General features: G+C 64.6%; 53 protein-coding genes and 6 pseudogenes (1 of these 59 running past the window's edge). 32 read left to right on the top strand and 27 right to left on the bottom strand.

Annotated features, from left to right (window positions below; all coding sequences use genetic code 11):
- From W823_RS53555 to W823_RS57545, 3 genes and pseudogenes are all read left to right on the top strand, one after another.
- Positions 1–229: the final stretch of a CdaR family transcriptional regulator gene (locus tag W823_RS53555; RefSeq protein WP_235189675.1), read on the top strand. It extends 1232 nt beyond the left edge of the window; only the last 229 of its 1461 coding nucleotides appear in the window; its start codon lies off the left edge, out of view; the stop codon is at positions 227–229.
- Positions 230–302: 73 nt separating this feature from the next.
- On the top strand, positions 303–998 hold the full coding sequence (locus W823_RS53550; RefSeq protein WP_023962561.1) for a FadR/GntR family transcriptional regulator: 696 nt from the start codon (positions 303–305) through the stop codon (positions 996–998).
- Positions 995–2223, top strand: a pseudogene (locus W823_RS57545) (CynX/NimT family MFS transporter). Before W823_RS53550 ends, W823_RS57545 begins: the two are co-directional and overlap by 4 nt.
- Positions 2224–2233: 10 nt before the next feature.
- Here W823_RS57545 and W823_RS53545 read toward each other — a convergent pair.
- From W823_RS53545 to W823_RS0130845, 3 genes are all read right to left on the bottom strand, one after another.
- The gene (locus tag W823_RS53545) at positions 2234–3133 is read right to left on the bottom strand and encodes an oxygenase MpaB family protein (protein WP_031333442.1); all 900 of its coding nucleotides are present in this window, start codon (positions 3131–3133) and stop codon (positions 2234–2236) included.
- A gap of 79 nt (positions 3134–3212) precedes the next feature.
- Positions 3213–3722, bottom strand: coding sequence for an O-acetyl-ADP-ribose deacetylase (locus W823_RS0130850; protein WP_031333439.1), 510 nt, complete (start codon positions 3720–3722; stop codon positions 3213–3215).
- A complete protein-coding gene (locus W823_RS0130845) occupies positions 3719–4687 on the bottom strand; it encodes an ADP-ribosylglycohydrolase family protein (protein WP_081729934.1) in 969 nt (322 codons plus the stop codon). The genes W823_RS0130850 and W823_RS0130845 overlap by 4 nt, the downstream gene beginning before the upstream one ends.
- Positions 4688–4749: 62 nt before the next feature.
- Between W823_RS0130845 and W823_RS53540 the strand changes: the two genes are divergently transcribed.
- Positions 4750–5382, top strand: coding sequence for an NUDIX domain-containing protein (locus W823_RS53540; protein WP_038254555.1), 633 nt, complete (start codon positions 4750–4752; stop codon positions 5380–5382).
- A gap of 94 nt (positions 5383–5476) precedes the next feature.
- Here the strand turns inward: W823_RS53540 and W823_RS53535 are convergent, their stop codons facing one another.
- Positions 5477–6589, bottom strand: coding sequence for a zinc-binding dehydrogenase (locus tag W823_RS53535; RefSeq protein WP_023962555.1), 1113 nt, complete (start codon positions 6587–6589; stop codon positions 5477–5479).
- Between the two features lie 140 nt (positions 6590–6729).
- On the opposite strand from W823_RS53535, the gene W823_RS53530 reads away from it, so the two are divergent.
- Both W823_RS53530 and W823_RS53525 read left to right on the top strand, forming a co-directional pair.
- A complete protein-coding gene (locus W823_RS53530; protein ID WP_023962554.1) occupies positions 6730–7188 on the top strand; it encodes a thioesterase family protein in 459 nt (152 codons plus the stop codon).
- A gap of 6 nt (positions 7189–7194) precedes the next feature.
- On the top strand, positions 7195–8415 hold the full coding sequence (locus tag W823_RS53525; RefSeq protein WP_023962552.1) for a cation:proton antiporter: 1221 nt from the start codon (positions 7195–7197) through the stop codon (positions 8413–8415).
- 6 nt (positions 8416–8421) lie between these two features.
- On the opposite strand, the gene W823_RS53520 is transcribed toward W823_RS53525, so the two are convergent.
- Complete coding sequence (locus tag W823_RS53520; protein ID WP_023962549.1) at positions 8422–9663, bottom strand: glycosyltransferase; 1242 nt, start codon at positions 9661–9663, stop codon at positions 8422–8424.
- 83 nt (positions 9664–9746) lie between these two features.
- On the opposite strand from W823_RS53520, the gene W823_RS56940 reads away from it, so the two are divergent.
- On the top strand, positions 9747–10361 hold the full coding sequence (locus W823_RS56940) for a TetR/AcrR family transcriptional regulator (protein WP_152538187.1): 615 nt from the start codon (positions 9747–9749) through the stop codon (positions 10359–10361).
- Between the two features lie 37 nt (positions 10362–10398).
- On the opposite strand, the gene W823_RS53510 is transcribed toward W823_RS56940, so the two are convergent.
- Positions 10399–11274, bottom strand: a complete 876-nt coding sequence (locus W823_RS53510; RefSeq protein ID WP_235189674.1) for an alpha/beta fold hydrolase — start codon at positions 11272–11274, stop codon at positions 10399–10401.
- On the opposite strand from W823_RS53510, the gene W823_RS53505 reads away from it, so the two are divergent.
- The gene (locus W823_RS53505) at positions 11246–12301 is read left to right on the top strand and encodes a hypothetical protein (RefSeq protein ID WP_152538186.1); all 1056 of its coding nucleotides are present in this window, start codon (positions 11246–11248) and stop codon (positions 12299–12301) included. The two genes, W823_RS53510 and W823_RS53505, sit on opposite strands and share 29 nt — an antisense overlap.
- A 12-nt stretch (positions 12302–12313) precedes the next feature.
- Here W823_RS53505 and W823_RS53500 read toward each other — a convergent pair whose 3' ends face one another.
- Entirely contained in the window at positions 12314–12733 is a 420-nt protein-coding gene (locus tag W823_RS53500; protein WP_023962541.1) for a CoA-binding protein, read from the bottom strand.
- 172 nt (positions 12734–12905) lie between these two features.
- Here W823_RS53500 and W823_RS53495 point away from each other — a divergent pair, with 172 nt between their 5' ends.
- The gene (locus W823_RS53495; RefSeq protein WP_023962539.1) at positions 12906–13112 is read left to right on the top strand and encodes a DUF2510 domain-containing protein; all 207 of its coding nucleotides are present in this window, start codon (positions 12906–12908) and stop codon (positions 13110–13112) included.
- 7 nt (positions 13113–13119) lie between these two features.
- Here W823_RS53495 and W823_RS53490 read toward each other — a convergent pair whose 3' ends face one another.
- Positions 13120–13812, bottom strand: coding sequence for a GntR family transcriptional regulator (locus W823_RS53490; protein WP_023962537.1), 693 nt, complete (start codon positions 13810–13812; stop codon positions 13120–13122).
- A gap of 149 nt (positions 13813–13961) precedes the next feature.
- On the opposite strand from W823_RS53490, the gene W823_RS53485 reads away from it, so the two are divergent.
- From W823_RS53485 to W823_RS53465, 5 genes and pseudogenes are all read left to right on the top strand, one after another.
- Positions 13962–15167, top strand: coding sequence for an NRAMP family divalent metal transporter (locus W823_RS53485; RefSeq protein ID WP_023962535.1), 1206 nt, complete (start codon positions 13962–13964; stop codon positions 15165–15167).
- The gene (locus W823_RS53480; protein WP_023962534.1) at positions 15164–15922 is read left to right on the top strand and encodes a LamB/YcsF family protein; all 759 of its coding nucleotides are present in this window, start codon (positions 15164–15166) and stop codon (positions 15920–15922) included. The genes W823_RS53485 and W823_RS53480 overlap by 4 nt, the downstream gene beginning before the upstream one ends.
- On the top strand, positions 15919–16533 hold the full coding sequence (locus W823_RS53475; protein WP_023962533.1) for an allophanate hydrolase subunit 1: 615 nt from the start codon (positions 15919–15921) through the stop codon (positions 16531–16533). Before W823_RS53480 ends, W823_RS53475 begins: the two co-directional genes overlap by 4 nt.
- Positions 16530–17404 (top strand): annotated as a pseudogene (locus tag W823_RS53470) (biotin-dependent carboxyltransferase family protein). Before W823_RS53475 ends, W823_RS53470 begins: the two are co-directional and overlap by 4 nt.
- Before the next feature lie 28 nt (positions 17405–17432).
- Positions 17433–18221: a putative hydro-lyase gene (locus W823_RS53465; RefSeq protein ID WP_023962532.1), complete on the top strand. Its 789-nt coding sequence runs from the start codon at positions 17433–17435 to the stop codon at positions 18219–18221.
- Here the strand turns inward: W823_RS53465 and W823_RS56935 are convergent.
- The gene (locus W823_RS56935) at positions 18218–19486 is read right to left on the bottom strand and encodes an HNH endonuclease signature motif containing protein (RefSeq protein ID WP_051406694.1); all 1269 of its coding nucleotides are present in this window, start codon (positions 19484–19486) and stop codon (positions 18218–18220) included. The two genes, W823_RS53465 and W823_RS56935, sit on opposite strands and share 4 nt — an antisense overlap.
- A 255-nt stretch (positions 19487–19741) precedes the next feature.
- On the opposite strand from W823_RS56935, the gene W823_RS53460 reads away from it, so the two are divergent.
- The gene (locus W823_RS53460; protein ID WP_023962530.1) at positions 19742–20320 is read left to right on the top strand and encodes a TerD family protein; all 579 of its coding nucleotides are present in this window, start codon (positions 19742–19744) and stop codon (positions 20318–20320) included.
- Between the two features lie 31 nt (positions 20321–20351).
- Positions 20352–21269, top strand: a complete 918-nt coding sequence (sigJ, locus tag W823_RS53455; protein ID WP_023962529.1) for an RNA polymerase sigma factor SigJ — start codon at positions 20352–20354, stop codon at positions 21267–21269.
- Positions 21270–21277: 8 nt separating this feature from the next.
- On the opposite strand, the gene W823_RS53450 is transcribed toward sigJ, so the two are convergent.
- The 9 genes and pseudogenes from W823_RS53450 to W823_RS53420 all read right to left on the bottom strand — a co-directional run bounded on the left by W823_RS53450 (position 21278) and on the right by W823_RS53420 (position 30165).
- Positions 21278–22783 carry an NAD(P)/FAD-dependent oxidoreductase gene (locus tag W823_RS53450; RefSeq protein WP_038254554.1) on the bottom strand — a complete coding sequence of 502 codons (1506 nt, stop codon included), beginning with the start codon at positions 22781–22783 and terminating at the stop codon, positions 21278–21280.
- Complete coding sequence (locus W823_RS59160; RefSeq protein WP_235189673.1) at positions 22780–22950, bottom strand: hypothetical protein; 171 nt, start codon at positions 22948–22950, stop codon at positions 22780–22782. The genes W823_RS53450 and W823_RS59160 overlap by 4 nt, the downstream gene beginning before the upstream one ends.
- A complete protein-coding gene (locus tag W823_RS53445) occupies positions 22950–23903 on the bottom strand; it encodes an FO synthase (protein WP_235189672.1) in 954 nt (317 codons plus the stop codon). The genes W823_RS59160 and W823_RS53445 overlap by 1 nt, the downstream gene beginning before the upstream one ends.
- Positions 23900–25467: pseudogene (locus tag W823_RS53440) on the bottom strand (MFS transporter). The gene W823_RS53445 and the pseudogene W823_RS53440 overlap by 4 nt, the downstream one beginning before the upstream one ends.
- A gap of 40 nt (positions 25468–25507) precedes the next feature.
- Positions 25508–25609: pseudogene (locus tag W823_RS59780) on the bottom strand (hypothetical protein); the annotation flags it as partial.
- Entirely contained in the window at positions 25606–26442 is an 837-nt protein-coding gene (locus W823_RS53435) for an NmrA family NAD(P)-binding protein (RefSeq protein WP_031333431.1), read from the bottom strand. The pseudogene W823_RS59780 and the gene W823_RS53435, both read right to left, overlap by 4 nt.
- A gap of 103 nt (positions 26443–26545) precedes the next feature.
- The gene (locus W823_RS53430) at positions 26546–27286 is read right to left on the bottom strand and encodes an alpha/beta fold hydrolase (protein WP_023962526.1); all 741 of its coding nucleotides are present in this window, start codon (positions 27284–27286) and stop codon (positions 26546–26548) included.
- 50 nt (positions 27287–27336) lie between these two features.
- On the bottom strand, positions 27337–28158 hold the full coding sequence (locus W823_RS53425) for an alpha/beta fold hydrolase (protein ID WP_023962525.1): 822 nt from the start codon (positions 28156–28158) through the stop codon (positions 27337–27339).
- 147 nt (positions 28159–28305) lie between these two features.
- Positions 28306–30165, bottom strand: coding sequence for a GAF domain-containing protein (locus tag W823_RS53420; RefSeq protein ID WP_023962524.1), 1860 nt, complete (start codon positions 30163–30165; stop codon positions 28306–28308).
- Positions 30166–30335: 170 nt separating this feature from the next.
- Between W823_RS53420 and W823_RS53415 the strand changes: the two genes are divergently transcribed.
- Complete coding sequence (locus tag W823_RS53415) at positions 30336–30704, top strand: response regulator (protein WP_023962523.1); 369 nt, start codon at positions 30336–30338, stop codon at positions 30702–30704.
- A gap of 35 nt (positions 30705–30739) precedes the next feature.
- On the opposite strand, the gene W823_RS53410 is transcribed toward W823_RS53415, so the two are convergent.
- The 3 genes from W823_RS53410 to W823_RS0130815 all read right to left on the bottom strand — a co-directional run bounded on the left by W823_RS53410 (position 30740) and on the right by W823_RS0130815 (position 32422).
- A complete protein-coding gene (locus W823_RS53410) occupies positions 30740–31399 on the bottom strand; it encodes a response regulator transcription factor (protein ID WP_031333427.1) in 660 nt (219 codons plus the stop codon).
- Between the two features lie 69 nt (positions 31400–31468).
- Entirely contained in the window at positions 31469–32056 is a 588-nt protein-coding gene (locus W823_RS53405) for a carboxymuconolactone decarboxylase family protein (protein ID WP_023962521.1), read from the bottom strand.
- An 84-nt stretch (positions 32057–32140) separates the two neighbouring features.
- Complete coding sequence (locus tag W823_RS0130815) at positions 32141–32422, bottom strand: DUF3253 domain-containing protein (RefSeq protein ID WP_023962520.1); 282 nt, start codon at positions 32420–32422, stop codon at positions 32141–32143.
- Positions 32423–32580: 158 nt separating this feature from the next.
- On the opposite strand from W823_RS0130815, the gene W823_RS53400 reads away from it, so the two are divergent.
- The 10 genes and pseudogenes from W823_RS53400 to W823_RS53360 all read left to right on the top strand — a co-directional run bounded on the left by W823_RS53400 (position 32581) and on the right by W823_RS53360 (position 43652).
- Positions 32581–33318 carry an SDR family NAD(P)-dependent oxidoreductase gene (locus tag W823_RS53400; RefSeq protein WP_031333423.1) on the top strand — a complete coding sequence of 246 codons (738 nt, stop codon included), beginning with the start codon at positions 32581–32583 and terminating at the stop codon, positions 33316–33318.
- A gap of 116 nt (positions 33319–33434) precedes the next feature.
- On the top strand, positions 33435–34049 hold the full coding sequence (locus W823_RS0130810; protein ID WP_051406693.1) for a DUF998 domain-containing protein: 615 nt from the start codon (positions 33435–33437) through the stop codon (positions 34047–34049).
- Positions 34050–34219: 170 nt separating this feature from the next.
- Complete coding sequence (locus W823_RS53395; protein WP_031333420.1) at positions 34220–34960, top strand: GntR family transcriptional regulator; 741 nt, start codon at positions 34220–34222, stop codon at positions 34958–34960.
- A 5-nt stretch (positions 34961–34965) separates the two neighbouring features.
- Positions 34966–35193, top strand: a complete 228-nt coding sequence (locus W823_RS53390; protein ID WP_023962513.1) for a ferredoxin family protein — start codon at positions 34966–34968, stop codon at positions 35191–35193.
- Between the two features lie 46 nt (positions 35194–35239).
- The gene (locus W823_RS53385) at positions 35240–36679 is read left to right on the top strand and encodes an ABC transporter substrate-binding protein (RefSeq protein WP_051406692.1); all 1440 of its coding nucleotides are present in this window, start codon (positions 35240–35242) and stop codon (positions 36677–36679) included.
- Positions 36679–37536, top strand: coding sequence for an ABC transporter permease (locus W823_RS53380; protein WP_023962508.1), 858 nt, complete (start codon positions 36679–36681; stop codon positions 37534–37536). The genes W823_RS53385 and W823_RS53380 overlap by 1 nt, the downstream gene beginning before the upstream one ends.
- A pseudogene (locus W823_RS53375) lies at positions 37533–38311 on the top strand (ABC transporter ATP-binding protein). The gene W823_RS53380 and the pseudogene W823_RS53375 overlap by 4 nt, the downstream one beginning before the upstream one ends.
- Positions 38312–38319: 8 nt before the next feature.
- Positions 38320–41031: a fumarate reductase/succinate dehydrogenase flavoprotein subunit gene (locus W823_RS53370; RefSeq protein ID WP_023962502.1), complete on the top strand. Its 2712-nt coding sequence runs from the start codon at positions 38320–38322 to the stop codon at positions 41029–41031.
- Positions 41032–41130: 99 nt separating this feature from the next.
- Positions 41131–42072, top strand: coding sequence for a diiron oxygenase (locus W823_RS53365; protein WP_023962501.1), 942 nt, complete (start codon positions 41131–41133; stop codon positions 42070–42072).
- Entirely contained in the window at positions 42072–43652 is a 1581-nt protein-coding gene (locus W823_RS53360; protein WP_023962499.1) for an FAD-dependent oxidoreductase, read from the top strand. The genes W823_RS53365 and W823_RS53360 overlap by 1 nt, the downstream gene beginning before the upstream one ends.
- Positions 43653–43682: 30 nt before the next feature.
- On the opposite strand, the gene W823_RS53355 is transcribed toward W823_RS53360, so the two are convergent.
- Both W823_RS53355 and W823_RS0130805 read right to left on the bottom strand, forming a co-directional pair.
- Positions 43683–44249 (bottom strand): TetR/AcrR family transcriptional regulator, encoded by a 567-nt coding sequence (locus W823_RS53355; protein ID WP_023962497.1) that lies wholly within the window; start codon positions 44247–44249, stop codon positions 43683–43685.
- 82 nt (positions 44250–44331) lie between these two features.
- The gene (locus tag W823_RS0130805) at positions 44332–44823 is read right to left on the bottom strand and encodes a PaaI family thioesterase (protein ID WP_081729945.1); all 492 of its coding nucleotides are present in this window, start codon (positions 44821–44823) and stop codon (positions 44332–44334) included.
- A gap of 152 nt (positions 44824–44975) precedes the next feature.
- On the opposite strand from W823_RS0130805, the pseudogene W823_RS53350 reads away from it, so the two are divergent.
- Positions 44976–48021: pseudogene (locus W823_RS53350) on the top strand (RND family transporter).
- Positions 48022–48065: 44 nt separating this feature from the next.
- Here W823_RS53350 and W823_RS53345 read toward each other — a convergent pair.
- The 3 genes from W823_RS53345 to W823_RS53335 all read right to left on the bottom strand — a co-directional run bounded on the left by W823_RS53345 (position 48066) and on the right by W823_RS53335 (position 50980).
- Entirely contained in the window at positions 48066–49784 is a 1719-nt protein-coding gene (locus W823_RS53345; RefSeq protein ID WP_023962493.1) for an alpha/beta hydrolase, read from the bottom strand.
- Positions 49785–49798: 14 nt separating this feature from the next.
- Positions 49799–50119 (bottom strand): hypothetical protein, encoded by a 321-nt coding sequence (locus tag W823_RS57925; RefSeq protein ID WP_152538185.1) that lies wholly within the window; start codon positions 50117–50119, stop codon positions 49799–49801.
- A gap of 147 nt (positions 50120–50266) precedes the next feature.
- Positions 50267–50980: a hypothetical protein gene (locus W823_RS53335; protein ID WP_023962488.1), complete on the bottom strand. Its 714-nt coding sequence runs from the start codon at positions 50978–50980 to the stop codon at positions 50267–50269.
- Between the two features lie 84 nt (positions 50981–51064).
- Here W823_RS53335 and W823_RS53330 point away from each other — a divergent pair, with 84 nt between their 5' ends.
- The 4 genes from W823_RS53330 (at position 51065) to W823_RS57920 (ending at position 56109) form a co-directional block, all read left to right on the top strand.
- A complete protein-coding gene (locus W823_RS53330; RefSeq protein ID WP_023962486.1) occupies positions 51065–52594 on the top strand; it encodes a glycosyltransferase family 39 protein in 1530 nt (509 codons plus the stop codon).
- Between the two features lie 114 nt (positions 52595–52708).
- Positions 52709–53035, top strand: a complete 327-nt coding sequence (locus W823_RS53325) for a hypothetical protein (protein WP_031333412.1) — start codon at positions 52709–52711, stop codon at positions 53033–53035.
- A 316-nt stretch (positions 53036–53351) separates the two neighbouring features.
- Positions 53352–55328 carry a hypothetical protein gene (locus W823_RS53320; protein ID WP_023962480.1) on the top strand — a complete coding sequence of 659 codons (1977 nt, stop codon included), beginning with the start codon at positions 53352–53354 and terminating at the stop codon, positions 55326–55328.
- On the top strand, positions 55318–56109 hold the full coding sequence (locus W823_RS57920) for a hypothetical protein (protein ID WP_152538184.1): 792 nt from the start codon (positions 55318–55320) through the stop codon (positions 56107–56109). The genes W823_RS53320 and W823_RS57920 overlap by 11 nt, the downstream gene beginning before the upstream one ends.
- A gap of 10 nt (positions 56110–56119) precedes the next feature.
- Here W823_RS57920 and W823_RS53315 read toward each other — a convergent pair whose 3' ends face one another.
- Complete coding sequence (locus W823_RS53315; protein ID WP_031333411.1) at positions 56120–57415, bottom strand: uracil-xanthine permease family protein; 1296 nt, start codon at positions 57413–57415, stop codon at positions 56120–56122.
- Positions 57416–57671: the final 256 nt, after the last annotated feature.

The raw sequence follows: 57671 nt of genomic DNA, 5'->3' as shown, positions 1-57671 counted from the left end.
GACACCGGACGGTCTCGATCAACGGCGAATCCTGCGGGTGCTGCGGTCCACCGACTGCAACATCACCGAATCCGCACGGGAGCTGTACATCCACCCCAACACGCTCCGAAGCCGGATTGCCCGGATGGAGCAGATCACCGGCCCTTTCATGAATGAACCGGAGCGGCGGCTGACGATTTTCACGGCGCTGTCGATGTTCTCGCTGGACAACAACGTCGAAGGCGAATAGCCCGCCCTTTCCGACCATGGGCCGCTCGGCGCTATTAAACATGGGATGTTAGGTTCTTTTTATGCGAACGGAGATGGCTCAGGTATCCGCCGAGGCGGCGTCCATCACTCGGCCGAGACGTACAAGCGAACTCGTCGTGGAGCGCATACAGGAGTTGATCCGGTCGGGTGAGTGGGCTGTCGGCGCGAGGATCCCGGCCGAGCCAGACTTGGTGGCCCAGCTCGGCGTCGGGCGCAACACGGTACGGGAAGCCGTTCGCGCCTTGGAACATTCAGGCTTCCTGGAGCCCCGGCGCGGCGATGGTACATACGTGCGCAGCCGCAATCTCATGGCCGCTGCCATCGGCCGGTGCGTGGAGAACTCCGAGATCCTCGAGCTGCTCCAGGTGCGACGCGCCCTCGAGCGCGAAGCCGCCCGCTCGGCAGCGTCCACCAGGAACGACAATGACGTACGGGAACTCGAACGACTCCTGACCGAGATGCGCGAGGCATTCGACGCCGAAGACCTCGATCGATACATCAACGCGGACATCGCTTTTCACACCGCCATCATCACGGTCTCGGGCAACGGGCTCCTCGGTGAGCTCTATGCCGGAGTCGCAGAGGTGATGGCACGCACCCATGCGACCGTCATCGCGGCCGACGCCCAATCACACCCACATCCGACCGGACATGCCGAAGTGGTCGCAGCCATCCGGGATCGCGACCCGGCGGCGGCAGAGGCGGCTGTCGCCTGCTACCTCGACCGCTCGATCGAGGTCCTCTCATGACTGGTCCTCTCACGAATACGGGCAGTACCGCTGTCGCGGTGGGTCCGCCGTCGACGTCCCCGCGACGGCCCGGCCGCACCGCGGCGATCTTCGCCGGCCTCGCGATCATGGTGGTGGCAGCGAACTTACGCCCTGCCGTGGTGGCCGTCGCTCCCCTGGTCGACGACATCAAGGCCTCTGAGGGCTTCAGCAGTGCCACGGCCGGGCTGCTGACCACCCTTCCGGTGTTGTTTTTCGGACTGGTGTCGCCGATCGCGCCGCGGCTCGTCCGCCGGTTCGGTATCGAACGCACGGTGTTCGGCGCAATGCTCCTGTTGCTCAGTGCAATACTGCTCCGTCTCGTTCCCTCGGTCCCGGCGCTCTTTGCCGGATCGGCGTTGGCCGGCGTGGCGATCGGCATCTGCAACGTGGTGCTACCGGCATTGATCAAACGGGACTTCGCGCACCGATCGGGTTTGATGACCGGTCTCTACTCGATGACACTGTCCGGCGGCGCGGCCCTGGCAGCGGGCCTGACGGTTCCCATCTACACGGCGGTCGATGACCAGTGGCGCATCGCCTTGGCGTCGTGGTCGCTGCTGACCGTCGTCGGGCTCGTCCTGTGGATTCCGCAACTCTCTCGCAAGCACCGGATGGGCGCCCGACCCGCACTTCCTTCGTTGTGGCGCAACAAGATCGCCTGGGCCATCACCATCTACATGGGTGCACAATCGCTGATCTTCTACACGTTCACCGCGTGGCTTCCCGAGTACCTGATCGATGGGGGCATGGCCAAGTCCGCAGCCGGCGGTTTGTTGGCGCTGGCTCAGACCGTCGCGCTGCTCATGTCGCTGCTGGTTCCCATCATCGCCGGGCATTTCCGCGGTCAGCGGGTGATCACCCTGATGGCGTGCGTGGTGAGTGCAGTCGGATTCGCCGGACTCATCGGTACCGACCACTGGACCGCGTTCTGGGTGATCTGTGTGGCCGCCGGGCCGGGGGCGTCGATCAGTTTGGCGCTGTTGTTCATGGTGTTGCGCAGCTCGAGTCCCGCCCAGACCGGGCAGATATCGGGGATGGCACAGGCCGTGGGCTACTGCCTCGCCGCAGCCGGCCCGTTGGCCATCGGCGCCTTGCATGACGTCAGCGGTTCGTGGCCGCTGGCCATGGGCGTGCTGAGTCTTGCCTGGTGCCTCAGGCGCTGTCAGCTCTCCTCGCCGCAAAAGACGTCAAGATGCCAGCCTGAGGGAACGGGGTCAATTGGCCACGGGCTCGGCGCCCACCCGGTCATGCGCCACAGGGCATCCACGGGGGAATGTGCCGAGCGCGGTGACGTCGTAGCCATCAGGGTAGGTTCGGATGTTCGGGAGGTCGCGGGCATGTAGCGGCGCCTTGCGTATCGGGAACCACCGGATGATCCGGCCCCGTGCCCGAAGCGCCGCACGCGACACCGCACGGACAACCCGCGGCGGATGCCGGTAACCGAATGCATCGAGTAGGGCGTCGTCCATCAACGAGCGCGCGAAGATGTTGATCAGCCAGGCCGGGGCCTTGTCGTTCGGCGGGAACGTGGTCATCAAGGCCAGCGTCGAATCGGCGACCTTGCGCGCACCATCGTTGTAGGCGAACTTCTTCTGCTCGTAGTCGTCGAGGAAGTGCGCGAACTCGGTGTAGGTGGCCGGGATCTGCTTGATCCCCATCAGGTTTCCGAGACGGCGATAGTAGTTCGTGGCTGCCACCACCTCGTTGTGATTGAGCTGTCGCCATCCGTAGTCCTCGATCCAGCGCACCGGGGTCACCACAAATGTCGCCAACACATAGAGCATGTCGTCGTTTGAGATGTCGTAGGCGCCGTGCATCTGATTGATGCGGCGGATGCTCGTCCGCCCGGTCTCGCTGTCGAGTCCGTGTTCGAGCACGCCGTCGAGGAGCAGGGTGGTGTCGTCGTAGCGTTTCTGGACTTTGTCGGTGAACTCGCCGGTGTCGAACAACAGCTGCCCCACCGACGGGACGGCATACGTCCGGAACAGCGCAAAACTCAACGCCTGATTGATGTCCCAAGGAAACTCGATGGTCGCCAGCAGGCGGTTGATCTCCTCGAAGTCTTTCTCGGGGTCGAGCTGGCTGGTCTTGGTGCGCACTGCGTACCGGTTCATGAGGCCTCCTGTGGTGCCGGTCACTATGACCTAGTCTGACAGCTTAACCTCGCTACCGAGTGTTCATTCGCCTAGCCGGTCAACCCACATATCGCCTGGTCAGATTGCCGACTTCACGCGAGAAGGCCACCAGCGTCACCAAGTCCACGTTCACTTCGGCCGTGGTGATGGCCTGCACCTGACGAGACACCGCGTCGGCAACGGGCCATCCGTATGCGCCCGCGGAGATCAGGGGGAAGGCGATGGACGTCGCCCCGAGCGAACGGGCCAGCAGGAGACTGCGTTGGTAACAAGCACGTAGGTCACCCGACCGATTGTGGTGTGCCGAGTAGCGCGGCCCCACCGTGTGGATCACCCACTTCGCCGGGAGCCTGCCTGCCGTGGTCGTCACCACCGCTCCCACAGCGAGGCCGTCCGGGAGTGTTGTTGCCCGGAGGAGTCGGCACTCGTCGATGATGTCCGATCCGCCCGCACGGTGGATGGCGCCATCGACACCACCCCCGCCGAGCAGCGAGGAATTCGCCGCGTTGACGATCACGTCGGCTCGTGTGGTGGTGATGTCGCCGTTGACGACGTCGATGATGGTCATTGTTCGCCCCCTCGTGTCGCCGCACCCCTGTCGTTGATGGGGGCAGCAGAAGTGGTTGTCGCGCCGACGATCCGGCGGGCGGTCGCGACGAGGCCGTCGGCGGTGTGGCCCGGATATCCGCGCAGGAGAGGCCTCCACTCCGATGGGATCGCCGAGGCTCCTCGGCAGGCTCCCACCAGTCCGCCGGCGATGGCCGCGGTGGTGTCGGTGTCGTTGCCCGCACGCACGCAGTACTCCAACGTCGTGGGCAGGTCGCGGGCAGACTTCGTCAGCGCCCACCACGCCGTCTGCAGAGCGTGCACCACCCACCCGTTGTTCGGAAAGTCTGCGGGAGAACCAGTTTCGGCGATGTTGAGCAACGGCTCCCAATAGGCACGGGCTGACGACGGCGCGCCCTCCAGGAAGATCCGTACCCCATCGGGCGAGCCGGTCAGCACCGCGTGCCGGATTCCGCAACTCCACATCTGGCACGCCTCTCGTGCACGTTCGTCGTAGTGCGTGAGATCGCTGATGGCACCGGCGAAGTTCACACAGCCGTCGGGGTCGTCGAGAAACGCCAGGGCCACTGGCGCCGTGCGCATCAGGGAACCGTTGCCACCGGTGCGGCCGGTCAGGCGTGCAGCCCTGTCCGTCATCGCGGCCGCAGACCGGTCCCGGCCAGTGAGTACTGCCCGGGTTTGCGTCCCGATATCAGGTGGGCCGGAGTCGTACCAGCGCACAAACGATGTGGCGATCGCATCGAGATCGGCGTGACCGTTCGACAGTCCGTCGGTCACGCAGATCGCCATCGAGGTGTCGTCGGTCCACTCACCCGGGGCCCAGTCGAACGGACCGCCGCCCTTCATCCGAATCTCGGTATGCGCTGCGGGTTGGGTGAACTCGTACCCCGCACCGAGTGCGTCTCCCGCCGCGGTGCCCAGCAGCACTCCCAGTGCTCGGTCGAGCTGTTGGTTGTCGAGAATCATCGCGTACTCCTTAGATCAAAGTTGAGCTAAAGGTTAGCTCACTACTGCGCTAACATCAAGGCATGGTGTGGCGAGATGACGCGGGCAAAGCCTTGAGCGACTACGAGCGGCCCTCGGTTGCAGTCGATGTCGCCGTGCTGACCGTGATCGACGACGAACTCGCCGTGCTGGCCGTCGAATCCGGGCGCGGCGCGGCACTGCCCGGTACGTTTCTGCATCCCGGCGAGACCCTCGCCGACGCGGCGAGCCGCGCGTTGCGGACCAAGGCAGGCATCAGCGGTCTGGGTTTCCATCAACTCGGCATGTACGACGATCCGTCACGAGACGATCGCGGGTGGGTGCTGTCCATGGCGCACGGCGCGGCAGTGGCACGCCGGCGTCTGCCCGACGATGCGCTGCTTGTGAGGATCACCGGTCAGACGCCGAAGGTCGACCTCGCCTTCGACCACAACACCATGGTTTCGCAAGCGGTGCAGGATATTCGGGCTCGCTACTCGGACCATCCCGACCCTGACCGGCTACTCGGCGACCAGTTCACCCTCTTGGAGCTGCGACGCCTGCACGAGGCGATCTCCGGCACCACTTTGGTCAAAGACACTTTTCGCCGTCGTTTCATCGGAGCTCTGGAAGGCACTGGCGAGCGCGCCGCATCCGACACCGGGCGACCGGCCGAACTCTTCCGCGTCCGGCGATGACGGGTCTCGGCGCCCACACCCTCCGACTCCAGTCACATCCTCCGACTGCAACCGGAGGATGTCGCTGCAATCGGAGGAAACGCGGCGGGTCGGGTCAGTCGAACATGATGACCTGACGGATGGCCTTGCCGTCGGCGAGTTGGTCCATCGCGTCGTTGATCTCGTCGAGCCGGATGCGCGAAGAGATGAGCTGTTCGACGGGCAGGCGCCCCTCGCGCCACATCTGTGCGTACCGGGGGATGTCGCGGCTCGGCACGGCCGACCCCAGATAGCTGCCGATGATGGTTCGCGCCTCGGCGGTGATCGTCAACGGCGAGATGCTCGATCTGGCAGCCGGGGCGGGGAGGCCCACCGTCACCGTGGTGCCGCCCGCCGAGGTGGCCGCGAACGCGGTCTCGAAAGCCCTGGCGTTACCGGCACATTCGATGACGTACGTCGCCTTCACACCCTGGTCCACCACGTCTTGCGGCGTATAGGTTTCATGCGCGCCGAGTTCACGCGCGAACTCGAGCTTGTCGTTCAACGTGTCCACCGCGACGATCCTCGAGACCCCCTGCGCCACAGCAGTTATCAACGCTGCCATGCCGACACCGCCGAGGCCGACGATCATGATCGAATCCTGCGGTGAGGGCTTGGCGGCGTTGAGCACTGCTCCCCCACCCGTGAGAACCGCGCAACCCAGGACGGCGGCAACGTCCGCGGGCACGTCGTTGCCCACGGCAACGGCTGACGCAGCATCAACCACCGCGTGAGTGGCAAACCCCGAGACACCCAGGTGGTGGTGAATCGGCCCGCCGCCACCGGGTGACGAGAGTCGGCGGCCGCCGTGGAGCATCTCGCCGGCGTTGTTCGCGACCGACCCCGGTACGCATGGGAGCCGCCCGCCCGCCGCGCAACCCTCACAGTGCTCGCACCGCGGCAGAAACGACATCACCACGCGATCGCCGACCTCGATGTCGGCAACCTCGGAGCCCCGTTCGCGCACGATGCCGGCTGCCTCGTGACCCAGCAGCATCGGGACCGGTCGTACCCGGTTGCCGTCCACCACACTCAGGTCGGAATGGCAGACGCCTGCTGCCTCGATCTGGACGAGTAGCTCGGTGGGGCCGGGTGACTGCAGCTCCAACTCGCGCACCGCAATAGGTGTGGACTGCGCGTAGGGCCGCGCCCGCCCGATCTCCTCGAGAACCGCTCCAGTGATCAACATGTGCGCGCCTTTCCACCTCGGCAACAGCCCAGATCCACCAGGCACCTCGTAGTCTCTATCCGGGACGACCAGCCAACCGGGCGTCCCATGACAACGTCGACCACGATAGGGCAAGCCCCGAGAACGGAGATTCGAGGCCGGTGACCAGAGGTCCACATCCATCGCACCACGACTATCCCGTGTTGTGGCCGGTCCCGACCCGCTGGCACGACAACGACCACTACGGTCACGTCAACAACGTAACGTACTACTCGTACTTCGACACCGCGGTGAACGCCTGGCTGATGTCGGCCACGGGCACCGACATCCGTGACCTGCCGGCCATCGGGATCGTCGCCGAGACATCATGCAACTATCTGCGCGAGTTGAGTTTCCCCGACCAACTGCTGGTCGGTATCTCGGTGGAACGCCTCGGCACCCGCAGCGTGGTCTACGCGTTGGCGATCTTCCGTAGCGGCCCGAACGGCGACCACGCCATCGCCGCGACCGGACGATTTGTACATGTGTACGTTGACCGCTCATCGCGCAAGCCAGTCGACATCCCACTTTCCATCCGTTCGGTGATCGCCGATCTCGCCGGTTCGCCCGCAGAGAGCTGACACGACATGGGAACCGTGGTCACCTCGTTTTTCTGGATCGTGGGGTGCGCGGTGCTCGCACCACTCGTCGCCGGGTTGATCCCGGGCAAGCGGATACCCGAGGTTGTGCTCCTTCTCGTCGGCGGGATCCTGATCGGGCCTCATGCCCTCGATTGGGCCGTCGAGGGCAACGAGATCGAGATGCTCCGCGAACTCGGTCTCGGAATGCTGTTCCTGCTCGCGGGATACGAGGTCAAGACATCAGAACTTGTTGGCCGAGAGGGTCGTCGAGCCTTCTATACCTGGATGTGCTGCCTGGCGATTGCCTTCGGCGCCACGTTCGCCTTGGGTGCCGCAGGCCTGTTGACCGCCGAGAGCGCCGTGGCCATCGCTTTGTGCTCCACCGCGCTCGGCACGCTTCTTCCCATCCTCCGCGACAACGGACTACTCGACACCCGACTCGGACAGACGGTCCTCAACCACGGGGCGTTCGGTGAAGTGGGTCCGGTCATCGCGATGGCGGTACTGCTCGGCACGCGCGGGTCGCTCCAATCCACGGTTGTCCTCATCCTGTTCACCATCGCCGCGGTTGCCGTCGGACTGGTGTCGGACCGCGTTCTGCGGCAACAGACCTGGCTGAGGAAGTTGGTGTCTGCGGGCGGGGAGACCACCGCGCAGACGACCGTCCGGGTGACGATGTTCTTGCTCGTGGGACTGATGGTGCTGGCCTACGAGTTCGAGCTGGACACGGTATTGGGGGCATTCGCAGCGGGATTCATCCTGCGGCGGCTGCTGCCCGAGGGACACGAGTCACTGGAAACCAAGCTGGACGGAATAGCTTTCGGTTTCCTGATCCCCATCTTCTTCATCACCTCCGGCATGGGTATCGACATCGCGGCGGTGTTCTCGAAACCCGGTCTCCTGGTGGTGCTGGTACTCCTGATCATCGCAGTGCGCGGCGTTCCTGTCTTCATCGCCACCCGATGGGATCGTGGGCAATCAGGCACCGAACCGCCCTTTTCCATCGCCGAGCGCGCGCAACTGGGCCTGTACTCGGCGACCGGTTTGCCTCTGATCGTGGCGGTGACAGGCGTTGCCGTGGCGGCCGGTGAGATGACCGAAGCGAACGCCTCGGTGCTGGTGACCGCAGGTGCGGTCACCGTGTTGGCGCTGCCGTTCACGGCGTCGATGATCGGCGCCCGGCGCACGAGACTCCGCACGCCAAGCGCCGCTCCGGACAACACCTGACGCGTTTCAGCGAGCTGTGTCCGGTGATGACACAAGCACACCCACGGCGTCGGCACATGCACGGGCCGGATCGGTCTGCTCCAGATCGCGAGCCACGGCCTGCGCCCGTGGCCGCATCGCCACAGCGCCGTGCACTGCCTCGCGTAGCTTGGCCGCAGTCAGCTTTTTCGCCGGTATCGACACCCCAACTCCGGCTTCGGTGATGCGACGCGCGATCTCCGGCTGGTCCCGACCGAACGGCACCGCGACGATCGGAACCCCGGCACGGGTGGCCTTCCCGACGATGCCCATGCCTGCGTGGGTGACAACAGCGGCGAGCTTGTCCATGATCGGGCCGTGTGGCACAAACTTCACCTTGGTGATGTTCGGGGCGTCTGGGAGGTCAGCCTTCTCGTAGGCGTCGGCGAGCGTCAGCAGAACTCGAAACGGCTGATCCCGCAATGCTTCGACGGCCGTCCGGGCCAGCGATTCATCCCCCTGGTATTCGGTGGAACAGGTGACGAGAATCCACGGTTCTCCCGGTTCATCGATGAAGTCCGGCGCCGCAGCCGGAGGGTCCCACGGCTGGAACCCGACCATCTGTACCGAGGCCGGCAGCTGCGAGCGGTGGTACTCCAAGGGGACGCCGGTCATACAGATGACCGCATCGGGCTGGTCGTACAGATCCAGCGGGGACGCGAGCACGGGCAGCCCGGCCGCCCTTCGCAGCTCGTTGATCCCAGGCAGCATGGCCTTACCGAACATCTTCACAACGACGGGCCAGATCAGTGCGTCACGCACCGCGCCGGTGACACCGGTTCGAGGAGCCAACCCGAGTCCATACGGCGGAATACCTCTCTCGCGCAGAGGAAGCAGACTCGGCAGCGTCATCGCCCAGGGTAAGCCGCTGACTTGAGCTCGGACCTGTGCGCCATAAGCCATGCAGTCGACCAGAAGTACATCGGGCCGGAATCGCTCGATGGCCCGATCGAAGTCGGGGCCGTCGAAACGTCCGCGCTCGACAAGGTCGCGTTGGCCCGACCTGAGTCGTTCAGCGTCGTTGGCGGCCCGGAAGTCGGCGACCTCGACCTCGAGGATCCGCTCATCGACGGCGTCGGCACTCAGGCCGGCCGCACGGAGGTGAGCAACCGCGTCCGGCGCTGTGCGGACGTGGATGTCGTGGCCGCGACGCTGCAGTTCTTGCAGCCCGGGGACCAGTGGGAACACGTGACCCAGAGCGGGTGGCGTGTAGGCGAGTATGCGAGCCATGGGGTCTCCCTGGTGAGGTAATCGAATATTCGCTAGTATGAGTTCATATTCGTTTTTGTCAAGACCAAACCAAAGTGGGTGACGTGACCGCATCAAAGAGGGCCTATCGAATGGGAGCCCGGGCACGAGCGGCCCAACAGACTCGCGAGCACATTCTCGACGCCGCAACCGAGCTGTTCAGCAACCGCGACTACAGCGAGGTCACCATCGCCGACATCGCGGGTGCGGCCGGGGTCTCGGGTCAGACGATCACCAACCATTTCGGGTCGAAGGACAACTTGTATCTCACCGGGGTCAGCGAGCGATTCGTCCCGCGTGTCAACGAGATTCGGGCCGGCGTCACCGTCGGCGACATTGCCTCCATTGTCGACGCAGTCCTGGCCGGTTACGAGGAGTCCGGCGAGTCGACGGTCAGGATGCTGGCCCAGGCCGCATCGGTCGAGGCCCTGGCCGATGTGGCCAGTGATGGACGAAAAGCACACCACCGGTGGATCTCCGAGGTTTTCCAGCCTCAGCTCGATCAGCTCGGATCGGCGGAATCCGCACGCCTGCAACGGATGCTGTGTGTGCTTCTCGACGTGTACACGTGGCACCAGTTACGGAACCAGGATGGCCTGTCGGCAGAGCGGGTCAACGCCGAGATCTTTCGAGGGATCGGCACGTTGATGACCGGGTCGGGGGTACGTACGTTTGACTGACGTTTCGGGGGACGACGTCCGGCAACCGGCGCGCCGGTCAACTCTCGAGGAAGTCCAGAACCCGGCGGTTGTATTCCGACGGGCGGTCGCGGTGCACGCTGTGGCCGGCCTCGATTGCGGTGAAGTGGCCGTCGGGCAAGGCCTCGCACACACTGCGTAGGTGCCTGGGCGGCAAGAAGCTTTGTTCACCACCCGAGATGACCAGTACGGGCGAGGTGATCACGTTCAGCGAATCCCACCAGCCGGTGTCGATCACCTGGAATTGGGTCGCGACGAGTTGGGGCATCCGATGGTCGAACCGGATCACCGGGCTCGGGTAGCGGGCGAACGACCAGGCTCCTCGGAGCCGTTCAGGCCACCCTCCCGCCGACGGGGCGATGTTCTCGTCCAGGTCGGCCTGTCCACGGGGCATGGGCGGGATTTCTTCGAGCACCAGCCGCCTGATCCGATCGGGCGCAGCCATCGCCATCCTCGCCACGGTGTGGGCGCCCAGCGAATGCCCGACCACATCGACCTCACCCACCCCCAGGTCGTCGAGAACAAAGGTCAGGTCATCACGAAAGTCGTCGAGCAGGTAGTCGCCCGATCGCGAACTCCTGCCGTGACCGCGCTGGTCGTACGTGATCACAGTTCGGCCAAGGGCTCGCAATTGCCTGGCCAGCGGACGCCATGTCTGATGATCACCGCCCATTCCGTGCACCAGCACCACCGGCCGATCTGTCACCGGACCCGACGTTCGCACCGCGAGGGTGATCGATTCGGCACCGGATGGCCGGGTCAGCGTGTCCACCGACGCCACGGTAGTCAAACGCTCACCAGCGCGCCTGCCACGCCCACCCGCATCACCGGTTCCGTGCGCCACGTCTCGCCGGTGGGGATAATGGGTGAGCATGGTGTACATCTCGGCAATCATCGGCTTCGTGCTGGTCTTTGCCACGAGTGCACTGGTGCTGGTGGGGACCGAATGGATCAAGTCGATCGACTGGGCGGCCCGGTTCCGCGCGGCGTCTGAGCGCGGCGTGCCACCCCCGGTCGAAGCGACCGACGAATCCGGGTCGACGTCACCGGCAGTCACCGACTTCGCCCCGCCTGCACCGCTTCGTCGGCGGCCCGAGGGCGGTGACGGACTGGCCGATCTGGCCAAGACCACGGCCACGCCGTACTGGATCGACCACCAAGGAGGGACGCGACCCGGCGAGTCGATTGCCATCCGGTTCGCCTTCATCGCCGCCGACACGTGGCGCGGCGACCAGCCCCGCATCGACATCGATCGTCTCCTCGACCGCGACTCCGGACAGATCGACGATTGGGCCGTCCACACCGACGAGAACAACTACCCGCGACCACTACGACGACAACTGCGGCAATCCACGTTGTCGGCGCACGACCAGGCAACGATCGACGAGATGCGGGCGCATCCCATCGGCAAGCTCGCCTACCTGGCGTGTTCGACGGCGACGGCGATCGAGCAGAGCCGCTCCTGGAAGCACGACATCCTCGACAACAAGATGATCAGGGTCGACCTCGATGCCGAGGTGGCGGAGATCAGTCGCAGTTGCGCGCGGTTGCGTGCCTCCGTCGACAAACTGGGGGCCGGTCCGCCCGACGACCTCGGCGACGACCCCGAGCTCACCGCCATCCACGCTGCGCGGTCGCAGGTGCACGACGAACGGCTCGGGGTGCTCGTCCAGCGACTGGAGGCGTTCACCCGCTACCGAGCAGGTGTGGAGCAGGTAGACCGTCAGCTGGCAAAGCTCGAATGGGTGATCAGCGTTGTGGTCGACGACGATTCGGACGAGTATGTCGCCGCGGCCGAGGACGAGCTGGGGTCCGAGCGATTGAACCGCGCAGCAGAGGAGTTCGACACCGTGGCAGGCGCGATCATCGAGACCATGCTCACCGACGCCAAGCGCCTTTCGCGGATCGTGCGCTACTCGTAGGCGCCCTACGGGTCAGCGTGGCGCCGACACGCCCAGTCGCCGCTGTTCGATGATGAGGCAGCGGTCTTCCACGTACAGCAGGCCCGCATTCTCTGCGATCTCGCGAGCCTCGGCCGAGGCGATGCCCAGCTGAAGCCACAGTGCTGTGGCCCCGGCGGCCACCGCCTGCCGGGCGATCTCCGCCGTCTGGTCTGAGGGACGGAACACGTCGACGAGCCCGATTTGTTCGGGGATGTCGGCCAGTGTTCGGTAGACGGGTTCCCCGAAAAGTTCGTCGGCTTTGGGGTTCACCGGGATGATCCGCCAGCCGTGGTTCTGCATGTGGGCGGGCACGGTGTGCGCCGCCTTGGCAGGGTCGGCGCTGGCCCCCACCACGGTGATCGTGTCGTACTTGCTCAGGATCTGTTCGACGACATCATCGGTGTTCGACATGGTGAAATCCTAGAGTTCGCGGGTGCGGCCGCGACGTTCGCCCGGCCTCCCTCGGTCAAACGGGCCATCGAATCGGTTTCTTCCCAGATGCACTTGCCCCAAGGTTCTATTTTCCGGCGGCCCCTGTCCGAGGCCCCGCACGCCGAGCCCCGCGGCACGACATACTCAAACGATGGAGCCCTGGCAGATCATCCTGGTGGTAGTCATCGTCGTAGTGGTCGTGGGCGTGATCATCGCCCTGATTCAGGCGGCCCGAGCGAAAAAACCACCGACACCCGCCGACTGGTACCCCGATGAGCACGACCCGAGCATCGAGCGCTATCACGACGGCTCGGGATGGACCGACCGGACGCGGCCGAACAAGGAAGACGACTACTGACCGACCGCTAGTCGAACTGGGTCAGCAGGTGGGCCTCGGCGTCGTGCAGATACGTGTCCATCGCAACTGCCGCGGCCTCCACGTCACCTGACGACAGCAGATCCGCGATCTCACCATTGCGCTCCACGTAGCGTTCGTGGAATTGCCGAGCCGACCCGGTACGAAAGAAGACCAGGCGCATCTCGGCCAGTAGAAGATTCATCTCCACATCGAGCCGGGCGCTGCCCGCCTGCGCGACCACGGCCCGGTGGAAATGCTGGTTGGCGCTGGCGACCGCGTCCCCGTCACCGCGCGCCAGAGCCTCTTGTCCTTCGGCGACCGCCGCCCGCATGGCGTCGTGCTGGGGCCGAGCGTGGCGACCTACCCGGATGGCGCCGGTCTCGATGACCCGACGTGCCCGGTAGACGTCGCGCACGTCGTCGGCGGTGGGCGTGCGGATCAACACCCCTCGGTTGGGTACCCGCTCGAGTATGCGTTCGGAGATCAACTGGCTCAACGCCTCGCGCAGGGTGTTGCGAGAGATGCCCAGCGCCCGGGCGATTGCTTCTTCAGGTAAGCGGGCACCGGAACGAAGCCGGCCTTCGTCGACCTGCGCGCGCAGGACCGACGCTGCACGCTCGGCCGAGGAGGTCAGGACAACCTCTGGGCGAGCAGCCTCGAGCGCGTCGAGCACGCTGTCGAATCCGGATTCCGTTTCCACGAATCGAGTGTACGAGACCCAGGATTGTGAGATTGTTGAACAATCCTTATCGAGCCGGAAAAGCTTCGGAAACAAATGGAAGTGACGCTGAGAGCAGTCGAGGCAACATCGCCGCCGGCACAGCTCGACACACAAACGAGGAGATCTCCATGGCAGAAACGGTTGCCGTCGAGGCCAACAAGGGCGGACGCGCTGCGTTGCTGGGAGCCATGTTCCTCATGGCCACCAGCGCCATCGGCCCCGGCTTCATCACTCAGACCACCCAATTCACCGTGCAGCTCGGCGCGGCCTTCGCCTTCGCGATCTTGGTGTCCATCCTGGTGGACATAGCGGTGCAGCTCAATGTCTGGCGAGTGATCGGCGTCGCCGGGCGTCGAGCCCATGAACTCGCGAACGAAGTGTTGCCCGGAGCCGGATACGTGCTCGCCGGTCTTGTCCTTCTCGGTGGCCTGGTGTTCAACATCGGCAACGTCGGCGGTACCGGCCTGGGTACAGACGCGATGTTCGGACTCGAACCACGGATAGGTGGAGCGCTGTCCGCTCTGATAGCCATCGGGATCTTCTTGAGCAAGCGCGCAGGCGTTGCACTTGACCGCATCGTGGTGGTGCTGGGTGCCGGAATGATCTTGATGACCGGCTACGTGGCGATCGTCTCCGGGCCTCCTGCCGGAGAAGCCCTGCGTAACACTGTCATTCCCGAAGAGATCGACTTCCTGGTCATCACCACCATCATCGGCGGCACTGTCGGGGGTTACATCACTTATGCCGGCGCGCACCGGCTCCTCGACAGTGGGCTGACCGGGCCCGAGCACGTCTCTCAGATCAGCCGCAGTTCGGTACTGGGCGTGATCGTGACCGGCGTGATGCGCGTGCTCTTGTTCCTCGCCGTTCTCGGCGTGACGGCAGGCGGCGTGGCCCTGGCCAAGGACAACCCGACGGCGTCGGCATTCGAGTCGGCGCTCGGCAACGTCGGAATGCATCTGTTCGGGGTGATCCTGTGGGCGGCGAGCATAACGTCGGTGATCGGTGCGGCGTACACATCTGTGTCGTTCCTGACCACCTCGAACACCGCCGCACGCACCCGCAATCTGCTGACGGTCGGTTTCATCGCGATCACCACGGTCATCTATCTGTTGATCGAGACCACACCGGTGAAGCTGCTCATCTTCGCAGGCGCTTTCAACGGCATCATCTTGCCCATCGGCTTCACCATCGTGCTCTGGGTCGCGTGGCGCCGTCGCGATCTGCTCGGCGGGTATCGTTATCCCACATGGCTGTTGAGCATCGGAGTCATCGCATGGCTGGTCACCTTGTATCTGGGGTACGAGTCGCTCACCAAACTCGGTGACCTATGACCACCATCGATCTCAACAGCGACATCGGAGAATCGTTCGGCCGGTGGGAACTCGGCGACGACGAGGCCATGCTGGATCTCGTCACCAGCGCCAACATCGCATGTGGTTTTCACGCAGGTGATCCCAGCACCATCGCCCGTACCGCACGATGGTCGGTGCAGCGCAACGTCCGGATCGGCGCCCAGGTCGCGTACCGGGATCTGGCGGGCTTCGGACGCCGGTTCGTCGACGCGTCGCGGACCGAATTGACCGACGACGTGGTCTACCAGATCGGCGGGTTGCAGGCACTCGCCGCAGCCGCCGGCGGCACCGTCACCTACGTCAAACCACATGGTGCGCTGTACAACACGGCCGTCCACCACGAGGAGCACGCGGCGGCCGTGGTCGATGCGGTGGCCGCGGTGGACCCGGGCCTGGCAGTTCTGGGGTTGCCGGGCTCACGGCTGCTCGAGCTGGCAGACCGCCGAGGCCTGCGTGTGGTTCGCGAAGCATTCGCCGACCGCGGGTACACCCCTTCGGCAACGCTGGTGTCGCGGCGCGAACCCGGCGCAGTGCTGCACGACCCCGACACCGTGGCCGAGCGAGTGCTCCGGATGGTCAGTGACGGGGTGGTCGAGGCAGTCGACGGCTCCAGCGTGACGCTGGACGTGGATTCGGTCTGCGTCCACGGCGACTCCCCTGCCGCGGTCGTGATGGCTCGAGCTGTCCGAGAGATTCTGAGTGCGAACGGCGTTGAGATGAAGCCTTTCTCATGACCATCTTGGCGTACGGCGATCGGTCGTTGCTCATCGAGGCCGGAACCACCGAAGACGCGATCGGCTGGACAGTTGCCATCAACAAAGCAAGCCTGCCCGGCGTCGTGGACGTGGTCCCTGGCGCCAGAACGGTTTTGGTGACCGCAGATGGCCCCGGAAGAACAGGCCCGCTGCGCGCTGCTCTCGAACGCCTCACCCCAACGCCTGAGGACGCTCGTCGCGACGGCACAACCGTCGACTTGCCGGTGATCTACGACGGGCCCGATCTGGACGACATCGCACGTCTCACCGGCCTGAGCGCGGAGGAGGTGGTCGCAGCCCACACCGGCACTGCCTGGCAGGTGGCGTTCGGCGGATTCGCACCCGGGTTCGCCTACCTCATCGGCGGTGACACACGCCTGCAGGTTCCGCGCCGCGACGAGGCCCGAACCAAGGTTCCCACGGGCGCCGTCGGACTCGCGGGTGAGTTCAGCGGTATCTACCCACGACAGTCCCCCGGAGGATGGCAACTGTTGGGACACACGGACCTACCGATGTGGGATGCGGACCGCGACCCACCGGCATTGCTGCAGCCCGGCACCCTCGTACGGTTTCGGAGCGTCGACTCGTGAGCGAGTTGGAGGTGCTGGCCACCGGACCGCTCGCCACAGTCCAGGACTACGGCCGCCCGGGGCTCGCCTCGCTCGGGGTGTGTCGCTCTGGCGCCGCCGATCGACGGTCGCACGGCCTCGCCAACCGGCTGCTGTCGAACCCCGAAGACGCTGCGACACTGGAGGTTACGCTCGGGGGATTGTCACTGCGCGCGGCCGGTGAGGTGTGGCTGGCGGTCACCGGCGCAGATGTCGATGTCATGGTGGACAATGGGTCGGGCCCTCGGGCAGTCGGGATGAATGCCCCGTTTGTGGTGCACGCCGGAGGTTCGGTGTCGCTCGGTATTGCCCGTGCCGGACTCCGTGCGTACGTGGCCGTTCGCGGCGGCATCGCGGCACAGCCCACCCTGGGCTCGTGCAGCACCGACACCATGTCCGGGCTCGGGCCAGAGCCGTTGACAGTCGGGATGGTGTTGAAAATCGGGCCCCGGCCCGGCGAACTCCCGGAACTCGACGTCGCTCCCGTCGCGGCGTCCACGGCCGGCCAGATGGAACTGCGCGCAATTCGCGGTCCACGTGACACCTGGGTGGCGGACGCCGATGACTGGTACGTATGACGTGGGAGGCATCCGACCACAGCGATCGTGTGGGAATGCGATTGAGCGGCATCGCGCCTGGGCTTGCACATCGCGACCCTGATCGCCAGTTGCCCAGCGAGGGCATGGTGCGGGGGGCAATTCAGGTACCACCAAGCGGCCAACCGGTGGTGTTTCTCGCCGACCATCCGGTCACCGGTGGCTACCCCGTGGTCGCCGTGTTGGTGGATGAAGATGTAGACCGCGCCGCCCAGATCCGCCCCGGCCAGTCGGTGCGCCTTCACTGGGCTCGATGATCAACCGTTTGTCAGACAGGAGTACTTGATGACTTCGCCGTCAGCCACCACCCCGTCGATGGCCCGTAAGTTGTTCCGCGAGGGCTTGATCACCCCAACCGCAGGTTGGGCATCCGGGTACACGCAGGCAAACCTGCTGACCCTTCCGCAGGCCGACGCCTACGATTTCCTGCTGTTTGCGCAACGAAACCCCAGATCGTGCCCGGTGCTCGACGTGTTCGACGCTGGCAAGGTGACCGGGCCGCTGTTGGGTGAGGGCGGCGACATCCGCACGGACGTCCCCCTGTATCGGGTCTATGAGAACGGTGAGCTGGTCCAGGAAGTCACTGACGTGACGTCGTGGTGGCGCGATGATCTGGTGTCGTTCCTGATCGGGTGCAGCTTCACCTTCGAGGCCGCGTTGATCGAGGCCGGCGTTCCTGTGCGCCATATCGAACAGGGGTCAAATGTTCCGATGTATCGCACCTCTGAGCGGTGCCGCTCAGCCGGTCGTCTGTCTGGTCCGATGGTGGTGTCGATGCGACCGATACCCGCCGAGTTGATTGCGACCGCGGTTCGGGTGACGTCGCGATATCCGGCAGTACACGGCGCTCCACTGCATGTCGGCGATCCCGCTGCACTCGGAATCTACGACATCGACCAACCCGACTTCGGCGACGCCGTGGACATCCGCCGGGGCGAGGTCCCTGTCTTTTGGGGATGCGGCGTCACTCCGCAGGCAGCGGTGATGGAGTCGCGACCGGCCCTGGCGATTGGGCACGCACCTGGCCACATGGTGATCACAGACGTGCGCGACAGCCAGTACCTCGTGCCCTAGCGGCCCAGACCATGCGGGCGGGTGACGTAGGTCTGTCCGTATTGAGTTGTCCACGTCATGGTTCGGTCTGAGTGCATTCGAGCGATCCAGTAGCCGAGGGTCTTGCGTTTGTGGTCGGGGCGGCAGATGGCGCCGAGGTTTTCTTCAATCGTCCAGCCACCCGATCGGGGGTCGGCATGGTTGAACGGGATGATGTGGTCGATCTCGCATTCGGATGCCGGGGTGGAGCATCCGGGAGTTCGGCAGGTGCCATCGCGGGCAATGATCATCTCGCGCAGCGCCTGTGACGGTTGATAGGTCAACGCGCCTGGTGGTGGTTCGGCGAGACCGCCGTGGCCGTCGGGTGGGAGAAGTTCCGGTGGTGGGGCGGTGATGCCGGGTTGTCGGTGTCGGCAGTGTTGTCTGCTCGCTGGCGCTCGCGGGTATGCGGCCCTCAGCGCGTCGTCTTCCCTCGTCGACTCAGTCGCTGCGCTCCCTCGCTCCTCAGTCCAGACAACGCGGGGCCGCATACCGTTCCGGTCAATCTGCGGGCCGCGGGAGCACTGTCGTCTGCTGCTGTAGGCAAGTTCGTGGTGTAAGCAAAGGTTTCCAGTAACCTGCGCGTCGGCGTCGGCGCATTGTTGGCCGGGTTGCCGACGGTCGCGGGCGCAGACCGTCCCCGCGATGGCGGTGATCCGCGCATCGAGTTCTGCGGCTTCGGCCGCGGTGATGGTCGCGGAGATGTGGGCGAGGCCGTTGAGGTCGCGGGAGGAGCGGTAGTCGCGGTGCGGTTCCATTGCTTTGCGTCGTTCTGCCGCCCCGTCGGGATCGGCGGCAATCACCATCCGGTCCAGTTCGTTGCGCAGTACGGCGCGTGAGAGACCCTGTTGGGCAACCACTATCGCCTCGGGTTCGAGTTGGGTGATCAGTTCGTCGCTCACGCCTTGTAGGGCGGTGACGATCTCGCGTACATGAGTGAACCCGATGTCGCCTTCTGCGAACGCCGCACGTGTCCCGTGGAAGCGATCGCGGAGTTGCAGGCCGTTGTCGATGTAGACCCCAGCCATCGTGCGGGAGATGTCGAGCAGCAGGGACACCTCGACAACCGGTATGCGGGCGGCCTTGTCCAGGTCCCCGGAGATGGCGAGTTCTTCATTCACCCGCAGTGTCGCCAGCTCGACAACGTCAGCGATTGTGCGCGCGAAGCGCCGATTCACTTCACGCGGAACAGTTCTCAGATCCTCGGCCAACTGTATGGCTCGAGTTCCCCCCTCGACCAACAACATGACCCCATTCTAAGTCCAGGGTCTGACAATCGGTCGATAACGTTCTGGCGCAGACACTCTCGCGGGCGCCGTTGCACACCAGTTCAGCTCAGACGTCACATCCGGCCATCAGATCACGACTTGTGTGCACTCAGGCACATCCCGCAGAAGCGGAGGTAGTGAATTATCTCCGCGGGGATCACGATCGCCGCGCCGATCGGTACTCTTAGAGGGGATGGTTTGCAAGCCAAAGAACCCGCTCCAAGGAGGATGCCCATGTCTGTGAGCCTGGCCAAAGGCGGAAACGTCTCGCTGAGCAAGGAAGCACCCAATCTGACCGCGGTGAGCGTCGGACTCGGATGGGATGTCCGATCCACCACCGGTGTCGACTACGACCTCGATGCCAGTGCCCTTGCGATCAACGCGAACCGGAAGGTGCTGAACGACTCGTTTTTTGTGTTCTACAACAACCTGCGTTCCCCCGACGGGGCCATCGAACACACCGGAGACAATCGCACCGGGGAGGGCGAGGGCGACGACGAGACGATCACCGTCGATCTGAAGGCCCTCTCGCCGGACGTCGACTCCATCATCTTTCCGGTCACCATCCACGAGGCCGATATCCACGGCCAGAGCTTCGGCCAGGTGCACGGCGCGTTCATCCGGGTGGTCAACCAGGCCGACGGACGGGAACTCGCGCGCTACGACCTGAGCGAGGACGCATCGACCGAGACTGCGATGGTGTTCGGCGAGATCTACCGGCGCAGCGGCGAGTGGAAGTTCCGGGCAGTAGGCCAGGGATACGCATCAGGGCTCGCCGGCATCGCTCGCGACTACGGGGTCAACATCGGCTGAGAACCGGCCGACGTCCGCCTACGATCACCCCATGCCGAGTCTCGCGGACCGATTCCAGGATCAACGCACTCGCCTGCTCGCGGTGGGATATCGAATCACCGGGAGTGTCACGGACGCCGAGGACGCCGTGCAGGAATCGTGGCTGCGTCTGGCCGATGTCGATGTCGACTCGATCAACGACCTCGGCGCCTGGCTGACCACCGTGGTCGGGCGCATCTGCCTCGATCGGCTCCGGTCGGCAGCGGTTCGACGAGAACAGTATGTGGGCCAATGGCTTCCCGAGCCCGTGGTCACCGCGCTACCGTCCGGCGATTCACAAGATCCACTGCAGGCGGTGGTCGCCGCGGAAGACAGCCGATACGCCGCGATGGTGGTGCTCGAGACCCTGACTCCCCAGATGCGCGTCGCATTCGTGATGCATGACGGTTTCGGCGTGCCGTTCGCCGAGATCGGCAGCCTCCTGGGTGTGAACGCGGCCTCGGCCCGCCAAATGGCCTCACGTGCCAGGAGAATCGTCTCAGGAGTGCCGGCGCCGGTTTCCGAAGCCGAGCAAGCAGAGGCGGTGCAACGCCTCGTTGCTGCGCTGGCCTCGAAAGACGTCGTTTCCGTTGTGGCTGCGCTGGATCCGGACGCCATGATCGTGGGTGATGCGAACCGCACCACCCCCACAGCGGTCAAGCCCATCCACGGCGCCGACGGCGTCGCGCGATTCCTACTGGGGCTGGTCCGACGGTACGGCGAGTCGTTCCTGTCCGAGCAGATCCCGGTGCTCGTCAACGGCGAACTCGGTGCGTACAGCGCCGGATGGGACGCTGCCGGCGACCGTCGCGCATCCCCGGCTCGCGCCAGTTGCTTTGTGGTCCGCGACGGCCGTGTGGCGGCCATCTACGACATCGCGGACCCCGCGAAACTGAAGGCGGTACCGGACGTGCGCTCATCTGACCGGTGAGCACAGGGTCAGGAAACCCGGCACTCCTGGCCCACACCGACCGCGCTGACCTTCTCGTAGCGGTGCGGATCAAAGGTGCCGTTGCGTTCCCGGAACGAGCGACCGGTACCAGGCCACAGCAAGGTCAACCGTCCGCTCTGGGGGTCGAGATACCAACTGCTGCAACCACTGAGCCACACAGTCGATGCACTACGCTCGTCGATCTCCCGCGTGTAGTCGCGCTCGGCATCCGCGGACACCTCGAGCGCCAGCCCACTGTTGCGCCACAGGTGGTCAAGCGCGCCCAGGACGTAGTCGATCTGCGTCTCGATCATGTAGATCGCGGAGTTGTGGCCGAGGGCGGCATTGGGGCCGTCCAATACGAACATGTTCGGGAAGCCACTGACGGCGGTGGACGCGTACGACACCATGCCCTCGCCCCAATGGTCGGAGAGCAGTTCCCCGCCCACACCCGCAACCCTCTCGGCGAACGCGGGCCTGGCAGCCTCGAATCCGGTGGCCATGACAACAACGTCGAGATCGTAGGAACGCCCGCTGGCCGCGACCACCGAGTCACCGGCGAACGCCGCGAGCGCGGAGGGTTCCAGCGTCACCGACGGCCTCGTCAGCGCCGGGTAGAACTCGTCACTGAGAAGTATTCGCTTGCAACCGATTTCGTAGTCCGGCGTCAGGGATCGTCGGAGATCCGGATCGCCGATCTGGGCAGTCAGATGTCCCAGCGCGCGGGCCCGAATCTCATCGATGTCCGGTCGGAGCCCCCGACGCTGCGCAAATGCTTTGTCGGCCTCGGTGAAGAGCTCTTCCCTCAGGCGGTCTGCGTTGGCCTTCACCTGCAGTTGCACACGCTCGGGTTCGCTGTATTCCCGATTGCCTCGCGGCACCACATAAGGCGCGCTGCGCGAGAAGACGACGAGTTCTCCGGCACGCTCAGCGAGGTGTGGCGTGAGTTGAACCGCCGATGCCCCGGTGCCGACGATGCCGACGCGTGTGCCGTCGATCGGGGCTTCGTCGTCCCACTGGGCGGTGTGAAAAACTCTGCCGGAGAATGTGTCCGAGCCACTGACCTCGGGCATGAGCGGATCGGCCAACCGGCCGACCGCCACGACGAGCACGCGGGCCCGCATCTCGCCCGCGTTGGTCGCCACCAGCCAGCAGAGCTGATCCGGAAGCCATCGAGCCTGTGCCACATCGGTATTCAGATGCAGGTGCGGCGTCAGACCCTCCTCGTCCACCGCTCGGGTCAGATACTCGTGGATCTCCGGCCCCGACGCGAACAGCGAGGTCCAGTCACCGGGAGGCCGGAACGAATACGAGTAGACATGTGCGGGTACGTCGCATGCGACGCCCGGGTAATGGTTGTCCCGCCACGTGCCGCCCACCGAATCGCCGCGTTCGAGAATGACAAAGCTCTCCCGGTCGGACCGGGCCAGCCGGATACCCAGGCCGAGTCCCGCGAACCCGGCACCGACGATCGCCACGTCGACGCAGTGTGGCAATGAGGAAGGTGACGTCACGCGAAGACCCGTCGTAACACTTCGACCCGCTCGGCGGGTGGGTCCTCGTAGACGGTCGTGCGCTGACGCGGCGTCCGGCCGAGTTCTTTGCCCAACGCCGTCACATCGTCGGGCGAAAGCTGTCTGCCACTCTCGGGCCCGGCGTCGGGCCGGAGCGTTCCGTCCATCAGGACACCGCCGACATCGTCGGCACCACCGCGGAGCACGGCACGCAGCGCGTCGCGTCGAGTTTGGTCCACGCCGCCTGTACGTGGTCGATGGTGCCGAGCATCATCAGCCGTGCCACCGCGTGCACTGCCCGGGTCTCGCGGAGCGTGGGGCCCTGGACCGCTTGATCCCGGACGTGGGGTGGGGCGTTCTCGGGAAGCATCGGCATGAGGATGAGTTCGGTGAAGCCGGACGTGCGGTGCTGGATGTCGGCCAGCAGATGCAGGTGGGCCACCTGATGAATCGGGTCCTCGATGTGACCGTAGAGCATCGTCGCGGTCGATTTCAGACCCGTCTGGTGTGCGGTGATGATCGTGTCCACCCACGCGGCGACCGACAGTCCGCGGCCGTCGGGCGACAGGGCGCGGCGCACGTGGTCGTCGAGTACCTGCGCGGCAGTGCCGGGCACGGTGTCAAGGCCCGCCTCGCGGGCCGACCGCAGGAACTCTCCGGCGGTGACGTCGAGTCGAGTTGCGGCGTCGAACACCTCCGTTGCGCGGTAGGCGTGGACATGGATCTCGGGCGCGACCGATTTGATCCGCTTGATCAGCTCCAGGTATTCGGCGGCGGACTCGGTCGCCGGAACAGGACCCTGCAGGCAGATCTCGGTCGCACCGAGTTCCCAGGCCTCCGCAACAAGGTTTTCCAGGCTCACACCGCCACCGCCGGCCAGCACGGCTGCCGTCTCGAAGTTGCGGTTGGCGACAAAGGTGAGGTCATCACCAGTGGTCTCGCGCCGGGCGGCATCGGCCAACGCACAGAGTTCGTCCAGGTCAGGACCGTCGGCCTGCAGTAGATAGCTCCACTCCAGGTCGTCGATCGAACCGGGATCGCGAGCCAACCGTCGCAGGACCGGTTGCACCACGGCCGGCGGCATGTGGTGGTCGGCGGCCCATGACGATCGCAACTTCATCCCTTGACTGTAGAACCGTGCCGCAACTCCTCCCGTTCAGCGGTACCGTTCGGTTCGCCGACTTGGCCGATGTGCTCCCCAGCCCGCGCCGGATGGCGGCCGGTCCGGGGCCCGACCGCGAACAGTTGACGTTCTTCTTCGGTTGCGCCGGTCACCGTGTGCGACAACGCCGCGGTGATCAGTTGGTGGTCCGACTCCGTCCAGCGCTCGGTGGTCTGCCGCTTGTAATCACTCCACGAGGGAACGGTGAACTGTTCCACCCGCAGGTCCGAGTCGGCGCCATGGCGGTACAGGCCCCACGAGTATCCGCCGGTCCGCCGCCGCGCCTTCCCCACGGCGGCCATCGCCTGATCGAACTGGTCCAACTCTGCGGGCCGCACGCGATAAGTCACCGAGACGACAACAGGGCCGTCATCGGGTTCGGGTCCGAACACCACCATCGGAGTGGGCCAGGCAGTGGACACACCTCGCGGCAGTGTCCCCGTCTCGGGCCGCAGCGGTACCACCGTGACGCTGGCCGCCGCGGCGACAAGCAGGGCCGCCGAGATGAGCAACGCCGTGACAAAGCTCGTGTGGGACGCCACCACACCCCACACAAACGATCCGAGAGCCTGCGATCCCATGAACACGAGCAGGTAGATCGACATCCCGCGGGCCCGCACCCAGTGCGACAGCGACAGCTGGATCGCTGCGTTGAGCGTGGTGAGAGTTGCGATCCAGGCAGCTCCGGCCACAAGGAGCAGCGGCAGCACCGCCCACACCGGCAACACGCCGACCGCGACCACTCCCACCCCGTACGCGATCGCCGAAGCCGCCAGCAAGGCGTTGGGCGACAACTTCTTCCGCAGGCGCGGGTAGATCGCGACGCCGGCCACCGCCCCGACACCGAGCATGCCCAGTACCAGGCCGTAACCCGATGCCCCGAAATGAAGGTGCTCGCTCGACGCCAGCGGCAGCAGAGCCCAGAGGCAGATGCCGGGAAGGCGAAGACTGCCGATCGCACCATGATCCGGCGAACGATGGGTGCTGCGTGCACGTAGTGCAGACCGGTCACCAGCGACCGTCCCAACCGCTCACGGTCCACACCTGGGGCGTCGGCGGGTCGCCGCCACCACACCAGCGCACCGATGATCGCCAGGAACGACACGGCATTGATCGCGAACACCGCGGCCGGCCCGGCCGCGGCCACCACCACTCCGCCGATCGCCGGACCCACCGCACGTGCCGCGTTCACGGTGACACTCCCCAGCGACGACGCTGCCGGGATCTGTTCGCGCGGAACGAGCTCTGGCTGGATGGCCTGCCACGCCGGAGCCGACAGTGCCGAACCGCATCCGAGCAGGAACGTCATCGCCAGCAGCATCACAGGCGTCAGCACATCGGTCCAGGCCAGGAATGTGGTGACCCCCGCAGCCACCGCGGTGTAGGTACTGACCGCGATCAGCAGGCGCCTGCGATCGAGGAGATCGGCGAGTCCACCGGCGGGCAAGGCCAAGAACAGCGTCGGCAGCAGACTCGCAGTCTGGACGAGCGCGACGATGGTGGCGCTGCTGTCGTGCTCCACCAGGAACCATTGGGGCCCCGACGGTCTGCATCCACAGACCGATGTTCGAGACGAGCTGCGCAATGAACAGATATCGATAGATCTTGTTGCGCAACGGCGCCCATGCGGACACCTGCGACGCGGACTCCGCAGTGGTGGTCATAGCGTTTCGTCCAGCCAATCGGTGAACGATTGCCACCCGACTGCCGGGTATGCGGTGTGCAGAGCGGGGATGTCGGCCGCATATCCGGTGTCGCCCAGGTACCCGAACATCGCCCGCATGTCCGCTGAACCGATGTGGGAAGCATCGATTGTCCGCAACCGAACGGTGCGGCCGAGCCGCTGCCCCAACGCTTCCGCCATCTGGGCGGGTGTCGGTGCGTCGGACGCGATGTCGATCCGCAGGCCCACGTGGCGCGCCGGGTCCTCGAAGACCGTCGCGACGAACTCGCCGAGGTCGCGACGTGAAAGCTGTTGTAATGGAGTATCTTCACCGATCGCGAGCTCGAGTACTCCCCCACGCACCTGGTCGATTCCGGCCAGGAGGTTGTCGTAGAAGTATGTGGGGCCGACGATCGTGCTGGCAACGCCCGACCGCATCAACGCCGCCTCGACAACTGCTTTGCTCTCGAAGTGCGGGATTCCGGTGTGGCGATCAGCACTGGCCACCGAGGAGAAGACAAGATGAGGAACACCGGCGGTGGACGCTGCTTCGATGATCGAGATCCCCTGCGAGACTTCCTCATCCGGTCCACGTTCGAACGGCGTGGTGAGAGCGAAGACACCGGCGGCTCCCGCGAACGCGGCGGCGAGGCTCTTCGGGTCGTCGAGGTCGGCAACAGCGAGTGATGCACCCGCATCTGCGAGCCGGCGGGCTCGGGTCGACTCCGGGCGCCGGACCACTGCACGCACCGGTAGCCCTCTCGACAGCAACGCTGCGGCCACTGCGCCACCTTGAGCTCCAGTTGCCCCGACCACCACGTACGCGTTACTCATCTTCTCGGACTCTCTGTCGGACTCTCTGTCGGTCAATGGTGAATGTCTACGCAAGTGGGCGCACCGCCCCCGGCACGTCGACCAGGGGCGGCGCGTTGGAACATCAAGCGCTCGCGACGGCGCTTTCCTGGGTCACCGCAGTGACCGCCTCTTCGATGAGGGCGACAACCTCAGCCGGCTTGGCCAGCATCACCAGGTGCGGGGCGTCGAGTTCGACAACCTTCTTCAGGCCCGCACGCTCGTACCCGAAACGCTCGACGTCCGGGTTGATCGTGTGGTCGTTGCTGCTGACAATTCCCCACGCGGGCTTGGTCTTCCAAGCGGCGACCGGTGCTGCTTCACCGAAGGCCGCGGCGGCCAGTGGTCGTTGCGAGACGGCGAGCACCTCTGAGTCCTCCTGCGGGATACCCGCGGCGAAGACGGCCGGGAACGCGCTGATCTTGACCGAGACGTCGGTGCCCGGCTCGGCACCCTCGATCGGGAACGGCGTGTACACAAGATTGGCCGCGAGGTCGGAATCCGGGAACCGGCCCTGCAGTTCGCCGAGGCTCTCGCCTTCTTCGAGTGCGTACCCGGAGACATACACCAGGCCGACAACGTTGTCGGCGGCACCGGCAACGGTGATCACGGCGCCACCGTAGGAGTGACCGACCAAAACCACTGGGCCGTCGATCTGCTCGACGAACGAGCGGATGTAGGCCGAGTCGCCGAGCAGGCTCCGGTTGGGAACCGGGGGCGCAAGAACGGTGTGGCCCTTGTCGAGCAGACGGCGGGTCACCGGGGTCCAGCTGGCAGCATCGGCAAATGCACCGTGGATGAGAACGATGGTGGGTGTTGCAGACATGAACGAACTCCGTTGTCTAGAAGTGCTGAGAGGGTGTGGCCGGGATGCTGCTACTTGGCGATGAACTCGAGGATGTCTGCGTCCAGGGCCTTCTGGTACTCGCCGTAAATGCCGTGCGGGGCACCGGGGTACACCTTCAAGGTGCCGTCTTTGACGAGGTTGATGGTCTTCTCGGCCGCAGCGGCGATGGGGACGATCTGATCGTCGTCGCCGTGAGCGATGAAGATGGGGACGTCGAGGGCCTTGAGGTCCTCGGTGAAGTCGGTCTCGGAGAACGCCTTCACGCAGTCATAGGCAGCGGCGAGATTCACCAACATGCCCTGGCGCCAGAAGTCGTCCTTGGCGCCTTCAGAGACCTCGGCGCCGTCGCGATTGGCACCGAAGAAGGGCACACTCAGGTCCTGGTAGAACTGCGAGCGGTCGGTCAGCACACCATTGCGGATGTCGTCGAGGGCTTCGATCGGAGTGCCTTCGGGGTTGGACTCCGACTTCAGCATGACCGGCGGGACGGCGCCGGCGGTGATCACCTTGGCGACCCGGTCTCCGCCGTGCTGGGCGGCGTAACGGACCACTTCGCCACCACCGGTGGAGTGTCCGATCAGGACCAGGTCGCGCAGATCGAGCGCCTCGACGAGCTCGGCGAGGTCTTTTGCGTAGGTGTCCATGTCGTTACCCTGGTAGGTCTTCGACGACCGGCCGTGGCCGCGGCGATCATGGGCGATGGCCCGGTAGCCGGCGTCTGCGAGCAGCTTCAGTTCGAGCTGCCAGGCGTCCGACGACAGTGGCCATCCGTGGCTCAGGATGACCGGCTGGCCACTGCCCTGCTCGGTGTAGTAGATCTCGGTTCCGTCGGTGGTGGTGATGTACGGCATGGTGTCTCCTGTGGTCGCTTCGACGTGGTGACATCAACATTCGTCCATCGCGGCAGCTGTGTCGACGCTGCTGGCGTCCAAACCCGGGGGATGGTGACGGGAGGTGCCACTACCGGCTAGCCGGTAGTGGGTGTGAGGCTTCAGGTGTCAGGCGTCGCGTCCGACGGGTATCCGCACGGTGAGCTTCGTACCCTCACCCACCGGACTCGACACGGTGAATGTGCCCCCGACGGCTTCGATTCGATCCTGCAGGCCGATCAGACCTGATCCCGCGCCGGTGTCCGCCCCGCCGTCGCCGTCGTCGCACACGGTGAGGTCGAGAACTTCATCGGTGATCGCCGCAGTGATCGTGACCTCGGAGGCGTCGGCGTACTTCGCGGTGTTGGTCAACGCCTCGGCCACGACATAGTAGGCGGCGACTTCCACAGGGTCGGGCAGTCTCCAGGGGATGTCGATGGACAGGGACACCGGTACCGGTGATCGGCGGGCGAGGGTCTTGAGTGCCGGGCCGAGCCCACCCCGGGAGAGGATCGCAGGGTGGATGCCGCGCGAGAGTTCCTGAAGATCTGTGTGTACGTGCGTGAGCGCATCGACGCTGCGGTCCAGCCGGAGTCGTAGGTCCTCCCGGTCCGTGGGGACGGCCGCCTGCGCAGCCCTCAACTCCATGCCCAGGGAGACGATGCGTTGCTGGGCGCCGTCGTGGAGGTCGCGTTCGATGGTCCGACGCGCCTGGTCGGCCGCTGCGATGACACGTGCACGCGACTGGGTGAGTTGAGCCCGCGTCTCGCAGTTGTAGACCGCGGTGGCCACCAGGTCGGCGAAATCGGTCATCCGAGTCTGGATCTCGAGCTGAGGTGCACGGTCTGACGACGCGACCACCACCGCGCCCCAGACGTCGCCGTCGATGGTGATCGGCACTCCGAGCCCACAGACCAGTCCCCGCTGGTGCATGCGATCGGCAATCGGGCCGGTGGCGGCGGTGTAATCGATGGCCGCTGGTTCCCCGGTGGTCAGAACAATGGTGCAGATGTTGTTCCCACCCAGTTCGAGCCGCTCACCGGGAGTGAGGCGGTTCTCGTTGCGCTCGTCGTCCCAGGCCGCGAGCACAACACCGTGCCCGTCCTCGAACCGCACCACCGACACGTGCTCGGCACCCAGTCCGGACCCGAGTTCCCGCGCGACGGCCGGATATACGTCGTCGGGCTCCACACGCAGGGCCACCAGGGTCGCAACCCTGCGCAGCGCGGCCTGCTGACGCGCCAGTCTGACCGTCTGCTCATGGAGCTGTTCCCGGTCACGGGCAGCGGCCAGCAGCGCTTCGAGGGCAGGCACGATCCGCCGGACACGGCGCGAGTCCGCGGCATCGAGCGTGGCGGGCACCAGCAGGGCGCCGAGATCGAGGCCGTTGTCGCGCAGCGGAATTCGCTGCTGATCTGATGCCGGAGTCGTCTCAGCCGGGCCGAGGACCACATGCGGCGGCGGCAGTTCGAGTACGTCGGACAGCCGAGAGCTGGCCTTCTCGAACATCTCCGGTGACATCGACTCGCGCAGCATGGTGCGCGCGAACGCGGCCAGCAGGTCGGCTTCCCGCCGGCGTTGATCGGATTCGACTGCGCGAAGCCGAGACTGGCCCACCAGCACATTGGTCAGTATCGCCAGCGTCGAGAACACCACCACGGCGGGGACCAGGCTCTCACTGTTCTCCGACACATGCACGTACGCGTAGGCCGTTGCGCTGGCCACCGATGTGACAAGCGCGAGGCCGAAACCCCATCCGGCCGACACGACCAGGACACCGAACAGGAAGACCGCGCCGAACGCGGAATTGGGGGCGATCTGTTCGAGCAGATGCACCACGAGCATCTCGGTGGCAATGAAGCCGCACGCGATCGCGATACCCCACCCCAGAGGTGGAGCGCTGGGCCGGAGCACCGTGGTGGCGAGCCTGTCACGCCAAGAACCGCGATCGGTACTGAACTCTGTTCCTGACCGAGCCGCAGAGATCATCGTGCAGACCTGCGGTGCAGCCTGCTTGTTCGTCCGAGCACACGCCGATGATAGTGCCGTTGTCGGCCAGGCGGCTCGTCGCCGGCCACTGCGGCCCGCGCCGCTTTCGGCGGCGAAATGTTCCTGCTAGCGGGAATGCCCCGCGCGCGTCCGTCTGACACCCTCGAAGAGTGAAGCCCTCCGACCATCGCTGCCTCATCGTCGATGACAGCGTCGCCTTCTGCGCTGCGGCGCAGAGGTTGCTGGAGGCTGCCGGCATGACGGTTGTCGGCACCGCCGCGACACTCGCCGCGGCGGTACAGACGGCTGCCGACACCCGGCCCGACCTGATCCTGGTGGACATCGACCTCGGCGGTGAAAGCGGCTTCGATGTGGTCGAAGCGCTTTTGGACACCCGGCCGGACCCGGTTCCCGCCGTCATCCTCGTCTCCACTCACGATGAGGAAGATTTCGCTGACATGGTGGATGCGAGCTCAGCGATCGGGTTCCTGCCGAAGTTCGAACTGTCCGCCGAGTCGATCACGCGCATTCTGAGCTGACGTCAGGTCGGCAAACCCCTTGAGTCCGTGGGTGATCAGCTCATCGCATCGAGGTACATGATCACTGCCCGGACCCGCCGGTGGTCGTCGGCTGTATCGGCGAGATCCAGCTTGGTCAGGATGCTTCGGACATGCTTTTCCACGGTGCCCTCAGTGATCCACAGCCTGCGCCCGATACCGGCGTTGGAGAGCCCTTCCGCCATCAACGTCAGCACATCTCGTTCCCGTGCGCTGAGGGCACCGAGCGGATCATCACGCCGTCGCGCGGCCACCAGCTCATGCACCAGAGCGGGGTCGATCACCGACGCACCGTTCGCGATTCGACCCACGGTGTCGACAAAATCGGTGACGTCGGTGACCCGGCTCTTGAGCAGGTAGCCGATCCCCCGGCCACCGTCGAGCAACTCGAGCGCGTGGTCGACCTCCACGTGTGCCGACAACAGGAGCATCGACACGGAGGGGAACTCCTTGCGGATCTGCAGCGCGGCGTCGAGACCCTCCGAGGTGTGCGACGGTGGCATCCGGATGTCGATGATGGCCAGTTGTGGCGGTTCGACCCGAACCAGCGTGAGCAGTTCATCGGCGTCGCCGGCCTGGCCGACCACATCCAGCCCTGCCTGCGTCAGCAGGCTCGACAGGCCTGCCCGAAGCAACACATCGTCGTCGGCGATCACCACGGACAATCCGGCCGACATGTGAGTCCCTTCGTAGATCGCGTCACCTGCCTGCACCAGTGTGCCCGGTCGGTCCGACGGTCGCCGCGGTCAGTCCGCCACCGCTGTGTCGGGATCGGCCCACGGCACCCGGCAGGAGTCGGTCGAGAATCCCTGGTCGGTGATACCGAGCGCCGAGTACATCCGCGCGCGCTGATTCTCCAGCCCGATCTGATACGTCAGCTCCACGACTCCGGCGTCGCCGAAACGCTCACGCAGATCGGCCACCTGCTCGTCGGTGACCGTGGTCGGCGTTGCTGTGATCGCATCGGAGTAGGCGATCGCGGCCCGTTCGTCGTCGCTGTAGTGCGGCGAACTCTCGTACTCGGCGATGTCCCGGAGCCGGTCGATGTCGAGGCCGTCGAGACGTTGCAGCATGGTGCCGAAGTCGACGCACCACGAACACCCGATCGTCCAGGCCGTACGGAACACCGCGATTTCCCGGATGTTCGACGGCAACACCGTCGACGCCTTCTCCACGGCCGTCTCGTGTATCGCCGATGCCAGGAACAGACCGCGGTGATGGGCGGTCACGGCAAACGGTTCGGGCACCGAGCCGAACCTGCGGGCCGCGTACCGATACGCCCCCTTCACCATCAGACCGGCGTCATCGGGGTTGACTGCTGGAATACGTGCCACGTGAGGAACCTCCTGTTTCAGGCGAGCGCACCGTACGCCCCTATCTGAAGGACGACACAGCAGCGCACAACGTGACAGGCGCGCTCAGCGAGTCCAGCGAATACGGATTGGACCTCGGACGTTCGCCGGATCGTCGACCACGTCACCGCCCTGGGTGATCTGGACTTCGCCGTCCGCCATCAGCTGGCGCGCGACCGCGCGCACCGGTTCCATCAGCGGGCGCCAGTCATCAGGGGCAACCGCTCGCGCGACATCCGACGGGCAGATACTCGAATCCGGCGACCTCGCGCTCAGCAGGTCACGGATCTTCGCCGTGAGGGAAACGTCATCGGTGCCGTCCGGCGCCCCGCCGTTCGTGTGGGCCATCTGCCCAGCTTCCCGTCGCGGTGGCCCACCGTCAACGTCCCCCTCCCCCGCGACGCGAGGTCCGATTCCCGCCAGCACCGCCCGTGGACGTGAGATGAACTGATGTCGCGCTTCACCGGAGCGTGAAAGTGGTTGTCACACAGAGAGTTGGAGTCATCGTGTCAAAAGTCGCATTGGTCACCGGATCGAGCCGGGGCCTGGGCCTTGCCACTGCGTGGGCACTGGGCCGCGCAGGGAACACCGTCATCATCAGTGGCCGCGACGGCGGGCGGATCGAGTCCCTGGCCGCCGATCTACGCGAGGAGGGCCTGCGCGCGGAAAGCCTGGTCCTCGACGTGGAGTCCTTCGAAAGTGCTCGATGCGCGGCTCACGAACTCGCCAACCGCCATGATCGGCTGGACGTTCTGGTGAACAACGCCGGTGTCCTGCCCGAGGCCACACAGCCGGCCGAGATCAACTTCAGTCATCCGTCGGCCGCCGCGAAGACCTTCAGTGTCAACACCCTTGGGGTCCTCAATGTGGTCGAGGCGATGCTGCCGCTCATCTGGCGTAGTGCCGGCGGCCGCATCGTCAACGTATCGAGCACCATGGGCTCCTTGGCGGATCAGAAAGATGTTCAGTCGCAGTACTATTCGATGGTCGTTCCTGCCTATCAGGCGTCCAAGGCGGCGGTGAACAGCATCACCATCGGGCTGGCGAAGATGCTGGCCGGCACCACCGTCAAGGTCACGTCGGTGTGCCCGGGTCATGTGCAAACCGATCTCGCTCCCGGCAACCGGACGCAGGCGCCGTTGACCGCGGAGGAGGCAGCGGCCGTTGTGCTGCGTGCGGCGACGCTTCCCGACGATGCCGAGTCGGGCACCTTCATCGACGCGGCTGGGCCCGTACGCTGGTAGCCGGTGTCGGGGTTGGTGGGTGCGAGGTGAGAGCCCCGAACCTGTGATCGCAGAGAGGCGGACAGTTGCCGGCACTGCCGCGAGTACGACGATCGACAGTACCGCTCTGGGCACTCGTGAGCGCTGCCGCTGCTCCCGTCCTGCTGATCGGCGCGTCGGTGGTTGCCGCGATGATCATCAGCGAGGAATACGACGCCACGAAACAGACACTCAGCGACCTGGCCACAATCTCCGGCGGCGGCTGGGTGATGGCTGTCGGGATCGCCCTGAGCGGGGCCTGCCAGATCGTTACGAGCGCTGGTCTGACCGGAATCAGAAGACGGGCGCGGATCGCGTTGGCGGGGGCGGGCGCGTGTGGGATCGCCGTGGCGTTGTCACCGGTGGACGTCGCACCCACGTTCCATCTCCTCGCGGCCGGAGGTTCAGCGGTCCTGTTCTGCCTGTGGCCTCTGCTGGCGATCTCGCGCGCACCGTCTGTCGCCCTGACGATTCGACCGGCCGTGGCGGCGACGGCCTCGCTCATCCTGTGCGCAGTGCTGGGGTGGACGGTTCTGGAGACCGGCGGAGGCGACCGGCTGGGGCTCGCCGAGAGGATCAACTTCACCGCGGAGATGCTGTGGCCGCTGGTGGTGGCCATCGATCTGCGGCGCCGGGGAACGCAGGTCAGCGCGGGTGCGAGTGGGTTGAACGGCCCGCGGGCCACTCCCACCGAAACGTTTACACCCCGCTGATTTAAATCCCCCGGCCGGCTCGCCTAGGTGGCGAATTGGCCCCTCGGCGCCGCAGCAGCCCAGGTCACGGCGCAGTCGACCGGGCGGCACCTGGCGCATTCCGAACGGCCGACCACAGCGGCGCATTCGGCCAGGCCGGACCCCGAAATTCGGGCGTTATGGTGCCATTCATGCAGATGAGGCCCCCTGGCGGCACGCGACTACGTGCCGACAACGCGCGCATGGTCGCCGATGTTCTGCGGCGCCAGATCCACGACGGAGACGTCGCCGGATCACTTGATGAACCCACCCTCATCGCCGACTTCGGCGTATCTCGCAACACCATCCGTGATGCTCTGACCATCCTGCGAGACGAAGGACTCATCGAACGCTCTCCTCGTGTCGGCACCCACGTGGTGGCGCGACAACTCGAACACGGTCTGGACGCCCTGCAAGGGCTCAAAGAGACGTTCCTCATGCACGGCGAAGTCCGCAACACCGTCAAAGTGGCGACCTTGGTGGACCCTCCCCGCGCCGTGGCACGCAAATTGGCACTCGACGACGGTGAGCAGGCCGTCTACATCGAACGGCTGCGGTTTCTCGATGACGAACCGATCAGCCTCGACGTCACCTATCTCGTTCCCGACCTGGGCATCCCGCTGATCCAGCACGATCTGGAACACAATGACGTCTTCGCCCTGCTCGAGCAGATCGCGGGCGAAAGGTTGGGCCGCGCCACGATGACCGTCGAAGCGGTGAACGCCGACCCACACTCTGCGGCCCACCTCGAGATCGCCTCGGGCGCAGCCATGTTGCTGCTCGAAAGACTCACCCACCTACAAGCCGAAGACCGACCCGTCGATCTCGAATACATCCGAATGCGCAGCGACCGAGTCTGTCTGCGCAGCACAGCCCGCCGAACACAGGAGTAGTACCAGTGAGCCAAGTCAACGCCCGAGCCGACGTCCCGGTCACCATCGACGAATCCCTGTGCATCACGGGCTGCACGCTCTGCGTCGAGGTGTGTCCCCTTGATTCACTGGCCATCAATCCCGAGAGCGGCAAGGCCTTCATGCATGTCGACGAATGCTGGTACTGCGGCCCCTGCGCGGTTCGGTGTCCCACGGGAGCGGTCACCGTGAACATGCCGTACCTGCTCCGCTGACTCATTCCCACCAGCCCAACACCTTTCGCACCACAAGGAAACCTCGATGAGATCAACCGCGTCTCGACGTGCCCGATTGGGCACGCTGTTCACCGCCTCTGCAATCGTGCTGACGTCAGCGGCCTGTTCACTCGACAGTTCCGGTGACAGCGATGCGATTCGCGTGGTCGTCGGGTACCAGTCCAAGACCATCAACACCGTGACGGCCGGGACCTTGCTTCGCGCCGAGGGAAACTTCGAGAAGCGCTTGGAGGAGGTGACCGAGCGGACCGGCCAGAAGTACAGCGTCGAATGGCAGGACTACGACACCGGCGCTCCGATCACCACCGGGATGATCGCAGGCAAGATCGACATCGGGTCGATGGGTGACTACCCGCTGCTCATCAACGGGTCGCGGGCGAACGCCAATGACGCAACACGCACCGAGATGTTGTCGGTCACCGGCTCGAGCCCCAGGGGCTCACTGAACATGGTTGTGGTGTCTCCTGATTCAGATGCGACGACCATCGCTGATCTGCGCGGCAAGAGCGTCTCGGCCAGCGTCGGTTCGGCTGGACACGGAACCCTGGTCCAGGCGCTCGACCGCATCGGCATCAACCCCAACGACGCCGTCAACGTGCAGAATCAGCAGCCCCAGGTCGGCGCGTCTGCGCTCGAATCGAACAAGGTCGATGCGCTGGCACAGTTCGTCGCCTGGCCGGGTCTGCTGGTGTTCCAGGACAAGGCGCGGCTCCTGTACGACGGCGCCCAGCTCGGCGTTCCCACGCTGCACGGTGTTGTTGCCCGATCTGCGTTCGCCGACGAGCACTCGGATGTGGTGGCCGCCTTCCTGCAGGCACAACTGGATTCCACCAAGTCTCTGATCGACGCTCCGCTCGCCGCTGCGAATCTGGTCGCCAAGGACAGCGGCCTGCCCGCCGAGGTGGTCTACCTCTACAACGGCCCCGGCGGCACCGACTTCAACCCTGCAGTCAAACCACAACTGGTGGAGGCGCTTCGGGGCGACCAGCCCTACCTCAAGTCGATCGGCAGCTTCGAACACGAGCTCGACCTCAACACGTTTGTGAACACCGCCCCCCTGGAGCAGGCATTCACCGCAACCGGTCAGAACTACGCTGAGTCACTGGCATCCACCCAGAATGCGTCGCAGATCCGTGGCCGTGACCCGGTGTGCAACACCGACGTCGACCCGGCCGATGCAGCAGAACTGTGGCTCGACGGCAGCGACAACACGCAGCCGGCGGCCGGACCGACATGCCTGCTCAAAGCAATCCGGCAGGCCCAGTCCCAAGGCGAATCTGTTCGTGCAGCGTATATCTCGGACCCGTTGCTCGGAACCCGATGGTTTGCCGACAAGGCGGTGTGGCTGCGGGACGGAACACAGTTCGTGCCGTTCACCACCCAGGACAGTGCCGACGAGTACATCAAGACCCATCCCGGGGCTGTACCGGCGTCGTACGATCAGGCTGTCGCGGAGGTCATCTGATGGCCACCGCCACCGTCACCCCGGAGCTGGACATCCAGACACGTTCAGTGACAGCACCGAAGTCTGCCCGGGGCAGAAGCCATTGGCTGACCGTCTGGCCACTTCGCATCCTGGTCCTCGTTGCCGCCGCAGGACTCTGGCAGTTCCTGACCACCGCCGACGTCGTCCTGTGGGCCCGGTTCGACACGGTGCCGTCGGTCACCGACATCGCGCAGGCATTCTGGACAAGTCTGGGCACCGAGGAGTACTACCTCGACCTCGGTCAGTCGCTGATCCGGATCGGCGCCGGTTTCGCACTCGCCGTCGGAGTCGGCGTTCCGGTCGGAATCCTGTTGGGCCGCTCTCGTATTGCCACCAACACGGTTGGCACCCTCACGGAGGTTCTGCGTCCCATCCCCGCCATCGCCCTGGTGCCGGTGGCCATCCTGGTATTGCCGACCGACGAAGCCGGCATGGTGTTCATCACGTTCGTCGCCGCGTTCTTCCCGATCTCGGTGGCCACCCGGCACGCGGTGCGGGCACTGCCGACCATCTGGGAAGATTCCGTGCTCACCATGGGCGGACGCAAGCGCGACGTGATCCTGCGAGTGGTGCTGCCCGGCATCGCCCCCGGCGTCTTCAGTGGACTGTCGGTGGGCATCGGCGTGGCGTGGATCTGCCTGATCTCCGCCGAGATGATCTCCGGCCGGCTCGGTGTCGGTTACCGCACGTGGCAGGCGTACACGGTGGTGGACTACCCACAGGTGTTTGTCGGCATGCTCACCATCGGCATCCTCGGCGCCCTCACCTCGGGCGGCATCGAGTTGATCGGCCGCCGATTGACCCGGTGGCTCCCCCGAGCTCAGGAGACCCGATGACCAGCACCGTCAACTCCACAACCGCCCTGATCCCGACAACAGGTCTTCGTCTCGAACTCGACGATGTACGACTCGACTACGGCGGCGACGCGTGGTGGACGGACTCGACCTGACCATCGAACCGGGTGAGATCCTGGTCCTTACAGGTCCGTCGGGATGTGGCAAATCCACTGTGCTGCGGGCGATTGCCGGACTGTTGGCCGTATCGGGTGGCCGAGTGCTCGCCGACGCGGAGCCCGTGCGCACGACCTCGCGTGATCGGGCCATGGTCTTCCAGGACGACGCCCTGCACCCGTGGCGCACCGTGCGCGGCAACATCCTGCTTGCGCTCACCCTCCGCGGGGTGCCGCGTCGAGACCGCAAGGCTCAGGCGGAGCGGTGGATGGACGAGATCGGGCTGGCCGATTTCGCCGACTACCTCCCGAAGTCGCTCTCGGGCGGTATGCGTCAGCGAGTCCAACTCGCCCGCGGACTGGCCGGTGCACCGAGGGCGGTGCTGATGGACGAGCCGTTCGGCGCGCTCGACGCCCAGACCCGGTCGACCATGCAGGCGTTGCTGATCGACACGCTGGCATCGCATCCCGCGACCGTGGTGTTCGTGACCCACGACGTGGACGAGGCGCTGCTGCTCGGCGACCGGGTTGTGGTGTTCGGGCGCGCCGGACGCCCGGTCCGCGACATCGTCGACGTGCCGCGTCCGCGCGACCCCGACCACCGGGATGCCACGGCGACCGCCCAACTGCGCGCGCGGATCACCGCCGCACTCGAGAACTGAAGGACCACATGGACATCCCGAACATAGCTGACCGCGATCGCCGGGAATGCGACGTCTTGGTGATCGGCGGCGGCACCGCCGGGACGATGGCAGCCCTGACCGCCGCGGAGAACGGCGCATCGGTGTTGCTGCTGGACAAGGCGCACGTGCGGCACTCGGGTGCGCTTGCCATGGGTATGGATGGCGTGAACAACGCCGTCATCCCCGGCAAGGCAACGCCGGAGGCATACGTCGCCGAGATCACCAGGGCCAACGACGGCATCGTCAACCAGAAGACCGTGTACCAGACGGCGACTCGTGGCTTCGCGATGATCGGGCGCCTCGAGAAGTACGGCGTGAAATTCGAGAAGGACGAACACGGTGAGTACGCGGTTCGCCGAGTCCATCGCTCCGGTTCGTACGTGCTCCCCATGCCCGAGGGCAAGGACGTCAAGAAGGCTCTCTACCGAGTGCTGCGCAAAAGGGACATGCGTGAGCACATCACCATCGAGAACCGGCTGATGCCCGTACGCGTGCTCACCGAGAACGGCCGGGCCGTCGGCGCGGCTGCATTGCACACGCGCACCGGTGAATTCGTGGAGATTGCCGCCAAGACAGTGATCCTGGCGACCGGCCCGTGCGGGCGGCTGGGGCTACCGGCATCCGGCTATCTCTATGGCACGTACGAGAACCCGACCAACGCGGGCGACGGGTACTCGATGGCCTACCACGCGGGCGCCGAACTCAGCGGGATCGAGTGCTTCCAGATCAACCCACTCATCAAGGACTACAACGGCCCCGCCTGCGCCTACGTGGCCAACCCGTTCGGCGGCTACCAGGTGAACGCCGAAGGTGAGCGATTCGTCGACTCCGACTACTGGTCCGGCGACATGATGGCGGAGGTGAAGACCGAGATCGAATCAGCCCGCGGGCCGATCTATCTGAAGGTCAGCCACCTGCCCGACGAGACACTCGATGCACTCGAATCGATCCTGCACACCACCGAACGGCCGACCCGTGGCACGTTCCACGCCAACCGCGGTCACGACTACCGGACCCATGACATCGAGATGCACATCTCCGAGATCGGTTTGTGCAGCGGACATTCCGCATCCGGGGTGTGGGTGGACGAGAACGGCCGCACCACCGTCGACGGGCTGTACGCGGCAGGCGATCTGGCATGCGTACCGCACAACTACATGATCGGCGCCTTCGTGTACGGCGAGCTCACCGGTCAGCACGCCAGCGACACCGCACGGGACCGCGCGATGCCGACGGCATTGCCACTCGACCAGCTCGCCGAGGCGCACGACCTGATCTACCGGCCGCTGAGGCACCCCGACGGACCCCCACAGCCCCAGGTGGAATACAAGCTGCGTCGCTTTGTCAACGACTATGTCGCACCTCCGAAGTCCGCGAACAAACTGGCCATCGCCATCGAGTCATTCGAGCGGATGCGCGGTGAGATCGACGAGATGGGCGGGCGCACACCGCATGAGCTGATGCGATGCGCCGAGGTGTCGTTCATCCGCGACTGCGCTGAACTGGCGGCCCGGAGTTCGTTGACACGCACCGAAAGTCGGTGGGGTCTCTATCACGAGCGGGCCGACATCCCCGAGCGACAGGATGACCGGTGGGGCTACCACCTCAACGTCCGGAAAAACGCCGCAGGTGACATGGAGTTCCTGGGCCGGCCGGTCGAGCCCTACTTCGTACCGGTGGACGGTCTCGACCACATCCCGCCCGCCGATCGTTCCGTCATCGCCATCGAACAGCCCGAGGTGGTCACCGGGCCTGCCCATGCGGGCGTGGAGAGTCCGGTCCGTGCGCTCGCGCGTGTCGAAGACCGCCAGTCGGTTGCTGCGGCCTCGCCGCGGATCGTCGAACTGCTCGCGATGGGATCGGCCGGTATCGACGATTTCGAGTTGTACCTCGCCGACGACGACGCCACCGTGCGGAAGACCGCCATCTCGGTCCTCACCGAGAACACCCCGGAGGGTTTTGATGTCGCAATCGCACACGCGCTGAGTGACGTGGCTCCTGAGGTGCGTCGCTTCGCCGCGCAGGGGTTGCAAGAGTTGGTCGAAGTGCTCGACGCGACCGATGAGTTCATCACGATCCTCCACGCGACGCTCACCTCGGTGGATGCCACAGTGCGGGCCACGGTCCTCGACCTCCTACGCGCCCTGCGCGCGGCACCCGCGGAGACGTTCGCCGCCGCGCTCGCCGACAGCGATCACCGCGTGCGCATCGAGGCCGTTCGCGGACTGGTGTCACTGGACGAATCTGCGCTGATCGCCGAGTCTGTCGGCGACGTCAACCGAGAGGTCCGCATCGCCGTGGCCGCGGGGCTCGCGACCGTCGGGACCAAGGGCGCCGAGGCGGTCCGCGTTCTCGCCCAGGACATCGATCCGCTGGTGCGAGCGGCCGCATTCGAAGCGATGGCTCGCCTGGGAGAAGCTCCCGTGGACGGTCCACTGCTGGTCAAAGCGCTCAAGGACTCCGCCTGGCAGGTGCGGGTCGGCGCGGCGCGAGGCCTTGTCTCGGCGCCGGGGTCCGCGGCGATCGCAGTATTGTCGGCCGCGATCACCGATCCCCACAACGACGTGCGGAAGGCCGCCGCCCTCACACTCAGCCACTGGTCCGACGATCCCGAGGTCCGATTGGTGCTCGACGCGGCTGCCGACGACACCGATGCCGACGTGCGCGCCGCAGTCCGGCGAGTGGTCGCCGCGCACTGATTTCGGTCGCGACCCTTTCCAGACACGCACCTCCGTGTTAGCGTGACAACGCACATTGTCGTATCAATGTCCGTTGTCTTAGTTTGTGGAGGTTCTCCGATGTCTGTGAACGCGGCGCAAGCGCACCACCAGTCGACCCACGACAACGTGGTGAGCATGCACGATCAGGGCACCGACGAAGTGTCCAAGCGTCTGCTCGCCTCGGCGGCTCGACTCTCGCGCAACGCGATGACCGAGATCGATTGGGACCAGCCGATGGACCCGGACAAATACGGATGCAGTCCCGAATGGTCGTCGCTGTACGGCACCGACTACTGGGATGAGCTGACCGAACCGCAGCGCGTGGCACTGACCCGACACGAGTTCGCGTCGATCATGAACATCGGCATCTGGTTCGAGATGATTCTGCAAGAGATGGTGATCCGGGATCAGTACCTGGGCGACTACCACGACCCGGAGTTCCAGTTCGCGCTCACCGAGATCGCCGATGAATGCCGGCATTCGATCATGTTCGCGAAGGCCTCGCAGAAGATGGTTGGCAAGTCCTACCACCCATCCAAGTTCGTCGGATGGATGGGCAAGGTCTTCATGCGCACGGCGCGTTCCGAGATCGCGTACACCGGAATCCTGGTGGCAGAAGAGATCCTCGACGTCTTCCAGCGCGGCTGCATGCGTGACGAGAAGGTGCTTCCATTCATCCGCACCGTCAACGAGATCCACGTCCTCGAAGAGTCGCGGCACATGAAGTTCGCGCGCGAAGAGGTCCGGGATGCGATGAAGGGTGTCGGCTGGTTGCGCCGGCAGTGGAGCGCACTGGTGGTGTCCATCGCTGCCGCGTTCATCTTCACGAGCATGATCCGTCCGCGGGCGTACGCCGACGCCGGCCTCGACGCCAAACGGGCTGTTGCCACCCGCCGATCCAACGAACATTTCCACTCGATGGTCCGAAGCAGCTGCGCACACCTGATGAGCTTCCTGGACGAGGCGGGTCTGCTCACCAAACCCGCTGCCCGCGTCTATCGCAAAGTCCACATGCTCTGATGTTCGTCATCACCCAGACCTGCTGCAGCGACGCAGCATGCGTGTCCGTGTGCCCGGTCAACTGCATCCACCCGACACCGGAGGAACGCGGATTCGGCAGCTCCGACATCCTGCACATCGATCCAGAAGCCTGTATCGACTGCGGCGCCTGCGCCGACGCCTGCCCCGTGGACGCGATCTACCCCGCCGACAAGCTGGGTACCCGCGACAAGGTGTTCATCGACATCAACGCCTCGTACTACCGCGACAACACCGACGTGACCTCCGGGTGGACGCCGATCACCTACCCTGTCATCCCGAAACTGCCTGCAGGCCAGCGTATTGCGGTGGTCGGAACCGGCCCCTCCGGCGGTTACGCGTTGCGCAGCCTCCTGGACCGCACCACCGCTGACATCACGGTGATCGACAAATTGCCCACGCCCGGCGGCCTGGTGCGCGCCGGCGTGGCACCTGACCACCCCGGTACCAAGAAGGTGCTGCGAGGGTTCGACATCCTGTACCGCGACCCGCGGGTCACCCTGGTCACCAACGTGGAGGTCGGGGAAGACACTGCCGCCGGCCAGGTTTCACCCGCCGAACTGGCCGATCATTTCGACGCCGTCTTCTATGCGGTGGGAGCCAGCGACTCCCGGCAGCTCGGCATCCCCGGCGAAGACCTGAACGGCTCGACCTCGGCCACCGATCTGGTTGCCTGGTACAACGCCGCACCGGCAATCGCCGATGCCCAGGTGTTGCGCCACAACAACACCGGACGCGTTGTGGTTGTCGGCACCGGCAACGTGGCACTGGACGTGGCCCGGATCCTCGTATCGCCTCCCGAACTTCTCGCGACCACCGACATCGCCGACCGGGCGTTGGAGGTCTTGCGACGCCAAAATGTGCGCGAGGTCGTGCTCCTTGGCCGCCGTGACCAGGCCGGCGCTGCCTACTCCGCGGCCGAATATCGAGCGCTGAACTCCATTCCAGGTGTCGACGTGGTGGTGGAGAACGATCCCGGCGTCATCTCCGACGACAGCGGGGTGGCCGACCCGACCGCTCGTCGCATCGTTTTCCGGTTTCACTCGGCTCCCGAGGAGATTCTCGGCGACTCCTGGGTGAGCGGCGTCCGGGTTCGTACCGGCGCCACTTCCCACGTCATCGCTGCCGACCTCGTGGTGCGATCCATCGGCTACCGCTCCACCCCGATCGCCGGCCTGCCGTTCGACCAGCAACGCGGCGTGTTCCCCAATGATGATGGCCGCCTTCTCGACACGAACGGCCACGTCATCCCGGGCAGCTATGTGCTCGGCTGGGCAAAACGTGGGCCCACCGGTGGCATCGGGGTCAACAAGGTGTGCGCCGAAGCGACGGTGGACGAATTCTTGATCGACGCAGAAAAGGGCCTGCTGTCCGGTCGATCACACGGCCAGAAGCACTTCGAGTCACTGCTGCGCCTACGCAAGGCTCCGGTGATCGGCTACCGGGGCGTGCGAGCCATCGACCGCGCCGAACGGCGGCGAGGCGAAGAGCTCAACCGCCCGCGGGTGAAGTTCACGTCTGTACCCGACATGGTGAAGGCGGCGGGGCTACGCAAGCGGTGAGTGAGCGTCGGTCCTGCCGAGACCTCGAGTTCAGGTGAGCGTTTTCAGCAGGGCTTTCAACTCGGTTGCCGTGTGCTTGAGGGGAGTTGTCGATCTGGTCGACTTGCTCAACATCACCGCGCCTTCGAGCGCGGCAAGAGTCAATGTGGCGAGACGTTTGGCGCGGGCTCGTGACACACCTTCGTTGACGATCACCCGTTCGAGCCCGAGCATCCACGCGTTGAACCAGCGCGCCGCCGCCTCCCCCAGCTCGGCGTCGGCCGGGCCCGCGCCCACCGCGGCCCCAGCAACCGGGCATCCCGCGGCAAAGTCACTGGTCTCGAGCAGATCGGTCCACCAGCGAACGAAGGTGTCGATGGCAGCGATGGAGCCGCGCTTGGTAGCCGATTCGATGACGCCGTTGATGGTGGTGCCGGCATAGTCGAGCGCTTCGGCGACGATCTGCTGACGCCCTTGCGGGAAGTGGTAGTACACCGAGCCACGCGGCGATCCGCTGCGTTCGAGCACCGCATCAACGGTGACACCGGCGGCTCCACGCTCACGCATCACCTCGACGGCGCCGATCAGCATCCGTTCACGCGTGCCCTGACGCTCCACTGTTCTCCTCCGCGACGCAGCCAGCCATATGTCGTAATGAATACTACGTAACGGCTACGGCGCAGAGTTCTGAACACGTCTGTCAGGACGGCAGGTCGGGCCCGCCGGTGGCGGTTGCCACAGACGAACCGCTCGGTTCAGATTCGTTCCTCGGGGTCAGGATGAGGCACGTCGTGGTCGCGTGCGCGACCAGACGCCCTTCGTCGTCGTGCACCTTTCCCTGAGCTGTCGCAACGGTTTTGCCCACGTGGATGATCTCGCCGGTCGCTGTCAGCGTGCGGCCTTGCGTCGACACCGAGCGAATGTAATTCACGCCCAACTCCAAGGTTGTGTACCCGACCCCCGCCGGCAGAGTTGTGTGCACGGCACAACCCATCACTGAGTCGAGCAGGGTCGCCGCGATACCCCCATGCACACTCCCGAGTGGATTGGCGAAGTCTGGCGCGGTGGTGAGCTCCACCGTGACCTTGCCCAGATCCACCTCGGTGAACTTCATGCCCAGCAGCCGCCCGATCGATGGAACGTCCTGCAAGTCAGCGGTTTTGATCCACTGCAGCACTTCCAGTCCGGTCATTTCTGCGAAGTTGTCGTTCGCCACTTTGTTCTCCCTTGTCCCTGATCGACGAGCAGGTCGCCCAAACGAGGACTTCCGATCCGGCGTCCTCCGTGCTCTACTATGCCATACAACATAACAACGGTCATTGACTTATTAAGAGGTCTCCCGCAATGTCACACGGTCCCAACGCCTTTTTCCGGAACACCGGCGCGTTCTGCGCACGCCGCAGGTGGTGGGTGATCGGCTTCTGGGTTGCGTTGGTGGTCGGGCTGAACCTGGCAGTCCCTCAGATAGAGCAGACCGTGTCGGAGAAATCGGCCGCGTTCCTGCCCGAACACATGCCGTCCGTCGACGCGCTGCGCGACATGTCGACGGATTTCGGCGCTCCCGCGTCGACCGCTGTGGGCAGTGTGGTTCTGGCTGATGACGGCGGGATCACCACAGCAGATGATGACTACTACCGCCGCCTCGTAGAGCTTCTGTCCGGTGATCACGAAAAACGTCGCCTACGTCCTAGACATGTACGGAAATCCCGCCACCCGCACCGCCGCACTCAGTCCGGACGGTAAGGCCGTCAACGTCCTGGTGGTCGCTGAAGGCGACGTCGGCAGCACGCGTGCACACCACAGCACGGTCGCGATCCGTTCGACGATCGACTCCATTCCCAAACCCGACGGGCTGTCGGTGTACTACACGGGCGCCTCGCCCACCCTTGCCGATCTCTTCTCTTCGATCGATTTGTCGCTGCTCATCATCACGGGAGTATCGGTACTGCTGATCACGTTGATGCTGCTGATCGCCTACCGATCACTGATCACAGCCCTGATCCCGTTGGCGACCATCGGCTTCGGACTCGGCGCCGTGCGGCCCATCGTCTCGTACCTCGGCGCAAATGAACTGATGTCGATCTCGAACTTCTCGATTGCCATCATGACGGCGCTGGTACTAGGCGCCGGAACCGACTACGCGATTTTTCAGATCGCGGGCTATCACGACGCCAGGCGCGCTGGTGAAGACCCAGACACTGCCGTTGCGACCGCAAGCGCACGGGTCTCCCCGATCCTGGTTGCCTCGGCCCTGACAATCGCTGCTGCTGCGGGTGCCATGATCTTCGCCGAGGTCGGGATGTTCAAGACTGCGGGCCCGCCGACCGCGATCGGGGTACTGCTGGCAATGGCGATCTCGGTGACCCTCACACCCGCGCTGATGTCCGTGGCCGGGCGTCGCGGTCACATCGAACCCAAGGCATCGACCGAGCGCCGATGGCGCCGACGTGGTGCGACGATCATTCGACACTCGGGCCCGCTGGTGGCGGTGTCGATGGTGGTTCTCATCGCGTTGGCAGCGATGGTTCCCCTGTTGCGCGTCAGTTACGACGAAGAGTCGGTTCAGCTCTACGCCAACGACTCCACGCGCGGTTACGACAAGGTGCTCGAACACTATGGCGTCAACGAGATCCTGCCCGAGTACCTGATTATCCGTGCCGACCACGACATGCGTAACACCAACGATCTGGCGACGCTCGAACTCGTGGCGATGTCGGTGTCGAAGCTGCCAGACATCGCCTATGTCCGGTCGATCACGCGACCTGACGGCTCACCGATTCCCGAAGCATCCACCGGATATCAGGCAGGGCAGGTCGGCAATCGGCTCGACGATGCCCATCGGCAGATGGTCGAGGCCACACCAGAGTTGCAACGACTGGCATCCGGGGTGACAGCACTTCGCGATGGCGCCGACAGCGCGTTGGGACAGTTGCCACTCTTGGTGGACGGCACCAATCAGGTTGTGGGACTGGCCGGCGGTGTGCTCGACGCAGTGGACACCGCGTCCCGAATAGTGGCGATCGCTTCTGATGGCCGCCTCTCTCTACCCCAGGGACTCACTGAGCTCGGAACCCTCGCCGAGACGGTGGGTCGTTTGGTCACAGCAGTTTCGACGAGCAATTCGCAGACGTTGGCTGCAACTGAGCAGCTCGACGATGTGTTCGGCCCGATGCTCATGACGGTGCCTGACGCACAGTGCCAGGCCGACCCTGCGTGCCTGGCGGCGCGGTCGGCGTTCAGCCTGTTCGACAAGGCGACGGGCGGGAACGCTTCGCGGACGTTGCAGCAGGCCGTGAACTTGTCAGGTGTGCCGGGCGAGGTCATCGACAAGGCACAGGCTTTGCTGCCTGAAATCGAGACCGGGCTGAGTCAAGTCAAGATTCTCCTCGACGGGCTCGGCGGGAAGACACCGGAGCAGCTGCGTACCGAGCTGGGTGCCCTGACGGCGGGCATCACCGAACTGTCGACGGGTATGACGCAGCTGGCCGAGGGGCTTCGCCAGGTCAAGGCAGGCACCGACAAAACCGTGGCTCTGACAGGGCAACTCACCGCCGGGCTTGGCGAAGCCGGCGGCTACTTGCAGACGATGGCTCGAGACACGACGTCGGGCCCGGGGGCTGGTTTCTACCTTCCCGCACAGGGTCTCGAAGATCCGCGATTTGTGGCAGGCACAAAACTCCTGCTGTCACCCAACGGCAAGACCGCGCGGATGCTCGTGGTGCGCAGCATCAACCCGTACGGCCATGACGCGATCCGCACGGTGCACGACATCGCGGACACTGCCCGGACGGCAACCACCGGAACGGTTCTCGACGGTGCCGAGGTGAGTTCGACCGGCCTGACATCGTTGTCCGCCGACATGAACAATCAGGTCAACAGAGATTTCGCACTGTATGCCGTGGTCGCGATCCTGGCGGTGTTCCTGATCCTTGTCGTGTTGCTCCGCAGCATTCTCGCGCCATTACTGCTGGTTCTGACCGTGCTGTTGTCGTTTGCGGCGACCGTTGGGTTGTCCATCCTGTTCTGGCAGTACGGACTGGGCATCGACCTCGATTGGTCGGTCATTCCGTTGGCGTTCATGGCGCTTGTGGCCGTCGGCGCGGACTACAGCATGCTGTTTGCATCCAGGATCCGTGAGGAATCCCAGACCGGGATGATCGGCGGAATCATCCGAGGCTTCGGGTCGACCGGTGGGGTGATCACCACGGCCGGCGTCGTTTTCGCCGTCACGATGTTTGCCCTCATGAGTGCCACCGTGATCAACCTTCTCCAATTCGGTTTCACCGTGGGCGTCGGACTCATCCTCGACGTGGTGGTGGTTCGGTCGATTCTGGTACCGGCCGCGATGGCCGCGATCGGCAACCGCATCTGGTGGCCTGCGAAGGTATGACGGCCCGCCGCTTCTGGGTGGTGGGCGTTTCGGCGTAGCGTCCATCACTCAGCCCTGTCGGCGAGTTCTGGCCGGCCCGCGAGAATCGCGGCCAAGTTGTATCCGCTGACGCGGAGTGGGTTCTCGCGGGTGCCCGGAATGCCCTGATCCTCCTGGGCCCGGGAGTACTGACCGTGGCTGTCCACCCCATCGCGGTGCACGTTGTCCGCAGTCGTTCGCTCTTCGGTGGACAACTGGATGAAGTCCGAGGCAAACGGGTTGGATCCGTGAACACCCTCGCTGGCAGCGAGATTGATCCACCTGTCGTCGGGGTCGTTCATCAGATACGCATGCCCGTACTCCAGTCCCAATTGTGATGACGTGTTCGCGTACACACCAGGACTCCCGTAGAACACGGTGTCGTCCACGTACTCGTGCGCTCCACCCTGCAGGGCCAGCGACGCCGTCGTTGATCCGTAGGAGTGTCCGTTGAGTACCAAGTGTTGCTCGTCCTCCGGATGGTCGCTGGTCAGGCCCAGCGAGCGGGTGAAGTCGGCGAGGCTGTCTGCTCCGGCTTTTGCTTTGCCATCCCCCAGTGCTTCCCAAGGGGCACCGTCGTTGACGTCGGGGGTGTCGTATCCGATCCACGCGACGGTCGAGACAGCTTCTCCCTCACCGCCGGTGGAGGCGAGGATGCCGAGGGTTTCGCGCCGCAAGGCACCCGCCTCGCTTGTCATGGTGCCGATCGACTTCGCTTCGGTGTTCACCCCGGGCACGGTCACGCTGACATGACGCGCTCTGTCCGGATTACCCACCGCGACAGCGGCTTTTGTCTCTTTCCCGTCAGGTTGAAAGGTCAGCAGGAACGCTTGCGCTCCGGTGTCGTTCTGATCAACGCGGTAGTCCCCACCCAGTGCCGTGTTGATGGCGCGCAAGCCGTCGAGTTCTTCGCGCTTTGCTGCCAGCCTTGAGGCGAGTGCGTACTGACCCCGAGCGCCGATGTACGCCCTGTCGAGCGCTGCGAGTTCGGCCTCCACTCGTTGCGTCTGCGCCGCCAGCGCAATCCGGTTGGCGACGTCGCGCGAGGAGGCGTCCACACCGTCGAGGTTGCCGATCAGCCCCGGATGCTCCGCGATCATCTGCTGCTTCTGCGCCTCCGGGAGCGCCCGCCACCAGGCGTCGATTTCTTCGGGCGACTTCTTGTCCATGTTCGGCCAGGTGGGCGCAGTCAGAGATGCACCTGCCCGGCCGGACTCGAACGCCTCTGTGAGCGAGCCGAACTCGGGATAGGCGATCTCGCCGGCGACGATCTTGCGCAGGACAGTCGCTGTGTCGTTGTCGATGTCCTCAGCCTGGACGACGAGCGCTCGCGCCCGGATCATGAGGTGCTGCTTCGTCTTCTCCCGTTCTGTCGGTTCCTCGCCCGTCATGTCCATCTGTGAGACGTCATCGACTGTCGGCGGCGGATGGATCACCATGTCTGCATCGGATGCGTCGGCGCGAAGTAGCGTCAACGCTGACTTCAGTTCTCCGACGGCGGTACTCGTCTGGCGGGCCAACTCCGATGCCGCGCCCAACGCAGCTGCCTCATCGTTGAGTGATGTGGACACGGATCGGAACGATCCGCCGGCCGCGGTTGCTCCTTCGCCTTTCCACCCAGGAGTCGCCGCCACCTTGCGCAACATTGCGTCGGCGTCGATCACAGATGTGAAGCGGCCGTTGAGTTCTGCGACCAAACCGTCGAGTGCGGCAGTGTCCCAGTTGTCGATGTCGGTGAGATCCACGACTGCGCCGCCCTCTACAGCCGCAGCCCGGTCGAGGATTGTTCGAAAGTGCCTGCCGCGCAGTCATCGACCGACCCATACGACGCCGCGGCGCCCGCCAGGCCTGCCGCGAGCCCCTCCAGCGCTCCCACCATCTCGCCGGCGCGCCGATCGAGTGTTGTCACGTAGGTGACGAACTCCGTCTGCGTCGAGGTTCCGAACCCGTTGGCGCACATCGCAATGTGCCGTCCCGATCGATCCAAGGCCGCGGCCAGGTCTTCGCCCAGAAGCGCCGCTTCCCTACCCCACCGCGCAAGGCCGATCGTATCGACATCAGTGCGTGATTGATTCCCCACAGTTCCCCCGAACCTCGCCCGAACCCAGTGGCGTTAGGACGCTGGCTCGAACTCGACGGTTCCAGACGGAGCGGTGGCCGCACTGCTCAACCCCCGACCACAAACGCGGTCAGTCGCCAGCGGGCAGGGCACCTGCAAGAAACCTCGTCAAGCCGACGGTTTGCCTGCCACCAGGTCTTCGATGTCGAGGCCCCATCGCCCGAAGGTCTCGTCGAACTTCTTCTCCTGCTGCTGCGCGCGACCGAGCTTGACGCCGGAATACCGTTTGCGCGCCCACCTCGACTTCGGCCTGGCGAGACGAACTGCGCCGATCCAGGCCACGGGAGGTATGAACGCGCCGATGGCAGCCGTCTGGTACTTGCCCTTCTCGACACACAACAACAGGGCGAGGATGTGAAACGGGATGGTGCCGAGCAGGACAAAGTGGCCTGGTGTCCCGACGTTGGACACGACGGGATCGATGCCGAGCAGCACCAGCCCGAGGAGTGAGCCCGTCAACGCGACCACCTGCACGGACAGCTGGCCCTCCGCGGACCAGTAGACATCCTGCAGGTGCAGGATCATGGCGAACTCGTCTAGCACAAGCGACGATCCGACCCCGATCATCACCGCACTGACCTCGGCCCATGGTGAGTCACCGTGGACAGCCACCGACAGGAATCCCCCACCGATCGTGGAGATGATCCCGGGGACCGCGTGATGGATGTGCACGCCGCCTGCAACGTTGTCGTGGAATGGTCCGCGCCCGGAGCGGATCATCCGGGTGATGGTCCGGGTGACCACAAACGTGATCATGAACGAGGCGAAGAGCAACAACATCGGCAACCTGGTGTCGTCTACCAGGCCCTCGAGGAACGACATGGCTAGAAGTTACAGCGGTCACGCTGAGATACGCTCGACCGCGTCAACAGGCCCGGTGAGGAGACAGCGCTGAACGATCAGACGGTGGTCCCGGCCGAGTCACGCAGATCGAGGTTTCGGGTCGGCCCGAACGTGGACGCGGTCGCCGTTGCCTTGCTTGCGTTTGTGGTCAGTTTCGTCGGCATCGGCAATCCGTCCTTCTGGTACGACGAAGCGGCCACCATCTCGGCGTCCACCCGCTCGATCTCCGAACTGATCGATCTCGTCTCGTCCACCGACTCCGCCCACACCTTCTACTACGTCCTGATGCATGGCTGGTTCGCCGTCTTCCCAGAATCGGAGGCGTGGTCGCGGCTGCCCAGCGCCGTCGCAATCGCTGTCGCCGGCGCTGGCGTGGTGGTGCTCGGCAAACTGCTCTCTCGCCGAGCCGTCGGCGTTACCGCCGGCATCGTCTTCGCGATCCTGCCGCGGGTCACGTTGGCAGGCATCGAGGCTCGTCCTTACGCCCTGGCCATCGTGGTGTCGACGTGGCTGACCATCGTCTTGTTCGTGGCCACTCGGCGTGGGGCCACGTCCTGGTGGCTGCTGTATGCGGTTCTGGTGGTGCTGTCGGTTCTTGTCAACATTCACCTGCTGTTGCTGGTCCCGGTTCATCTCATCGCCCTGATCATGCTCGGCAACAACCGGAGTCAGCTCCGTGCCTGGGGCCTGTCGACCGTTCTCGCCGTGGTTCTGCTCAGCCCCTACCTCGCCTTCATGCGCGCCAAGTCCACTCAGCTCAGTTGGATCGATCCCCTCGACGAGCGTGTGTTCGGCAATGTCCTGCTGACTCAGTACTTTGATTTCTCGATCGCCTTCGCGGTGGTCGCATTTCTCTTGTTGGGCACCGCTGTGGTGCTGTTCTTCGCCCGGCGAGAGCGCGTCGCGACCAGCGGCATGCGCGCGGTGGCTGTCCTCTCGATCGTGTGGATCGTGGTCCCCACCGTCGGGTTGCTGTTGTATTCGTTGATATCGCAACCCATCTACGTCGATCGGTATCTGTCGTTCACAGCGCCTGCGATGGCTCTGCTGATCGGGGCTTGTGTGGTGGCCATTGCGCAGAAGCCCGCGCCCATCGCCGCCGTGCTCGTCGTCATGGCGATCGCCGCGACTCCCAATTGGATCGATCAGCGCGGTGACTACGCCAAGTTCAAGATGGATTACAGCCAGGTCGCCGACCTCATCGGGGCGCAGGCCTCGTCTGGCGATTGCCTACTCCTCGACGACACCGTCTCGTGGGAGCCCGGCCCCATCCGCCCGCTGCTCGCCGCGCGGCCAGAGGCATATCGGGGCCTGATCGATGTCGGGTTGTGGCAGCGAGCCCGGCCCGAGGGACTGCTCTGGGACACCAATGCGGCACCTCACCTACGCCGTGACCAGATTCGTGCATGCACCGTCATCTGGATCATCTCGGAGAAAGACAAGAGCCTGTCGGCGCACGATGAGGGTCCGGCGCTCGACCCCGGTCCCCGTCTGGGCCCGACCATCGCCTACCGCGTGCCTGCACGGATGGGCTTCCACGTGGTCGAACGCTGGCAATTCAACATCAGTCAGGTGACGAAGTCGGTGCGTTGAGCACTGGCACCTGACGTCTCGGGGCCCGCGGAACCGGGTGCGCTACCGTGTCGTCTAACACTCGGTCTGCTCGTCGGCCACGTGTACTTGCATCACCAAGCGTCGGGGGTCGCGATGGGTAACTTTGCTGCGGATATCAGCCAGCTGACAGCGCTGGGTACAACGCTGAACGGACTCGGGTCAGAAGCCTCAGAGCTCAAGATCAGCGGCTCAGCCACGGGGGCGAGCACCATGCGTTCAGTGAACGAAGCGATCAACATTTCCTCCGAAATTGTCGAAGGATCGCTGATTCCGACGATCGCAGAACGCCTCAACGAGACCGGCGAGATCATGTCGAACGTGGCAGTCCAATTTCGAGGGCAAGACGATTCGAACGCCGAAAAACTGGCGACGACCTATACCAATGCGACCGGAGACTGGAATACCGAGGACGGTCGTTGAGCGGACTCACCCGCTCTCAGATCGAGTCCTGGAATCCGAGCCAGCTGCTGACCCTGGCCGGTTCATGGAGGACAATGGGAACCTCGATCGAGAGCCTTTTCGACAGGTACGTCACGAGTGTCACGCGTGTGAATGAAGGGATCTGGGAAGGCACCACGGCAGAGGCCACCCAGAATCGTGCAACCGGCGATCGGCGAACGGCGATCACCGTTGTCGACGCACTCGAAAAACTCGCAAGTACTGCGGAGCAAGGTTTTTACGCCACCGACCCGCCGTTCAAGCGGCAAAGCTCGCCATCAACGGCGCCGAAAACGCGTTGTTCAAGGTCAACGAAAACCTCGTGTTGACGGACACGTTCGTCGGACCGCCGTCAGACGAGCGCAAACAGGCTCTTGATGACTGGCAGCTGGCGATCAAGAACGCTGCAATGGCTGCTTACAACGCAGATCTGAGCACCGAAACGTCCCTGCGCGGTCTCCGCTCAGGGTTGATTGCGACCTTCATTGACGCTGCGGCCCTCTCCAAGGAACAAGGCGAAAGTGACGGCAAGCGGATTGCCGACCAACCCGGAAACTTGAGCCCCCAGGAGCTGGAGCGGCTGAAGGAGGCCGGATCCCTCACACCCGAACAGATCGCGGCCTTACAGGCGGGAGATACTGCGGCAATCCCGGCATCGCAGATGGAGTACATCAATGCGCTGTCACGATCCCTCGACGGTAAGAACCCACAAGAGATACGCGACCTGATGAACAAGATGCCACCTGAAGCGCGCACCGCATTCGCCAACGCCCTGCAGATCGGTTCCAACAGCCACGTCACCGCCAGTGTCAGCGGCGACAGAGACGTACCCACCAACGGTGGACTTGCGGTCCTGCCGAAACAGATCGGCGCATCCCTGACTCGAGAAGATTTGGTCGTCAAGGGCGCCAAAACAGGCACCGGGTCCCCTGGTTCCAATCCCGCTGGCCCGAAGCTGATCTTGAACGGGGTGGCCGATAACCAAGCCATTGCCGAGATTGCCGTCGCCGCTGACGACGCCTATCAATCCGGGAGTGATCTCGACGCCAAACTACTGGACGCCGGAGCCGTGTACCTACATGCGCAAGTACAGGCCGAACAGGCTGTCGGAACTTCCCTTGAAGTCGACGGTCGAGTCATCGATCCTGGTAAGCCAATTACCGAGTCGATCTTCTCTGCCGTCGCCGCCGACAAGATCGCGGTTGTTGAGGCAGTAACCGATCCAGAACACGGTATGCAACTCGTAAGCGACATTCAGACGCACGAGTGGTCAGACAACGGGAGCGCAGTAAGCAGTCTGTTCCGGTTCGGTGCCGATGACTTCGAAGTAGGAGATCCGAACGATGCCGTTGACGTCGCGACGTCGACTCGGACCGCCGACATCATGGAAGCAGTCGCCCGGGCGTCCAGCACAAACGACGCCTGGAAGCTGGTTTCGGCAATCCCGGGAACCGATGGGCAGTCTGTTGGCGAAATGAATCCCGAACTGCTACAAACACTTTCCAGGAGTATGACGCCCTACATCACGGACATGGCCGGCTCTGGGGCACACCCCGACTTCAACATTGATTGGGCTGACGATGGCACCGGTAAGTTTGTCGGCGCGGCGAATGTGTTTGCATTGATGAACACCGACGAGTCCGCCGGAGAACTCTTCGACGGCGCAGCCCTCAACCAGCAAGTCCGACTTGAACAGGGCTACGGAAACGATCCCGACGCCCCCGATTCTGGCTCTAAACTGATCGGCGCCGGCCGGCTCGCGGGTCTGGTGGACCAGGGAACCTATCAAGCTGCGAAGGATGAATACGGCAACGAGGCCACGCAAGAGGCTTACCAACGAAAAGAGAAGTCGTTCAACGTAGCAACCAATCTCCTCGACATGGGTCTCGGCCATCTGCCCGTGGGAAGCGATGAGGCATCCGCAGCGCTCGCGATCGGTGGAGATTCGCTCAAGAACGCCATGCTGGGTCCCGCGCCGACCAACGGAGTCGACACTGATGCTCCTGAGCCCCTGGGCCCCAGGCTCAATGCGAACTACTGGAACGTGCTCGATGCGGCCGGCCCGCTAGCTCCGTCCGTCGTCGGCGAGTACGCGTGGGCCGTCGATGCGAACGGCCAAATCAGGTCATCGGCCGAACTCCTGGGAACCTACCAGCGTGACGACGTGGACGATGCGCTCGCGACGATCTTTTCCCGACTGAACAACGGCGAAGATGCCACCAAATACCGTGACAACTATGACGATGTGGTGATCTACCGTAAAGATGACAAATAACGTAATCAAAGCAATCGTTCTGGCGGGATGCCTATTCCTCGCGTCCTGCTCTCTCGGGTCGCAAGAGGGCTCGCCGCCATCAAGCCCCATACCAGTTCAGGAAGAGGACGCCTTCTGGGCCAGCGTCTGGTCGGCCGATGCGGGCATCGACTTGTTCAGTCGCGCTGGTGAACTCGTGCGCGGGACCGTCGAAGCTGGCTACATGGCCCAGGCTTTTGGCGTCAAGAGATCTTTTCCCGGGTACCTCGATGCGCTTGGGGGCGAACCTCTCCCTGCGCAGAATGACCCGAGACGACAAGCAATAGCGGCAGCCTACGCGCCACCCGACCTCGGACCAGGTGCACCTAATCTGAAGTCGCTCTTCTACCACGTCGTCGAACTGACGAATGATAATTCACGCGTGTCGGCAAAGATCTGCGAGTACGGACTCCTGCCCACGCCCTCCATGCCGTTGAGATATCTCGGGATGGGAGAAGCAGTTACTCTTGTGAAACACGATGGACCAGTTGGACGTCCTGGGATTCCCGACACGGGTAAGAACTCAGAAGGAATTGTCGGGAAGATCCCCGGCTGGAACATCTTCGGATCATGGCGTATCACGGAATCGCGGGGGCTTCGGGGCGAAACCCTCCCCGCACAGTGCACGGCGTGGTGGAAATCAGTGTTTCCCGAGGCCATACAGGACCCGGGACGCAACAGTGTTCAGCTACCGGGGCTTGCACCCGCGGCGGCCGGAGAAGTCCAGTATCCGAAATGGATCGGCCCGTCCAACTCCGAATAATCGGCGCCGATCAACCTTCGTCGGCCTTGTCGACAACCACGGTCCCCCGCCAGCCACCAACCACGCGCATCACGTGGTAGATCAGCAGGGCTGCAACGGCACCCAGTGCGATACCGCCGAAGCTGAGGTCGCCGATGACCCAGGAGAAGTCGGCAATGCCGATCACCAGGGCAATAGCTGCGGTGAATTGGTTGACCGGCTTGGAGAAGTCGACCTTGTTGGTCACCCAGATGTGCACACCAAGGATGCCGACGAGGCCGTAGAGCGCGGTGGTGACGCCACCGAGCACACCGTCCGGGATCGCCGCGATCACGGCACCTACCTTGGGCGACATTCCGAGGATGATGGCTGCAACCCCGGCGACCCAGTATGCCGCTGTCGAATAGACCTTCGTCGCCGCCATCACGCCGATGTTCTCGGCGTAAGTTGTTGTCGCCGAACCGCCGCCACTCCCGGCGAGCACCGTGGCAACACCGTCTGCGGCCAGGGCGCGGCCGATGCGGTTGTCGTAGTTGAGGCCTGTCATGGTGTTGATGGACTTGACGTGCCCGATGTTCTCGACAACGAGCACCAGCACCACCGGCAAGAACATGGGTAGCACCGAGAGATGGAATGTCGGAGTGGTGAAGTCGGGCAGCCCAACCCAATCTGCCGATCCGATCTTGCTCGTGTCCACTTCGTCTCTCGCCAGCGCGAACAGGTAGCCGAGCACAACACTGGTGAAGATGGCGAGTCGTCCGAGGAGTCCCCGGAACAGGATGAGTGACGCAATCAGCAGAACCAGCACCACGGTCGCCGTGATGGCGTCTTTTTCATAGTTCGCCTTAGCTGTCGGGGCAAGGTTGAGCCCGATCAGAGCGACGATCGTCCCGGTCACCACAGGGGGCATCAACGCTTGGATCCAGCCTGTGCCGGCGTACTGCACCACCACGCCGATGATGATCAGCAATGCACCGACCACCACGATGCCGCCGAGCGCTGCGGATTCCCCGTTGGATGCAGTCGCGGCGAGGACAGGCGCGATGATCGCGAAGCTGGAACCGAGGTAGCTGGGCAGCCGGTTGCGCGTGATCAGCAGGAACAGGATGGTGCCGATTCCGGAGAAGAGGAGGGTCGTCGCAGGCGGGAACCCGGTGATCACCGGGACCAAGAAGGTCGCGCCGAACATCGCCACCACGTGCTGCAGGCCGATGCCCACAGTCCTGGGCCAGGTCAGTCGTTCATGGGGAGCCACCACGTCCCCATCGCCGGCCACCTGCCAGCTGAAGAACGACTGCGACTTCTTCTCGAGATGTTCGTTCGGCATGGCCACCAGTCTGAGGCATCGGTCGGTGACAACGGTGCATTGACCTGTGAGTTGCGGCCTGCCCGATCTCGGCTCTCGTTTCGGGCTCCAGTTCCTCCGACTCCAGTCACATGCTCCGGTTGCAATCGGAGGAAGTGCACGTAACCGGAGGGAACGCGGCCGGCGCCCACAACTAAGCCCCACAACCTCCGACTCCAGCCACACGCTCCGACTGCAACCGGAGGAACCACACGAAGCCGGAGGAAACACAGCCGAG

The sequence above is a fragment of the Williamsia sp. D3 genome (genome assembly GCF_000506245.1).
Classification (GTDB): domain Bacteria; phylum Actinomycetota; class Actinomycetes; order Mycobacteriales; family Mycobacteriaceae; genus Williamsia; species Williamsia muralis.
This window is presented reverse-complemented; position numbering and strand designations above follow the sequence as displayed.

What these genes read in the sequence shown, in the direction of transcription:
- W823_RS53520 (WP_023962549.1), bottom strand. Translation starts at nt 9,663, where the DNA reads ATGGCTCGCATACTCGCCTACACGCCACCCGCTCTGGGTCACGTGTTC.
- W823_RS53525 (WP_023962552.1), top strand. Translation starts at nt 7,195, where the DNA reads ATGGGAACCGTGGTCACCTCGTTTTTCTGGATCGTGGGGTGCGCGGTG.
- W823_RS53335 (WP_023962488.1), bottom strand. Translation starts at nt 50,980, where the DNA reads ATGTCGTTCCTCGAGGGCCTGGTAGACGACACCAGGTTGCCGATGTTG.
- W823_RS53465 (WP_023962532.1), top strand. Translation starts at nt 17,433, where the DNA reads ATGACTTCGCCGTCAGCCACCACCCCGTCGATGGCCCGTAAGTTGTTC.
- W823_RS53475 (WP_023962533.1), top strand. Translation starts at nt 15,919, where the DNA reads ATGACCATCTTGGCGTACGGCGATCGGTCGTTGCTCATCGAGGCCGGA.
- W823_RS53315 (WP_031333411.1), bottom strand. Translation starts at nt 57,415, where the DNA reads ATGCCGAACGAACATCTCGAGAAGAAGTCGCAGTCGTTCTTCAGCTGG.
- W823_RS53460 (WP_023962530.1), top strand. Translation starts at nt 19,742, where the DNA reads ATGTCTGTGAGCCTGGCCAAAGGCGGAAACGTCTCGCTGAGCAAGGAA.
- W823_RS53445 (WP_235189672.1), bottom strand. Translation starts at nt 23,903, where the DNA reads ATGAAGTTGCGATCGTCATGGGCCGCCGACCACCACATGCCGCCGGCC.
- W823_RS57920 (WP_152538184.1), top strand. Translation starts at nt 55,318, where the DNA reads ATGACAAATAACGTAATCAAAGCAATCGTTCTGGCGGGATGCCTATTC.
- W823_RS59160 (WP_235189673.1), bottom strand. Translation starts at nt 22,950, where the DNA reads ATGGACGGAACGCTCCGGCCCGACGCCGGGCCCGAGAGTGGCAGACAG.
- W823_RS53325 (WP_031333412.1), top strand. Translation starts at nt 52,709, where the DNA reads ATGGGTAACTTTGCTGCGGATATCAGCCAGCTGACAGCGCTGGGTACA.
- W823_RS53495 (WP_023962539.1), top strand. Translation starts at nt 12,906, where the DNA reads ATGGAGCCCTGGCAGATCATCCTGGTGGTAGTCATCGTCGTAGTGGTC.
- sigJ (WP_023962529.1), top strand. Translation starts at nt 20,352, where the DNA reads ATGCCGAGTCTCGCGGACCGATTCCAGGATCAACGCACTCGCCTGCTC.
- W823_RS53365 (WP_023962501.1), top strand. Translation starts at nt 41,131, where the DNA reads ATGTCTGTGAACGCGGCGCAAGCGCACCACCAGTCGACCCACGACAAC.
- W823_RS53435 (WP_031333431.1), bottom strand. Translation starts at nt 26,442, where the DNA reads ATGAGTAACGCGTACGTGGTGGTCGGGGCAACTGGAGCTCAAGGTGGC.
- W823_RS53545 (WP_031333442.1), bottom strand. Translation starts at nt 3,133, where the DNA reads ATGAACCGGTACGCAGTGCGCACCAAGACCAGCCAGCTCGACCCCGAG.
- W823_RS53425 (WP_023962525.1), bottom strand. Translation starts at nt 28,158, where the DNA reads ATGCCGTACATCACCACCACCGACGGAACCGAGATCTACTACACCGAG.
- W823_RS53395 (WP_031333420.1), top strand. Translation starts at nt 34,220, where the DNA reads ATGCAGATGAGGCCCCCTGGCGGCACGCGACTACGTGCCGACAACGCG.
- W823_RS53385 (WP_051406692.1), top strand. Translation starts at nt 35,240, where the DNA reads ATGAGATCAACCGCGTCTCGACGTGCCCGATTGGGCACGCTGTTCACC.
- W823_RS0130845 (WP_081729934.1), bottom strand. Translation starts at nt 4,687, where the DNA reads ATGATTCTCGACAACCAACAGCTCGACCGAGCACTGGGAGTGCTGCTG.
- W823_RS0130850 (WP_031333439.1), bottom strand. Translation starts at nt 3,722, where the DNA reads ATGACCATCATCGACGTCGTCAACGGCGACATCACCACCACACGAGCC.
- W823_RS53480 (WP_023962534.1), top strand. Translation starts at nt 15,164, where the DNA reads ATGACCACCATCGATCTCAACAGCGACATCGGAGAATCGTTCGGCCGG.
- W823_RS53500 (WP_023962541.1), bottom strand. Translation starts at nt 12,733, where the DNA reads ATGTCGAACACCGATGATGTCGTCGAACAGATCCTGAGCAAGTACGAC.
- W823_RS53420 (WP_023962524.1), bottom strand. Translation starts at nt 30,165, where the DNA reads ATGATCTCTGCGGCTCGGTCAGGAACAGAGTTCAGTACCGATCGCGGT.
- W823_RS53410 (WP_031333427.1), bottom strand. Translation starts at nt 31,399, where the DNA reads ATGTCGGCCGGATTGTCCGTGGTGATCGCCGACGACGATGTGTTGCTT.
- W823_RS56935 (WP_051406694.1), bottom strand. Translation starts at nt 19,486, where the DNA reads ATGTTGTTGGTCGAGGGGGGAACTCGAGCCATACAGTTGGCCGAGGAT.
- W823_RS53430 (WP_023962526.1), bottom strand. Translation starts at nt 27,286, where the DNA reads ATGTCTGCAACACCCACCATCGTTCTCATCCACGGTGCATTTGCCGAT.
- W823_RS53485 (WP_023962535.1), top strand. Translation starts at nt 13,962, where the DNA reads ATGGCAGAAACGGTTGCCGTCGAGGCCAACAAGGGCGGACGCGCTGCG.
- W823_RS53510 (WP_235189674.1), bottom strand. Translation starts at nt 11,274, where the DNA reads ATGATTGCCGAGATGTACACCATGCTCACCCATTATCCCCACCGGCGA.
- W823_RS53360 (WP_023962499.1), top strand. Translation starts at nt 42,072, where the DNA reads ATGTTCGTCATCACCCAGACCTGCTGCAGCGACGCAGCATGCGTGTCC.
- W823_RS0130805 (WP_081729945.1), bottom strand. Translation starts at nt 44,823, where the DNA reads ATGACCGGACTGGAAGTGCTGCAGTGGATCAAAACCGCTGACTTGCAG.
- W823_RS53550 (WP_023962561.1), top strand. Translation starts at nt 303, where the DNA reads ATGGCTCAGGTATCCGCCGAGGCGGCGTCCATCACTCGGCCGAGACGT.
- W823_RS53540 (WP_038254555.1), top strand. Translation starts at nt 4,750, where the DNA reads ATGGTGTGGCGAGATGACGCGGGCAAAGCCTTGAGCGACTACGAGCGG.
- W823_RS53370 (WP_023962502.1), top strand. Translation starts at nt 38,320, where the DNA reads ATGGACATCCCGAACATAGCTGACCGCGATCGCCGGGAATGCGACGTC.
- W823_RS53380 (WP_023962508.1), top strand. Translation starts at nt 36,679, where the DNA reads ATGGCCACCGCCACCGTCACCCCGGAGCTGGACATCCAGACACGTTCA.
- W823_RS0130815 (WP_023962520.1), bottom strand. Translation starts at nt 32,422, where the DNA reads ATGGCCCACACGAACGGCGGGGCGCCGGACGGCACCGATGACGTTTCC.
- W823_RS53535 (WP_023962555.1), bottom strand. Translation starts at nt 6,589, where the DNA reads ATGTTGATCACTGGAGCGGTTCTCGAGGAGATCGGGCGGGCGCGGCCC.